The following is a 45,764-nucleotide window of genomic DNA, read 5'->3' as shown; positions in this document are numbered from 1 at the left end:
GGGCCTACGTCCAGAAGGGCGGCCAGTAGGCACCACCGTGGGCGGTCCGGCCGGTGCCCTGCGCACCGGCCGGACCGTCCGCAGTAATGTCCACCTACCAGAAGCAGCCATCGGTCCGTCACGGACGCACGAGGAGAGGTATCCACCTGACCATGGATTCCCGGCCGGTCTACGCAGCCACAGCTGGGCACGGCGTCGGCGACGTCGCCGCGTTCTTCACGCCGGGCTCGCCCTCGTTCACCGACTTCGTCACCGCGACGGCGCCGCATCTACTGCCCGGGCGGTTCCCTGAGGGGATGGCTGTGGGATCGCCGCAGGCTGCTGCGCTGGGCGCGCCGCACGGCACCACCATCGTGGCGCTCGTCTGTTCCGAGGGAGTCGTCATCGCCGGTGACCGGCGCGCGACCTCGGGCAACGTCATCGCCCAGCGCGACATCGAGAAGGTTTTCGTCACCGACTCGTACTCGGCCGTCGGGATCGCCGGCTCGGCGGGTATCGCGCTGGAGATGGTGCGACTGTTCAGCGTCGACCTCGAGCACTACGAGAAGACCGAGGGCGTCCCGCTGTCGCTGGACGGCAAGGCCAACAAGCTGGCGGGCATGATCCGGCAGAACCTCGGGGCGGCGCTGCAGGGCTTCGTCGTGGTCCCGCTGTTCGTCGGATACGACACCGACGCCACCGACCCGGCGAAGGCCGGCCGCATCGTCACCTACGACCCGACGGGGGGCCGATACGGCGAGTGGGAGGGCTACCACGCCGTGGGCTCGGGCGCGACGTTCGCGAAGTCGTCGATGAAGAAGCTGCACAACACCGCGGATGACCTCCGGACCACCATCCGCACGGCCATCGAGGCGCTCTACGACGCGGCCGACGACGACACCGCCACCGGCGGCCCCGACACGGTGCGCCACATCTACCCGGTCGTCGTCAGCATCACCGGCGCGGAGGGCGCGGTCCGTCGCGCCGACGAGGAGATCGCCGGGATCGCCGCCGAGGTGCTCGCCGCGCGGGCGGAGAAGCCGGGCGGCTGACGCGATGGCCGCCCCGACCGCCGACCTTCTCACCACCTGGAGCGCTCCCAAGTGACGATGCCGTTCTACTCCTCCGTCGACCAGCTTCTGCGCGACCGTTCGGAGCTGGCGCGCAAGGGGATCGCCCGCGGGCGCAGCGTCGTCGTGCTGGCCTACGCGGGTGGGGTGCTGTTCGTGGCGGAGAACCACTCGACCGCGCTGCACAAGGTCTCCGAGATCTATGACCGCATCGGTTTCGCGGCGGTGGGCCGGTACAACGAGTTCGAGAACCTGCGCATCGGCGGGATCCGGCTCGCCGACGTGCGCGGCTACTCCTACGACCGGCGCGACGTCACCGGGCGCTGGCTGGCCAACGCCTACGCGCAGGTCCTGGGCACCTCGTTCATCGAGCAGCAGAAGCCGTTCGAGGTGGAGCTGTGCGTGGCCGAGGTGGGTGCCGAATCCACCGCCGACCAGCTCTATCGGATCACCTACGACGGCTCGATCACCGATGAGCCGCGGTTCGTCGTCATGGGTGGGCAGACCGAACCGATCAGCACCAAGCTCAAGGAGATCTACCAGCCGGGGATGGAGCTGGCCGAGGCGATCGGCGTCGCGGTGGCGGCGCTGCAGACCGCGGGACCGCCGACCGGCGACAGCCCGGACGGCGGCCGGCTCCTCGGGGTGAGCGCGCTGGAGGTCGCGGTGCTGGAGCGGAACCGGCCGCGCCGGTCGTTCCGCAGGCTGACCGGCGGCGTGCTGCGCGACCTGCTGCCCCCGGCGAACCGCGGCGCATCGGCCACGGAGCCGGAGGGCGGCGGTGACGACGCCCCGGCGGCCAGCGGAGCCGTGCCGGACGCCGACCGCAGCTCCGGGAACGGCGGTCCGGCCGCCTCCTCGAACGGCGCCTGACCCACCGTCGCCGCTTGACCTGCACCCGGGTGCAGGTAGCAGGCTCGGGACATGGCCGTCCAGCTCAACCACACCATCGTTCACTCCCACGACCAGGACACCGAGGCGCGGTTCGTCGCCGAGGTGCTGGGGCTGCCGGAGCCGTCGCGGTTCGGGCACTTCACCGTCGTGTCTGTCGCCAACGAGGTCAGCCTCGACTTCATGACCAGCAGCGAGGTGACCACCCAGCACTACGCGTTCCTCATCGGGGAGGACGAGTTCGACGCCGTCGCGGCCCGGCTGCGTGAACGCGGGGCGGCGACGTTCGCCGATCCCGGGCACCGCGCGCCTGGACACAACACGAACGACGGGGGCCGGGGGATGTACTTCGATTCCCCATCCGGGCACAACCTGGAAGTGCTGACCCGACCGTATGGCAGCGGCTCGGGCGAAGCGGAGCGCCGAAAGCCCACGACCTGAATCGGGGTTCCGGCAAAAATGCGCCGGAACCGCGACGACCGACCGAAACCGATTCACCGGCAGGCACGCGTCCGAATCGGGGAGGTCTCGGCGCGCCGGTTCCGGCCTGACCGCCGACCCATCGGCGCAGGACTATGCGTAGCTGCGCAACTCCACCCCGTTGCCGTCGGGGTCGGTCAGGTAGATGCCGCGGCCCTGTCCTCGGGCTCCGAACAGGTCGGTCGGCGGGGCCACCCCGTGCTCCTCGGCCACCGCGTCGAGATCGGCGTCGACGACGATCGCCAGATGCTGCATGTTCTGGCCGCTGCGTTCGCCCGGCAGCACGTCGATGATCGTCGAGGCGGATACCCGCAGCGACGCGAAGGGCACCTCGCCGCGCCGCCACTGCTCCAGCCGCTCCGGTTCCAGACCCAGCACATCCCGGTACCAGGCGATCAGCCGCTCGGCGTCCGGGGTGAGAAGAACGATGTGGTCCAACGCGACGGTCCGCATGGAGCCATGACTACCAGCCTCCGGGGCCGGTGCGCCAGCGATCCGGCACCGACGCACCGAAACCTTTTCGTGATCTGCGAACCTGGCTTATCGTCATAATTGACGGGTACTATTTCGCCGCACGTGGTAGCGGTCTCAAAGAATCCAACGTGGGATGTGATCGCCCGTGCTCCGATCCGATTCGGGACGACCAATTTCTCGTCGTCGCCTCCTTCAGATGTCCGCGCTCGGCCTGGCCGCAGCGGCCTGTACCAAGGCCCCGGGGACGGGCGGAGGGGGTGGTTCGGCCCAGCCGCCGGCCTCCGCGGCACCGCAGGTGGTGTTCGGTGAGCCCGCCACCAAGCTCTCCGGCGACCTGCGCATCCTGCAGTGGAGCCACTTCGTGCCGGCCTACGACCAGTGGTTCGACCCGTTCGTGCAGGAATGGGGCCGGCACGTCGGGGTCAACGCCTCGGTCGAGCACATCAACTACGCCGATATCGTGCCGCGCACCGCGGCGGAGCTCGCGGCGAACTCCGGGCACGACCTCATCATGTGGATCACCGTGCCGTCGGCGCTCGAACCCAGCCTCGTCGACCTCACCGACGTCAACACCGAGGCGCAGAAGCGCTTCGGCACGCAGGTCGAATGGGCCCGGCAGGTCAGCTACAACCCCACGACCAACAGGTGGTACGGATACTGCCACGCCTGGGCGCCCGACCCGGGCGACTACCGCAAGAGCCTGTGGGAGAAGGTCGGCCTGCCCGACGGGCCGCGGACCTACGATGACCTGCTCACCGGCGGCGCGAGGATCAAGAGCGAACTGCAGGTCCCGCTGGGCATCGGGATGTCCAACGAGATCGACTCGAACATGGCGGCGCGCGCGATGATCTGGTCGTTCGGCGGGTCGATCCAGGACGCGAACCAGAACGTCGTGCTCAACTCGCCGGAAACGGTGGCCGCGGTGGAGTACATGACCAAGCTCTACGGCCAGGCGATGACCGACACCGTCTTCTCCTGGAACGCGGCCTCGAACAACCAGGGGCTGGCCGCCGGGCAGCTGTCCTACATCCTCAACTCGATCTCCGCGTACCGCACGTCGCAGAAGACCACGCCCGATGTCGCCAACGACATCTTCTTCACCCCGGCGCTCAAGGGACCCGGCGGGGTCGGCCTGGCCAGCGAACACGTCGTCGCCGTCTACATCGTCCCGACGTTCGCGAAGAACGTCGACGCGGCCAAGGAGTTCCTGCTCAACCTCTCACAGAACGCCGCCGCCGTGACCTACCACTCCGAGCTCTACGACTTCCCGGCGTTCCCCGACACGGTTCCCCAGCTCGACGGGTGGTTGAGCAACGACCCGTTCGGCTCGCAACCGGCGAACAAGCTGGAGGTGCTCAAGAGCTCCTTCGACTGGAGCACCAACCTCGGCCACCCCGGCCCGGCCAACGCGGCCATCGGCGAGATCTTCACAACGTTCGTGCTGCCCCAGATGATGGCCAAGGCCGCGCTGGGCCAGCTCTCGCCCGCCGCCGCCGTGCAGGAGGCCGACGCGCGCTGCCGGGAGATCTTCGACAAATGGCGCGGGCAGGGGCTGGTCTGAGTGGCGGTCCTCGAGGTTCGTGACGTCACGAAGCGGTTCAGCGCGCACGGCGGGGTGCTCGCGGTCGACCACATCGACTTCACGACCGAGGACGGCGAGTTCCTGGTTCTGCTCGGGCCCTCCGGCTGTGGGAAGACCACCCTGCTGCGCATGATCGCCGGGCTGGAGCAGCCGAGCTCCGGCGAGATCTACATCGGCGGCGACCCGATGACCGGCCTGCCGCCGCGCCTTCGCAAGATCGCCATGGTGTTCCAGACCTACGCGCTGTACCCGCACAAGTCGATCCGTGACAACATCGACTTTCCGTTGCGGGCCGAGCGGCTCGACAAGCAGGAGCGGCGCACGAAGGTCGAATGGGCGGCCGGTCTGCTCGGCATCGGGCATCTGCTGGGGCGTAAACCGCGCGAGCTGTCGGGTGGCGAGCGGCAGCGGGTGGCACTGGCCAGGGCATTGGTGCGCGCGCCCACCGTGTTCCTGCTCGACGAGCCGCTGTCCAACCTCGACGCCAAGCTGCGCACCAGCGCCCGCGAGGAGCTCAAGGACTTCCATCGGCGGGTCGGCACCACCACCGTCTACGTCACCCACGACCAGGTCGAGGCGATGGGGATGGGGCACCGGATCGCGGTGCTGTCCGAGGGTCGGCTACGCCAGCTGGCCACCCCCGAACAGATCTACCACCATCCGGCCGACACGTTCGTCGCCACGTTCGTCGGCTCACCACCCATGAACCTGGTCACCCGCTCCGACCACCTGCTGGGATTCCGGCCCGAGCGGTTCCTGCCGCGCGTGGCCGTCCCCCAACGCCCCGGCGACCTGGTCACTCCGTTCGAGGTCCAGCTCGTGGAGAACCTCGGCGCCGAACGGCATCTGGTCGGGGTGGCCCCGCAGCTGGGCGACCAGGTGCGGATCCGGTCCGTCCTTCCCTCCACAGTCGACACCGGGGTGCAGGCGGGGGAGCGGCACGAGTTCGTCGTGCGCGCCGCGGACCTGAGGTACTTCGACGCGGACACCGGTCTGCGCACCGAGGCCCGCCGGGAGAGCGTGCGGGGTGCGAGCCGATGACCCGCGGCGAGGTCGCGGCCGAGCGGGCGGCGGACCGGGAGCCTGCGGCGAGACCGCCGACCGCGCGGCGCCGGCGGTCGCTGTTCGACCGCGAGGGGCCGCTCGCCGCACTGCTGCTGCTGCCCTCGATCGTGTACATCATCGGGCTGGTCGCGATCCCGTTCGTGCTGGCCATCGCGTTCAGCCTGTCCTCGGCGACGGTCGGTGACCCCACCCTGCGCTGGGTCGGTCTCGCGAACTTCCAGCGCGCCCTCGCCGACCCGGTGTTCCGCACGTCGCTGCTCAACAGCGTGCTGATCACGGTGATCGCGCTGGCCTGCGTGGTGCTGCTGGCCACGGCGCTGGCGCTGGTGCTCAGCAAGGACTTCCGCGGCAAATGGTTCTTCCGGTTCCTGGTTCTGCTGCCGTGGACGACGCCGGTGTCGCTGGTGTCGATCCTGTGGCTGTGGATGTTCGACACGCTCTACAGCCCCATCGACTGGGTGCTGCGCGCGGTCGGGCTCATCGACGGCAACCTCAACTGGCTGGGCACCCCGCAGACGGCCTTCGCCGCGGTGATCATCGCCCAGGTCTGGCGGATCACCCCGCTGGCCGCGGTGATCGTGCTGGCCGGCCTGCTGTCGGTGCCGCCGGACGTCGACGAACAGGCCCAGATCGACGGCGCCGGGTTCTGGCGCAAGACCTTCCAGATCACTCTGCCGCTGACGCTGCCGATCATCGCGGTGGCCACGCTGTTCGGCGGGATCATGATCTTCATCGATCTCACGACGGTCTACGTGCTCACCCGTGGCGGGCCGATCAACGCCACCCAGATCCTGCCGACCTGGGCGTTCTTCCGCGGCATCGAGGGCGGTGACCTCGGTCAGGGAGCCGCGATCGCGCTGTTCCTGTTCCCCGTCCTGCTCACCTTCGCCATCCTCATCCTGCGCGCGGTGCGCCGCTCGGAGGTGACCTGAGGTGGGCGCGGTCGGACCGCGGTCGGCGCGGCGCAGGCGGCGCGCGGGACGCCTCGGGCTCTACCTGGTCGCGGCGTTGTTCGTGGGGTTCGCGGCCGCGCCGTTCGAGGTCGCGATCGTCGACGCGCTGAAGGAGAACACCGAGCTCTACACCTACGGGCTCTCCCCGTTCTGGTTCCTCTACCAGCCCACGTTCTCCCACGTGAGCTTCCTGTTCACCGACACCCCGTTCGTCCGGTTCTGCCTGAACACCCTGCTCGTCGGGGCCCTCACGGTGGCGATCACGCTGGTGCTCGCGCTGCCCGCGGCCTACAGCCTGGCCCGGTTGCGGCTGCGCTTCGGCGGCGGGCTGGCGGTGGCGATCTTCATGGTGTACCTGGTTCCGCCGTCACTGCTGTTCATCTCGATGTCGCAGGTGGTGGCGTTCCTCGGGCTACAGGACACGGTGTGGTCGATGGTGGTGGTGTACCCGACCGTCACCACACCGGTGGCGGTGTGGCTGCTGCTCGGGTTCTTCAAGGCGATCCCGGTGGACATCGAGGAGCAGGCCATGGTCGACGGCTACAGCCGCGGCCAGGCCTTCCTCCGGGTGCTGCTGCCGTTGACCTATCCGGGAATCGTCGCGGTCGTGATCTTCGCGTTCACCCTCGCCGCGGGCGAGTTCATCTACGCCCTCGCATTCGTCTCCGCCTCCGACGCGAAGACCGTGAGCATCGGCGTCCCGACCGAGTTGGTACGCGGCGATGTGTTCTTCTGGCAGTCGCTGCTGGCGTCGGTCGTGATCGTCGCAGTGCCCATCGCCCTCGTCTTCAACCTGTTCCTCAACCGGTTCATCGCCGGTTTCACCCAGGGCTCGGTCAAGGGCTGAGCGGACGGCCACGGCACCGCCCAGGGCGCCTACGATCGGATGCGTGGACAACGGCACGGGGGCGGCGGCGGGCGTGGTGCTCGCCGGGGGGCGGTCCTCGCGGATGGGCGAGCCGAAGGCCGCGTTGGAGTGGCACGGCAGCACCCTGCTGTACCGCACCACCGCGCTGCTGTCCCGCACCGTCGACGGCCCCGTCCTGGTCGTCCGTGCGCCCGGTCAGGAGCTGCCGGGGCTGCCGCCCGGCGTGCAGGTCGTGCAGGACCCGATCGAGGGTCTCGGGCCGATGCAGGGCCTCGCCGCGGGCCTCGCCGCGCTGGCCGACCGGGCGGCGATCGCCTTCGTCTGCTCGACCGACCTGCCGTTCCTGCATCCGGCGTTCGTGCGCCGGGTGCTGAGCGGCCTCGTCGACCCCGAGATCAACCCCCCGGCGGATGTCGTGCTGCCGGTGGCGCACGGGTTCCCCCAGCCGATGGCCGCCGGCTACCGGACCGCGCTGGCCGAGCTGGCGGACACGCTGGTCGCCGACGGCAGGCTGCGACCGGCGATGCTGTTCGAATGCTGCCGGGTGCGGCGGACCGGCGAGGCCGAGCTGCTCGCCGACCCCGAGTTGGCCCGGCTCGACCCGGATCTGGACTCGGTGCTCAACGTGAACGCCCCGCAGGACTACGCGGCGGCCCGGCACCGCGCCGCACCACAGGTCACGGTCCAGCGGTACGGTGCGCTGGCCGGCGACGGCCACCACGGCCCCCGCCGGGTCCGCGCCGCCACCCTGGGGGCGGCGGCCGCGGCGGTCGGGCTGGCTCTCGACCGGCACGTGGTGGCGGCGCTCAACGGTGACCAGATCAGCCGCGACGCCCAGCTGCCGCTGGTGACCGGCGACGTCGTGGCATTCCTCTCCGCGGACGCCGGGGGCTGAGCGATGCCGGCCGGTGGGTACTTCGGGCGTGCGATGCTCGTCGAGGTGGCGGGCCGGACCGCGACCGCGACACCGATCCCGCTCAAGGACCGGGTGCTGCGGGCCTATCTCGGCGGCGTGGGCCTGGGCACCTGGCTGCTGCATCGGCTCGCCCCATCCGGGGCCGATCCGCTGACGCCCGGCGCGCCGCTGGCTTTCGTGTTCTCCCCGCTGGTCGGCACGCCGCTCACCACGAGCGCGAAGTTCGCCGTGGTGGCCAAGTCGCCGCTGACCGGGCTGCTCACCGACGCACTCGCCTCCAGCCAGTTCGCCATCTCCGGCAAGCTGACCGGGCACGACGCGATCGTGATCCGCGGCCGCGCCGAGGCGCTGTCCGTGCTGCTCGTCGGCTCCGACGACGCCGGCGGGGTCCGGCTCGAACCGGCGCCCGAGCTGGCCGGCCTGCCGGCGGCCCAGGCCGAGGCCGCCGTCCGCGAGCGCTTCGGCCGCGGCTGGCGAACCGCGGCGATCGGCCCGGCGGGCGAACGGCAGGTCCGCTACGCGACGATCAGCCACGACGGCCGGCACGCGGGCCGTGGCGGACTGGGGGCGGTGCTCGGCGCGAAGAACATCAAGGCGGTGCTGGTCCGGGCCAGCCGCAAGGTCGCCGTCGCCGACCAGCCCGGCGTCCTGGCCGCAGCCCGGGACCTGCGCGAGCGCAGCTTCGGGCCGGCCACGGCCAAGTACCGCGAGCTGGGCACGCTGGCCAACCTGCTCGCCTTCAACGCGGTCAGCACGCTGCCCACCCGCAACTTCACCGCCGCCACGTTCGAGGGCGCCTCCGCGCTCGCCGCCGAACAGCTGCACGAGCTGCGCGCGGTGGCGCGCAACAGCTGCGCGTCGTGCTCCATCGGCTGCGAGCACATCTACACCCGCCGCGGCGGGGGGCGCCAACGCATGGAGTACGAGAACGTGTTCGCGCTCGGCCCGCTGTGCGGGGTGTCCGACCCGGAGGACGTGTTCGCCGCCAGCGCCCGCTGCGACGAGCTGGGCATCGACACGATCTCCGCCGGCGGCACGATCGCCTGGGCGATGGAATGCGCCGAGCGCGGCCTGATCGACGCCCCCTGGCTGCGGTTCGGCGACGGTGCGGCCCTGCTGCGGGCGCTGGCCGCGATCGGGGCCTGCGAACCCGGCCTCGGTGAGCTGCTCGCCCAGGGCTCGCGACGCGCCGCCGCCGTCGTCGGACAGGGCTCGATCGACTTCGCGCCGCAGGTCAAGGGACTGGAGCTGCCCGGATACGAGCCGCGCAGCCTGCAGACGATGGCGCTCGGGCTCGCGGTGAACGCCCGCGGCGCCGACCACAACCGGTCCGGTGCCTACGAGGCCGACCTGTCCGGCGAGCTGGACCGGCTCGACGGCGGCGCGGCCCACGTCGCCGCCGCGATCGGCACCGAGGACCGGGCCGCCGTGATGGACTCCATGATCTTGTGCAAGTTCCTGCGCGGCGTCTTCACCGAACCGTTCGCCGAATGGGCTGCGCTGCTGTCCGCGGTCACCGGCTGGGACGTCGACGAGCCCGAGCTGCGCGCGACCGCCCGCCGGATCGTGCTGGCCAAGCGGGTGTTCAACGCCCGGGAGGGCGCGACCGCGGCCGACGACACCCTGCCGCCCCGGATGTTGAGCACCCCGCTACGACTCGGGTCCGGCCGCGTCGCGGCGCTCACCGCCGAGCGGCTGGCCACCATGGTGGCGGGTTACTACGCCGCCCGCGGGCTCGATGCGGCGGGCAACCCGGAGCCCGGGGACCTCGCCGATCTGTTGCTCGACGCCTGACCCCCGCGTTGCGGCGCCGGCGGCTCCTGGCCCGCCGCAGCTGCGGAGTCCGGAACGCTCGTGACCGCTATCCGTGATGCACGGCCTCCACGTTGTGCCCGTCGGGATCGCGTAGGAAGACCCCGTAGTAGCCGGGGTGGTACTCCGGCCACTCCCGCGGGGCGTGCAGCACCTCGGCCCCCGCGGCGAGCGCGGCCTCGTGCACCGCGTCGACCGCGGCCCGGTCGGGCGCGCGGAAGGCCAGATGCAGCTCGCGGACCTCGGCCCCGGCGGCCGGACCGAGCCAGAACTCGGGCGCGCCGTCGGCCCCGGCGAGCCCGACGACCACCGCGTCGCCCTGTGCGAAGCGCATCGCCTCCCGCATCCCGAGCGGCGCGAACGCGGCGAGGTAGAACGCGAGTGAGGCCTCGACATCACTGACCTGGATACCGACGTGATCGAGCATGGCGCGGACGCTAGCGGCGGACCCCGACAGTTCCGATATGGGCCACGGCGATCCGGTGAACTAGGGTCGGACATGCCACACCGAGGATGTACGTGGGGGTCGAGATGACGGCTGTGCAGGGATCGGCGACCTCGGTCCGGACCGTGACCACCGAGATCGACGGCCGTTCGGTCACCGTGCCCGAGGGCACCACCATCTACGACGCCGCCAAACGGGTCGGCGTGGACATCCCGGTGCTGTGCCACAACGAGCGGTACGACCCGGTGGGTGTCTGCCGGATGTGCGTGGTCGACACCGGTGGCCGGGTGTTCGCCGCGGCGTGTGTGCGCCCGTGCGAGGACGGCATGACGGTGCGGACCTCGACCCCGGAGCTGGAGCGCAGCCGGGCCACCCTCACCGAGTTGCTGCTGTCCGACCAGCCGCCTCGCGACCAGGACCCGAAGCAGACCACCACCGGCGACAACCTCCTGCTGGAGCTGGCCGACCGCTACGGCGTCGCCCGGGAGACCACCGATCTGCCCTGCGGGTCGGGACGGGGCCGCGACAGCTCCAACCCGGTGATCGACGTCGACCACGACGCCTGCATCCTGTGCGACCGGTGCGTGCGGGCCTGCGACGACATCCAGGGCAACGACGTCATCGGGCGCTCCGGCAAGGGCCATGCGACCCGGATCGCGTTCGACTTCAACGACCCGATGGGCGCGAGCTCGTGCGTGACCTGCGGTGAATGTGTGCAGGCCTGTCCCACCGGAGCGCTGACCAACAAGCCCATCGGCGGCGTCCCGATCCGGCCCCGGGCGCAGCTCGATGCCGTCCAGTCCGTCTGCCCGTACTGCGGCGTGGGCTGTGCGCTCACCTACCACGTCGACCGCGAACGCGGCGCGATCTCCTTCGCCGAGGGCCGCGACCAGCCGGGCTCCCAGAGCAGGCTGTGCGTCAAGGGCCGGTACGGCTGGGACTACGCGGCCTCCCCGCAGCGGCTCACCGTGCCCCTGATCCGCCGCGAGTCGGCCTATCCGAAGGGGCCGTTGAGCGCGGACGTGCGCGGCGACCGCAACGGCGCCCCCAACGACCGCGGCCGGGTCGGCGGCGGCGACCGCTCGGGCGGCGGGCGGAACGGGAAGGGCCGCAAGCCCGGCGGCCTGGTCGACTACGACGAGGTCATGCCGCATTTCCGGGAGGCCACCTGGGAGGAGGCGCTCGACCTCGTCGCGACCCGGCTGAAGCAGGTCCACGCGCAGGGCGGTCCCGGCGCGATCGCCGGGTTCGGCTCGGCCAAATGCTCCAACGAGGAGGCCTACCTCTTCCAGAAGCTGATCCGGGTCGGCTTCGGCACCAACAACGTCGACCACTGCACCCGGCTGTGCCACGCCTCGTCGGTCGCGGCGCTGTTCGAGGGCATCGGTTCCGGCGCGGTCTCCACGACCTACGGCGACGTGCTCAACGCCGACGTCGCGATCATCACCGGCAGCAACGCGACCGCGAACCACCCCGTCGCGAGCTCGTTCTTCAAACAGGCCCGCAGACGCGGAACGACGATCATCTATGTCGACCCGCGGGCCGGCACGGTCGCCGACCACGCGGACCTCCACTGTCAGCTCAAACCCGGCACCGACGTCGCGTTCTACAACGCGGTCATGTACGAGATCATCCGGCTCGGGCTGATCGACCGCGAGTTCATCGCCGCCCGCACCTCGAACTACGACGCGTTGGCCCGCACCGTCGCGGACTATCCGCCGGAACGCGCCGCGACGATCTGCGACGTCGATGCCGACACGATCCGCGAGGTCGCCCGGATCTGGGGTGAGGCGCGCGCCGGGGTCATCTACTGGGGCATGGGGATCTCCCAGCACACCACCGGAACGGACAACGCCCGCTGCCTCATCGCGCTGTGCGCGATCACCGGCAACGTCGGACGGCCCGGGACCGGGCTGCATCCGTTGCGCGGGCAGAACAACGTCCAGGGCGCCAGCGACGCCGGGCTGATCCCGATGTTCTACCCGGACTACCAGGGAGTGGCGCGCGAGCGCGTCCGGGAGCAGTTCGAGCAGGCCTGGGGCACCCCGCTCGACCCGAACACCGGTCTCACCGTCACCGAGATCATCGGATCCATCCTGCAGCCCGGCGGCGTGCGCGGGATGTACATGCTGGGGGAGAACCCGTTCCTGTCCGACCCCAATATCAACAAGGTCCGCAAGGCGCTGGCGGCGTTGGACTTCCTCGTCGTGCAGGACATCTTCCTGACTGAGACCGCCGAGTTCGCCGATGTGATCCTGCCCGCGTCGTCGTACCTGGAGAAGGTCGGGACCTACACCAACACCGACCGCCGGGTCCAGTTGGGCCGCAAGGTGCTCGATCCGCCCGGCCAGGCGCGGGTCGATTGGGAGATCGAACAGGACATCGCCCGGCGGATCGGGCTGGACTGGAACTACTCCGGGCCGAGCGAGATCTTCGACGAGATGGTCGCGCTCATGCCGTCCTACGCCAACCTGAGCTACGACAACCTCGGGCTGACCGGCAAGCTCTACCCCAACGACGACCCGGACCACAGCGACGGCCTCGTGGTCATGTTCGACGAGCGGTTCAACACCGACGACGGGCTGGCCCACCTGGTGCCCGCCGAATGGCTGCCGGCCCGCGAGCTGCCGGACGCCGAGTACCCGCTGGTGCTCAACACCGGCCGGCTGCTCGAACACTGGCACACCGGCTCGATGACCCGACGGTCCTACGCGCTGGACGCGATCTCGCCGGTCGCCGAGGTGTACATGCACCCCAAGGACGCCGCCGACCGCGGGCTCACCCACGGTGAGCGGGTCCGGGTGCGGTCCCGGCGCGGCACGATCGAACTGCTGCTGCGGGTGTCGCACCGCGAACAGATGGGGAACGTGTTCATCCCGTTCCACTTCCGGGAAGCCGCGGCGAACCTGCTGACCATCGACGAGATCGACCCGTTCGGGAAGATCCCGGAGTTCAAGTTCTGCGCGGTGCAGGTCGAGGCACTCGGCGGAGCGCACGCGGAGCCGACGTCGGCACAGGGGGTGCGGGTGTGACGGAGCTGTCCGAGCGGGCCGACCAGGTGCGGCCCCGCTGGGTGCCCGGGGTGGAGGCGCGCGCGGGAAAGTTCCCCGGGCCGTCCCTGATCCCCGCGCTCAACGCCATCCAGCAGCGGGTGGGCTGGCTGCCCCGAGAGGAGCTGGAGGAGCTGGCCCGCGACACGAAACGCCCGCGGTACGAGATCGAGGGCCTGGTCTCCTTCTACCCGCATTTCCGGACGACACCGCCCGCGACGGTGGCGCTGACCGTCTGCCACGACCTGACGTGCTGGCTGCGCTCGGGTGAGGAGCGACTCGCGGCGGTGCGCGCGCGTTACGGCGACGACGCCGACGTCGAGCTCGTCGAGGTGTCCTGCCTCGGCCGGTGCGATATCGCCCCCGCCGCGGCGGTCAACGAGTACCCGGTCGCGGTGTCCGACATCGACGCGCTGGTCGCCGCGGCGCGCGACGCCGGGGTGGGCCACGCCGAACCCACCGGCTCGGGCCGCACCGGGCCGTGGCCCAACGACCCCTATCCGGCCGGCTCGGACGTGGCGGAGCGCTACGCGATGCTGCGGGCGCTGCTGGGCGGGCGGCTCGACCCCGACGACGCGGTGGCCGTGCTCGCCGAGTCCGGACTGCGCGGCATGGGCGGTGCCGGGTTCCCCACCGGGAAGAAGTGGGAGCTGGTCCGCGCCGCCGAACCGGGCGGCGTCACGTACGCGATCTGCAACGCCGACGAGTCCGAGCCGGGCACCTTCAAGGACCGCCAGATCCTGGCCGACCAGCCGCATCTGGTGCTGGAGGGGCTGCTGCTGGGGATGGCCGTGGTCGGCGCCGAGCAGGGCTGGGTGTTCATCCGCCACGAGTACGGCCCCGAGGAACGGGTGCTGCGCGCCGAGCTGGACGCCCTGCGGGCGGCCGGGGTGATCGGCCCGGACGCTTGCGGCAGCGGGCGCAGGCTGGAGGTCGACATCTTCACCTCCCCGGGCGGCTACATCCTGGGCGAGGAGACGGCGCTGCTGGAGTGCATGGAGGGCCACCGCGGCGAGCCGCGCAACAAACCGCCGTTCCCCGGCACCTACGGGCTGCACGGCCGCCCGACGCTGATGAACTCCGTCGAGACCTTCGCCGACGTTCCGGTGATCCTGACCCGCGGGGCGCGGTGGTGGCGCGACCAGGGCCGCGGGGAATCGGTCGGCTGGAAGTTCTTCGCCGTCTCCGGGCACGTCGAACGGCCCGGCGTGTACTGCGTGCCGATGGGCAGCACGGTGCGCGAGCTGATCGACCTGGCCGGCGGGGTGTCCGGCGGGGCGGCCGTCGGTGCGGTGCAACCGGGCGGTGCGTCGTCGAACTTCATCGGCCCCGACCAGCTCGACCTGCCGCTGGACTTCGGGCCGCTCGCCGAGGCCGGCACGATGCTCGGCTCCGGCGCGCTGGTGGTGCTGGCCGAGGGGACGGATCTGCTCGCCGCCGCCACCAACGTGCTGCGGTTCTTCCGCGACGAGTCGTGCGGCAAATGCGTCCCGTGCCGGGTCGGGTCCACGAAGGCGCACGAGGTGCTGCGCGGGGTGCTGGCCGCGGGCCCGGCGGGCGCGCCGCGGCTGGACGAGGCGCAGCGCGCCCGGGTGCTGCAACTGGAGGAGGCCATGCGCAAGACGTCGATCTGCGGGCTCGGGCAGGTGGCGTTGGGTCCGGTGGTCAGCGTGCTCGGACTGGAGAACCGCGGATCGTGACTCCCGCGAGTCGCGGGATCTCCGAGCGCGAGTCGGGGTATTTCCGCGAGCGAGTCGCGGGATTTCCGTGGCTGGTGGCGTCGACGTGAGTGGGCGCGAGTTCTTCACCGCCCGGACGGTCGCCGAGGCGCTGGCCGGGTTCCGCCCGGCCCGGCGCACCCCGGTCCAGACCGTTCCGCTCGCCGCGGCCCTGCATCGGGTGCCCGCCGCCGAGGTGCTCGCCCCGGCCCCGCTGCCCGGCTTCACCCGGTCCACGGTCGACGGCTTCGCGGTGCGTGCCGCCGACACCTACGGCGCCTCGGAAGGGCTGCCGTCGTACCTCGACCTCCTCGGCGCGGTCCGGATGGGCTCGGCACCGGAGGTGAGCGTGTCGCCCGGCGGCTGTGTGGCGATGCCCACCGGAGGAGTGCTGCCCGCGGGCGCCGACGCGGTGGTGATGGTCGAGTTCACCGCCGAGACGATGCCCGGAACGATCGAGGTGACCCGGCCGGTCGCGCCGGGCGGCGGGCTGGTGCGGGCCGACGAGGACGTCCCCGCCGGAGCGGCGCTGGTTCCCGCCGGGCGGCCGTTACGGGCCTCGGACCTCGGCCTGCTCGCGGCCGCCGGGGTGACCGACGTCGGTGTGCACGCCCGGCCCCGGGTGGTGATCGTCTCGACCGGGGACGAGGTGGTGCCCCCGGACACGGCGGAGCTCGTCGTCGGCCAGGTGCGCGACGCCACCGCGTCGGCGCTGGCCGCCCTGGTCACCGACGCGGGCGGGGAACCCCGGGTGGCCGGGATCGTGCCCGATGACCCCGGCGCCCTGGAGACGACGCTGCGCGCGGTGCTGCCGACCGCCGACCTGGTGGTCGTCTCGGCGGGTTCCTCGGTCGGCGCTCGTGACGAGACGGCGGCTGCGGTCGCCGCGCTGGGCACCGTCTGGTGCCACGGGCTCGCGATCAAGCCCGGCAAGCCGACGCTGCTGGCCGACTGCGGCGGTGTCCCCGTGGTCGGGCTGCCCGGCAACCCGCTGTCCGCGCTGGTGGTGTTCCGGCTGGTCGGGGTGCCGCTGGTGTGGCGGCTCGCGGGCTGTGCGGTCCCGCCGCCCGAGCCGAGCACCCGCGCCGTGCTGTCCCGGGACCTGGCCTCGGCCGCGGGCAGGCTCGACGTGGTGCAGGTACAGCTCCGCGAGGGCGTCGCGGAGCCCGTGTTCGGTCCGTCGGCGCTGCTGTCGGTGTTGACGCGCGCAGACGGGTACGTGGTCGTCCCCGAGCCCGCCACCGGCCTGGACGCGGGCGTGGAGGTCGAGGTGGTGCTCTACCGGTAGCGCGGCCGTGGGCCTGGCCGGGACAGCCGGGGTCCGCGGGCGAACGGTCGCCCCGGGTGCTCTACCGTCGCAGCCGTGACCGCGGATAGTCCGTTCGTCTCCGACGTCCCCGCGGCCGAGGCACTCGCCACCTGGCGGGCGGCGCGGGAAGCCGCGGGCTGCCCGCGCCGGGTCCAGACGATCCGGGTGCCGGTCACGGCCGCGGTAGGCCGGGTGACCGCCGAGCCGGTGTGGGCGCGGCGATCGTCACCGGCGTTCGACGCCGCCGCAATGGACGGGATCGCCGTGCGCGCAGCGGACACCGTGACCGCGTCGGAGACCACCCCGGTGCTGCTGGCCCCCGGCGACTTCGCGATCGTCGACACCGGTGACCCGTTGCCGAACGGCTACGACGCCGTCGTCATGCGCGAGCATGTGCACCACACCGCGCAGGGATCGGCCGAACTGCGCGCCGCGGTGCCGCCCTACCAGCACGTCCGCTCCATCGGAGAGGACATCAGCGCCGCCGAACTGCTGCTGCCGGCGGGCCACCGGTTACGGCCGGTCGACGTGGCCGCAGCCGCCGCGGCCGGGGTCACGGAACTGACCGTGCGGCGTCCACCGCTGGTGGTCGTCGTCCCCACCGGTGACGAGATCCGCCCGATCGGCACCGAGCCCGGTCCCGGCGAGATCCTCGACACGAACTCGCTGATGCTGGCCGCGCAGGCCCGCGAGGCGCACTGCGACGCCCGGGTCACCGAGATCGTCCTCGACGACCCGGAGGCGATCACCGCGGCGGTGCGGGCCGCGGCCGCCGACGCCGACCTCGTCATTCTCGTCGCCGGGTCCAGCGCCGGCCGCGACGACTACACCGCCCGCGTCGTGGCCGGTGCGGGAACGCTGGCCGTCCATGGCGTCGCGGTCCGTCCCGGACATCCGGTGGTGCTCGGCAGCGTGGAGCGCACACCGGTGCTCGGCGCCCCGGGCTACCCGGTCTCGGCCGCGCTGACCTTCGACATCTTCGCCGCGCCGCTGCTCGCCGAGCTCGAGGGCGCCGCACCGGCCGAACGCCCGTCGACCACGGCCCGGCTGGCCCGCAAGCTCCCCTCCCTGATCGGGATGGACGACTGGGTGCGGGTCCGGCTGGGCCGGGTGGGCGGCGAGGTGATCGCCACACCGCTACCGCGGGGTGCCGGGGTGCTCACCTCGCTGGTGCGCGCGGACGGCCTGCTCGTGGTGCCGGCCGGGGTGGAGGGCCATCACGCGGGCGAGCAGGTCCGCGTCGAGCTCCTGCGGGGGCTGGCCGAGATCGGCCGCACGATCGTCGCGATCGGCTCGCACGACCTGGTGCTGGACCTCGCGGCCTCCGCCCTGCGCGCCGAGGACCCGCTGGTCACGCTGGCATCGTCCAACGTGGGCTCGCTCGGTGGGCTGGTGGCGCTGCGGGACGGGCTGTGCCACATCGCCGGGTCGCATCTGCTGGACCCCGCGACGGGGGAGTACACCCTGCCGTTCGTCGACCGGCTGCTCGGTGGCGGTCCGGAGCCGGCCGTCGTCCGGCTGGTGCACCGCGACCAGGGCCTGATCGTCGCGCCCGGCAACCCGCTCGGGCTCACCGGCGTCGAGGATCTGACCCGCCCGGGCCTGAGCTACGTCAACCGGCAGCGCGGGGCGGGCACCCGCGCGCTGCTCGACCACGAGCTGGCGCGACGCGGCATCGAGCCGACCGAGGTACGCGGCTACACCCGCGAGGAGCACACCCACCTCGCGGTGGCCGCCGCGGTGGCCGCCGGACGCGTCGACACCGGAATGGGCATTCTCGCGGCCGCCCGGGCCTTCGGGCTGGACTTCGTGCCCGTCGCGCAGGAGCCCTACGACCTGGTCCTGCGCCGGGACACGCTGTCCGACGAGCTGCTCGCACCGCTGTGGGCGCTGCTGGAACGGCCGGACTTCCGAGCGGCCGTGGAAGCCCTCGGCGGCTACTCGTGTGCCGAGATGGGACGGCGGATCCGCTGAGCGCTCACCCCAGATACGGCCGGTCGCGCCCGGTCCAGTTCTGCTCGTCGCGCCGATACACCGGGATCGGGCGCGCGGCGACCCGGAACGTGTAGCGGCCGGCCTCCTCGACGACCTCGCCGTCGGTGGCGAGCATCGCCGGCATCCGCAACTCCACGTCGAGGTGGTCGACCTCCCGCTGGGCGTACACCCGGCTGTGCCCCAGCGCGCCCAGCGCGAGCGCCAGGAACGCCCGAATCCGGGAGAACCGGAGATCGGCCCGCAGCCAGCGAACGTCGAGCAGTCCCGAGTCGAGCGAGGGCCGCCACGCCGGGACCATGCCGCGTGGGTGGTACGTCCCGTTTCCCACGAACAGGAACCAGACGAGATGCCACTCGTCGGCGATCTTGACCTCCACCCGTTCGGAGCGGCGCAACACCGTGATCAGCGCGGCCGCGAACGCGGGCCACTTACCCCAGCGGCGCTGCCAGCGCTCGCGCAGCCGCACCAGCTCGGGATAGGAGCCGATGCTCGCCGTGTTGAGGAAGTACCGGGTGCGGATCACCTCCCCGCTCGGCGGGTCCGGATCCGTGCCCGGGTGCGCCTGGACGAGTCCGAGATCAACGGCGACGGCCTCGCCCACCGTGGTGGCGTCGAGCGCCTCCTGCAGGTCATAGACACCGACGTCGCGCGCGAAGTGGTTGAGGGTGCCCGCGGGCACCAGCACCAGTGGGAGGTCGTACCGGCTGGCCACCGCGGCCACCGCGGCCGCGGTGCCGTCCCCGCCCGCCGCCCCGACGGCCCGCACCGTCCCGTCACCGGCGGCGATCGCCTGCTCGAGCTGGTCGTCGATGGCACCGCCGTCCGCGACGCGCAGCACGCGGGCGGCGGGCAACGCCGTCTCGATCTCCGTGGCGGGGTCGACGCCCGGGTCGCCGGCGAACGGGTTGGCCACCATGACCAGGCCTTCCCCCTTCGGTAGTGGCGGCACGGCGTCAACCGGGCGGGCCCGGGCCTCGTCGCTGCGGCGCACCGGCCACCAGCGGCGGGTGGCCAGCGCGATGGCGGACCCGACGGCGGCGCCGGCGACCACGTCGGACCCCCAGTGCACCCCGACGTGGACCCGGGAGTAGGCGACCGCACCGGCCAGCGGCGCGAGCGCGAGACCGACCCGCGGGCTCTCCAACGCCACCGCGGTCGCGAAGGCGGCGGCGGACGCCGCGTGCCCGGACGGGAACGCGGACGAGGTCGGCGGGTCGGGCAGGGTCCGGTGGGCGGGCAACTCTCCGGCCGCGGGGCGCCGTCGCGGCAGCAGCGGCTTGAGCAGCGCGTTGGCGATCCCGCTCGCCCCGGCGATCGCGAGCACGCCGCGCAGCGCAGCCTTGCGGGTCGCGCCCTTGCGCGCGGCGAGGATCCCGGCGAGGAGAAACCACAGCACGCTGTGGTTCGCCGCGGTGGTCAGCGACTTCATCGCCGCGTCGAGCCGAGAGGGCGCACGCCGGGCGATGACGTGCGAAATCGCCCGGTCGACCGGGTTCACCCCGGGCCGAAGCCGTCCGACTCGCCGGAACCACTCGCACACAGGCATCACAGTACGGGCGCCGTTCCGCCTACGCTGATGTCATGCAGCGGCGGATATACGGTGTCGAGACCGAGTTCGGGGTCACCTGCACCTTTCACGGACAGCGGCGGCTGTCCCCGGACGAGGTAGCGCGATACCTGTTCCGTCGCGTGGTGTCCTGGGGCCGGTCCTCGAACGTCTTCCTGCGCAACGGGGCCCGGCTGTACCTCGACGTCGGCTCGCACCCCGAGTACGCCACCGCGGAATGCGACTCGCTGACCCAGCTGGTCGCCCACGACAAGGCGGGGGAACGGATCCTCGAGGACCTGCTCGTCGACGCCGAGCGGCGGCTGGTCGACGAGGGCATCGGCGGCGACATCTACCTGTTCAAGAACAACACCGACTCCGCGGGCAACTCCTACGGCTGCCACGAGAACTACCTCGTGGCCCGTGCCGGGGAGTTCTCCCGGATCGCCGACGTGCTGCTGCCGTTCCTGGTGACCCGCCAGCTGATCTGCGGGGCGGGCAAGGTGCTGCAGACCCCCCGTGGGGCGGTGTACTGCCTGTCCCAGCGCGCCGAGCACATCTGGGAGGGTGTCTCCAGCGCCACCACGCGGTCGCGGCCGATCATCAACACCCGCGACGAGCCGCACGCCGACGCCGAGCGCTACCGGCGGCTGCACGTGATCGTCGGGGACTCGAACATGTCCGAGGTGACGACCCTGTTGAAGGTCGGTTCGGCGACGCTCGTGCTGGAGATGATCGAGGCGGGTGTTCAGTTCCGGGACTTCACCCTGGACAACCCGATCCGAGCCATCCGGGAGATCAGTCACGACCTCACCGGGCGGCGGACCGTGCGGCTGGCCGGCGGGCGGGAGGCCAGCGCCCTGGACATCCAGCGCGAGTACTACGCCCGCGCCGTCGAACATCTGGCCGCGCGGGGCTCCGACAGCAACGACGACCGCGTCCAGGATCGGGTCGTGGAGCTGTGGGGCCGCACGCTGGACGCGGTGGAGAGCCAGAACCTCGCTCTCATCGACCGTGAGATCGACTGGGCGATCAAGCGCAGGCTGGTCGAGCGCTACGTGGAGCGCCACAATCTCGATCTCGCCAGCTCCCGCATCGCCCAGCTCGATCTGGCCTATCACGACATCCGCCGCGGCCGTGGCCTGTTCGACCTGTTGCAGCGCAAGGGCATGGTCGACCGGGTCACCGACGACGGCGAGATCGAGGCGGCCAAGGACACCCCGCCGCAGACCACCCGGGCCAAGCTCCGTGGCGACTTCATCGCCGCCGCCCAGGCCGCCGGGCGGGACTTCACCGTCGACTGGGTGCATCTGAAGCTGAACGACCAGGCGCAACGCACCGTGCTGTGCAAGGACCCGTTCCGCGCGGTCGACGAACGCGTCGAGCGCCTGATCGCCAGCCTGTGACCACCCGTGAGGGCGTAACAGTGTTCTTACACTGTTACGCCCTCACGGGTGCGTGTGACCAGCGGTTATTCGATGCCGGGCATCATCGTTCGGCGTAGCTGCGCCAGTGTCTCCTGAACGTCGGCGGTGCCCGGGCCCGCGCTGTCCGGACCGGGCTGAATACCCATCGCCGTCAGAAGGTCGGCCGCCGCGGCCGCCGGGTCGCCCGTCTCGCCGAGCACCGGGTGCAACCCCTGCTCGGCCAGATGATGGAAGACCAGGTTCACGACGCTCCACGGGTTGAAGGTCTCGGTCGTGTCCACGTCGCTCATTCCCCGCTCTCTCGTGTTCGGCGTCACACGAGCCTTCGCGGGTTGAGCGCCCACGTCAAGACGATCAGGCGTCGCATGATGAGACGCCCCCCGCGGTTGTACCGGTCGGCCCGGCTGTGCTCCCCATCGGTCGTACGATCTCGTTCGTGTCCACCGCGCGCGCCGAGCGACTGGTCAACCTGGTCCTCTGCCTCCTTTCGACGAGGCAGTTCCTGTCGGCCGAGCGGATCCGCGCGACGGTTCCCGGCTACGCCGATGCGCCCACCGACGAGGCCTTCTTCCGGATGTTCGAACGCGACAAGAGCGAGCTGCGCGAGCTGGGGGTGCCGCTGGAGACCGGCCGGCGCTCGTCGTTCGACACCACCGACGGCTACCGCATCGCCCGCCACGACTACGAGCTCGGCGAGATCGACCTGGAACCGGACGAGGCCGCCGCCGTCGCGTTGGCCGCCCGGCTCTGGGACACCCCCGAGCTGTCCGGCGCCGCCCACGGTGCCCTGGTCAAGCTGCGCGCGGCCGGGGTCGAGGTCGACGAGAGCGGCGGTCCGGTGCAGCCGCGGGTGCGGGCCGCCGAACCGGCGTTCGGGCCGATCCTGGCCGCCGTACAGGCCCGCCGGGCGGTGACGTTCGACCACCGCCGCGGCGGCCCGACCGGCGAGGTCGTCCACCGCACCGTCGAGCCGTGGGGTGTCGTGTCGTGGCGGGGGCGCTGGTACCTCGTCGGTCACGACCGCGACCGCGACGCCACCCGCTCGTTCCGGCTCTCCCGCATCATCGGGCCGGTGACGGCGATCGGGCCGGCGGGCGCGATCCGTGTTCCCGACGGCATCGATCTGCTCGGATACGTCACACGCGGCGTCGAACCGCCCCCGGTGATCGGCGCGGCCCGGATCTGGGCCGCCTCGGGGCGCGCACACGGGCTGCGCCGGATCGGCCGCGTCGTCCGGCCCCGCATGCACGCCGACCGCCCCGGCGACGAGCTGGAGCTCGACCTGCGCAGCGTGCAGATGGTGGCGCGCTGGCTGGCCGGGCACGGCCCGGACGTGGTGGTGCTCGACCCGCCGGAGCTCGCCGCAGCGGTGCGCCGAAGCTGGGCGGCCGCCGCCGCGGCGCATGCCGACCACGAGGAGGTGCGGACGTGACGCTGCCACGTGAGCGGCGCGCCGGGCACCGGCCCGGGGGTGCGCGATGAGCAGCGGGGTTTCGCAACGGCTGCCGCGGCTGCTCTCGCTGGTGCCCTACCTGCTGGCTCGACCCGGTATCCCCGTCGCCGAGGCCGCGGCCGACTTCGGCATCTCGGAGCGGCAGCTGCGCCGCGACCTGGAGCTGCTGTGGATGTGCGGGCTACCCGGCTACGGGCCCGGTGACCTGGTCGACCTGTCGTTCTCCGGCGACACCGTCACTGTCACCGAGGACGCCGGGATGCGCAGACCGCTGCGGCTGACGACGGCCGAGGCGACCGCGCTGCTCGTCGCCCTCCGCACGCTCGGCGAGGTCCCCGGGATGGTCGATTCCGACGCCGTGCAGCGGGCCACCGCGAAGATCGAACGCGCGGTGGGCGACGCCGCACTGGCCGGGGTCGCGGTGGAGGTCAGCCACGAGAAGGAGGCCACCATCGCCGCGGTCCGTGGCGCGCTGGAACGCGGCCGCGCGTTGCGTATCCAGTACTACACCGCCGGTCGGGACGCCGTGTCGCAGCGCACGATCGACCCGATGCGGCTGCTGCTCGTGGAGGGGCGCAGCTATCTGGAGGCCTGGTGCCGGCGCGCCGAGGCCGTCCGGCTCTTCCGGCTGGACCGGGTCGACGCGGTCACCGAGCTCGACGAACCGGCCGCGCCGCCACCGGAGGCGGAACCCGCCGACGTCTCGGCCGGGTTGTTCCGCCCGAGCCAGGAGCAGCGGACCGCCGTGCTGTTGCTCGAGCCGGAGGCCCGGTGGATCGCCGAGTACTACCCGGTCGACGAGATCATCGAGGACGAGGCGACCGGGCGGGCCAGGGTGGCGCTGCGCTACGCCGAGCCCGGCTGGCTGGTCCGGCTCGTGCTGGGGCTGGGCGGCGGCGCGCGGGTGCTGGAACCACCGGAAATCGCCGCGGAGGTCGGGCGCCGGGCGCGGGCCGCGCTGGCGGCCTCGGCTCCGCTCGAGAACTGATACCGGAGAACCGAGGAACCGAGGGGAGCAGCGGTGGGCACATTCTTACCCGCAGTGGTCGTGGCCGCGGCCGGGCTGGTGGTGTTGATGCTGGTCGTGCCGGTGGTGCTGGGCCGCAAGCGCGGCCTGGAACGCGCCGCGGCCCGGCTACGGACCGGGCTGGATGAGGGCGCCGCGCCGCTCGCGGCCGCACTGGCCCGGGTGAAGGCATGGCGACCCGGGGACGACCGCTGAAACACGCTTCTGCGTAGTATCGAACCCCGAAGTGACGGCGTCGGGAGGGACAGCGTCATGGGAAGCCTCGGTGGCTGGGAAATCGTCATCATCATCGGTGTCCTGGTACTGCTGTTCGGCGCCAAGAAGCTGCCGGACATGGCGCGGTCGATCGGGCAGTCCGCGCGCGTGTTCAAGGGCGAGATGAAGGGGCTGCGCAGCGACGAGGAGGCCCGCCAGAGCGAGCCCACGGGTGAGCCGCCCGCCGCGCTGCCGCCCGCCGCACCGGCGCCGCAGCAGTCCGCTCCGGCGAACCAGCCAGGGCGCGGCGACCGGACGCAGTAGCTGCTCGGCGTGGCGAAGTTCCGGCGACGCCGTCGGTCCCGCAATCCCGACGGCACGATGACGCTCGTCGAGCACCTCTACGAGCTGCGCTACCGCTTGGCGGTCTCGCTCATCGCGATCGCGGTGACGACGGTGTTCGGCTACATCTGGTTCGACGTCGCCCTGTTCGGCGCCCCGAGCCTCGGGGAGATGCTCAAGTATCCCTACTGCTCGCTACCCGCCTCCTCACGGGCGAGCTTCACCGCCGACGGGTCCTGCACCCTGCTGGGGACGGGGCCGTTCGACCAGTTCACCCTGCGGCTGAAGGTCGGCGCGACAGCCGGTGTGGTGCTCGCCTGCCCGATCTGGCTCTACCAGCTCTGGGCGTTCATCACTCCCGGGCTGTACGCCAAGGAGCGGCGGTTCGCGCTGACCTTCGTCTCGATCGCCGCGGTGCTGTTCGTCGCCGGCGCTGTCCTGGCGTTCCTCGTCGTCTCCCAGGGACTGGGGTTCCTGCTGACGATCGGCAGCCAGGTGCAGACCACCGCGCTCACCGGCGACGCCTACTTCGGCTTCGTCATCGCGCTGCTGCTCATCTTCGGGGTCAGCTTCGAGCTGCCGCTTCTGGTCGTGATGCTCAACCGGGTCGGCGTCGTCAGCTACGACCGGCTGCGCCGCTGGCGACGTGGACTGATCTTCGGTCTGTTCGTGTTCGCGGCGGTGGCGACCCCGGGCCAGGACCCGATCTCGATGCTGGCACTCGCGATGGCCCTGGTGATCCTTTTCGAGGTGGCGATCCAGCTCACCCGCCTGCACGACCGGGCCAAGGCCCGCAAACGGGCCCAGGAGGGCTGGGACTCCTGGGACCCGGACGAGCCCTCGCCGATCGACACCGCACCGAGCAAGATCGACACCTCGGTGTCGCCGATCGAACCCGACCCCGCTCCGGCGCCCACCCCCAGGCTCGACGACATCCCCTAAAGACCGGCGCGCCGCCGGCGGCGCACCGGTCCAGGCGTGGGGGCGGGTCGCGGATGTGACAGCCTGGACGATGTGGCTCCCAGCAGTCCGGCCGAGGCCTACCTCGCGGCCAAGTCCCGAGTCGCTCGGCCCCGGTTGACCGAATTCGTCGCGGGCCTGCCGTTCGAGCTCGACGGGTTTCAGCGTGCGGCCTGTGACGCGCTGGAGGACGGGCACGGCGTGCTCGTCTGCGCCCCGACGGGCGCCGGTAAGACCGTCGTCGGCGAGTTCGCCGTCCACCTCGCCCTCGCGGAGGGCCTGAAGTGCTTCTACACGACGCCGATCAAGGCGCTGTCGAACCAGAAGTACGCCGACCTCGCCGCCCGTCACGGCACCGACGCCGTCGGGCTGCTCACCGGTGACGTCTCGGTCAACGGTGACGCCCAGGTGGTCGTCATGACGACCGAGGTGCTGCGGAACATGATCTACGCGGGCTCCCGGGCGCTGGACCACCTCGGCTATGTCGTGATGGACGAGGTGCATTACCTGGCGGACCGGTTCCGCGGCGCGGTCTGGGAGGAGGTGATCCTCCAACTGCCCGAGCACGTGCGGCTGATCGGGCTCTCGGCGACGGTGAGCAACGCCGAGGAGTTCGGCGACTGGCTGGTCACCGTGCGCGGCGACACAACGGTCGTGGTCGATGAGCATCGGCCCGTGCCCCTGTGGCAACACATGATGGTCGGTAACCGGCTGTTCGACCTGTTCGCCGGCGAGGCCCGCGACGGCGAGCTGCGGGTCGACCCCGACCTCGTCAGGCAGACCGCCGAGCTCGACCGGCAGAGCTCGACGGCGATCTGGGAGCGTGGCAGGCGCGGGCGTTCCACCCCGGCCCGGCGCGTCGGGTACCGCCCTCCGTCGCGGGTCACCGTCATCGACCGGCTCGACCGCAACGGGCTGTTGCCCGCGATCACGTTCGTCTTCAGCCGCTCCGGCTGCGACGCGGCCGTCGGGCAGTGTGTGCGCGCCGGGCTGCGCTTGACCACCGATGCCGAGGTCACCGAGATCCGCGGCATCATCGAGAAGCACACCAGCGACCTCCCGCAGGCCGACCTGGGCGTGCTCGGCTACTGGGAGTGGCGTGAGGCCCTGGAGCGGGGCATCGCCGCGCATCACGCGGGCCTGCTGCCCGCGTTCAAGGAGACCGTCGAGGAGCTGTTCGTCAAGGGCCTGGTCCGCTGCGTCTTCGCGACCGAGACGCTTGCGCTGGGCATCAACATGCCCGCCCGAACCGTCGTGCTGGAGCGACTGGTCAAGTTCAACGGCGAGGCCCACACCGAGCTGACGCCGGGGGAGTACACGCAGCTCACCGGCCGCGCCGGACGGCGCGGCATCGACATCGAAGGGCACGCCGTCGTCATCTGGCAGCCGGGGGTGGACCCGGAGAAGGTCGCCGGCCTGGCCTCGACCCGCACCTACCCGCTGCGTAGCTCGTTCCGGCCCGGTTACAACATGGCCGTCAACCTGGTCGGACGGCTCGGCGTGGAACGGGGCCGCGAGCTGCTGGAGCAGTCGTTCGGACAGTTCCAGGCCGACCGCTCGGTGGTCGGGCTCGCCCGACGCATCGAGCGCAACGAGGAGGCGCTGGCGGGCTACGCGGCGTCCATGACATGCCGCCTCGGGGACTTCCGCGAGTACGCCCAGCTGCGCCGCGACGTCTCCGACCGGGAGCGGGCACTGCGCCGTCAGGGCGTCGCCGAGCAGCGGGATGCCACGGCCGAGTCGTTGCGATCGCTGCGGCCCGGCGACGTGATCGCGGTGCCGACCGGACGCCGGTCCGGGCTCGCGGTGGTGCTCGATCCCGGGGTCGACGCCACCGGTGAGCCACGGCCGCTGGTGCTCTCGGAGGACCGGTGGGCGGGCCGGCTGTCGGCGGCCGACTTCCCGACACCCGTCACGCCGCTGGGCCGGATGCGGCTGCCCAAACGGGTCGACCACCGTTCACCGCGGGCCCGCCGTGACCTCGCCTCGTCCTTGCGCAATACCGGTATCGAGGCTCCGGCCCCACGCCAGCGGCGCGGACGGGCGGGCGGCAACGGAGCGGACGACCCGGAGCTCGTCGCCCTCCGCCACGCGTTGCGCGCTCACCCGTGTCACCGTTGCGACGACCGGGAGTCGCACGCCCGGTGGGCCGAGCGCTACCACCGCCTGGCGCGCGAGACCGAACAGCTGCGCCAGAAGGTGCGGGCGACGACGCATTCGCTGGCGCGCGCGTTCGACCGGATCCGGTCGCTGCTGCAGGAGCGCGGTTATATCGCCGAGGAACGGGACGGGGCGGGGCGACGGCAGGAGGCGGTCACCGAACACGGTCAGCGGCTGGCCCGGATCTGGGGCGAATCCGAGTTGCTGGCCGCGGAATGCCTGCGACACGGCGTGTGGGAGGGGCTCGAACCGGCCGAACTGGCCGCGGTGGTGTCGTCACTGGTCTACGAGTCGCGGCGGGACAACGGACCGATGCCGCGGGTGCCGTCCGGACCGGTCTCGGAGGCGCTGACCGACACCCTGCGGATCTGGGCCGACCTGGAGGCGGACGAGCGGCGGCACCGGATCGACCGGACCCGCCAGCCCGACCTCGGCTTCGCCTGGCCGATCCACCGGTGGGCGCGGGGCGAGTCGTTGGCCCAGGTGCTGGCCGCCGCCGAGCAGAACGGCCACGAACTCTCGGCGGGTGACTTCGTCCGCTGGTGCCGGCAGGTGCTCGACCTGCTCGACCAGCTCGTCGGGGTCGTCGGGAAGTCGACGCCGCTGGGCCGCGCCGCGACGAAGGCCGCCGGTGCGATCCGTCGCGGCGTGGTGGCAGCGGGGGTGCTGTGACCGCCCCGGCGGGGCGACGCGCCGCCGGGCTCGGCCGATCCGCGCGCCGTCGATCCGGCCCCTGTGCTTTGATCGCCGGACGCGCTGGTCATGGCGCGGGCGTGGAAGGACGGAGGGTCGGCCATGAACGAGCGCGACGAGGCACACCGGTGAGCACCCCAGGCCCACCGTTCGGCGCGCCCGACCCGGCCACCGGCCCGGGCGCTCAGCCCGGCGAGCCACGGACCTGGGGCCACCAGCCGCCCGGTGGCTGGGGTCATCGGTCCACGGCCGGGCCCCAGCAGGGCTGGGGACCGGCCGAGCACAGTCACCCGCAGCAGGGCTGGCCGCCGCCGCACCAGGCCTGGCATCAGCCTCCGGATCCGGGCGCACCCGGCCCCGAGCGGCCGGACTGGGCGCCCGGACCTAGCTGGTATCCCGGGCCCGCCCTGCAGCAACCGGTTGGGGGCCGCAGGCCGGGTCTGCGCTGGGTCCTGATCGCCGCCGCGATCGTGGCGGTGGCCCTCGTCGGGGTTCTCGGGTTCTGGACGCCTGGGTTCTTCGTCTCCACGGTCTTCGACCAGGCCGCCCTGCAGGACGGCATCGAGCAGGTCCTCACCGGCGCCTACGGCCACGAGGTCTCCGCGGTCCACTGCGCCGAGGACATCCCGGTCACCGCGGGCGCCACGTTCACCTGCGAGGCCACCGTCGACGGTGAACGGGTCACCGTGCCGGTGACGATCACCAGCGACGACGGCCACTACCAGGTCGGCCGGGTCTGAGCGATGGGACTGCCCGCGCATCGGGTCGTCGCTCTCGGCCCTGACCAGCTGCGTGACGCGCACTCCCTGTTCGCCGCGACCATCCACCGAGGACCGCTCGACGACCAGGACTGGCAGCACACCGCCACGACCTACAGTCCCGGCCGCACGTTCGGTGTCGTCCACGACGGTGCCCTGGTCGGCACCGCCACCTCGTTTCGCACCCGCACGGCGGTGCCCGGCGGCGCCGCACTGCCCACCGCCGCGGTGACCAGGGTCGGGGTACGCGCCGACCACACCCGCCGCGGGGTCCTGACCGCGATGATGCACACCCAGCTGCGCGCGGCGGCGCGGGCCGCAGAGCCGCTCGCGTCGCTGCGCGCCAGCGAGGCCGTGATCTACGAACGGTTCGGCTACGGGCCCGCCACCAGGGGCCGGCATGTGCGGGTGCCGCGGCCGCACCGGGGCTGGCGGGCCGGTGCGCCCGCCGGTGGGAGCGTGCGTCTGCTCGGCCGGTCGGAGATCGTGCCGGTGCTCGCCCCGCTGCAGCGGCGGCTGGCGCTGCGGCGAGCCGGTGGGATCGAGCGGCCGGACGCGTGGTGGTGGGGTCTCGTGCAGCGCCGCCTCGACGCGCGCGAGCACGTCGTGGCCTGCGTGCACACCGGCCCGGACGGCGACGACGGCTTCGCCGTCGCGTTCTCGCACGGCGTAGGGCCCGCGCTCACCGGCCGCGTCCTGCGGGTGGAGGACTTGCACGCGGGCTCCGTCGACGCGGCCGCCGGGCTGTGGCGGTTCCTGCTCTCGGTCGACCTGGTCGACACGGTGGAGGGCTGGTTGCGGCCGCTCGATGAGCCCCTGGAACTGCTGCTCACCGACCCCCGGAAGTGCCAGGTGACCGGCCAGGAGGACGAGACGTGGCTGCGGCTGGTCGATGTCCCGGCCGCGCTCGCCGCGCGAAGCTGGGGCGCGGCCGAACCGGTCCTGCTCGGGGTGAGCGATACCGTGCTGCCGGAGAACAGCGGCGTCTACCGCATCGGCCCGGATGCCGTCGAGCGCGTGAGCTGTGCCGAGCCGGAACTGGAGTGCGACGTCGCCGGTCTCGCGGCGGCCTACCTCGGCGACCGCATGCCCTCGGCCCTGGCCGTGTGCGGATGGTGGACTGTGCGCGACCCCGTGGCCGTGTCCCGCGCCGACGCGCTGTTCGCCATCGGCGGCCCCCGCCCGTGGTGCGGCACCTTCTTCTAGCGTCGGCGCCGGAACCCGGTTACGAGGGGATCGGCGTGTGCACCGCGTAGAGCGCGTCCTCCCGGACCCGCACGAAGCCCAGCCGCGCGGAGATGCTGAGGCTGGCGGCGTTGTCGGGGCTCGTCGTCCAGGTCGGCCGCCGCCCGCGCGCACGGATCTCCCCGACGAGCGCGGTGGCGCAGGCCGAGGCGAGCCCATGGCCGCGGTGGTGTGGGTCGGTCACCACACCGATGTCCTCGTAGTCGCGGCCGAGGAAGAACGAGCAGGCCAGCGACACCAGCCGAGGGCCGTCGAACGCCGCCCAGGCGGTGCCCGAGGCCGCGAGCCCGGCCGGGCCGCCCCAGGTGCCCCAGACCCACCCGATCGACGCATCGAGGCGCGCCAGCGCGTCCGCGTCGTCCGGCCCCAGCCTGCGGACGGCGTGCGCCGGGGCCGGTAGGTCAACCGGGTCGGGCAGCACCGCGACGAGGCGAGGCCACACCGCCGTGTCCGGGTCGACCTCGCGCAGCACGGGCAGCCACTCCGGCTCCGCCTGGACGAAACCGGCCAGGTCCGCGACCACCCGAGGCTCACCGCGGGCCGCGACGTTGCCGCCCGGCAGCTCGGCGAGCACGGTGCTCGGCCCCGGCCACCGGTCCACCCGGCAGCGCCCGATCCCGGTCTGCACGATGTGAGCGTGCACCAGGCCGCCAGGACTCTCCGGTGCGAACCAGTCGGCGACGGCCACCGCGTCCCGTTCCTTCACGCCCCTCCCTTCATCGCAACCCTCCACGACACGCTGAGGTGCCGGCGGCTGGGCTCAGGACCGGCCGCCGGCGGCAAGGGCCGCGACCAGCCGATCCACCGAACCACCCAGCCCCCAGCGCTGGGCCAGCGCCGTCAGCCGCTCGGGGTCGGCGGGCGCGGCCGGTAGCGCATCGGGGCGGTCCAGCTTCACCGGCGCATCGAGCGCGACCCGCACCACCGGCTCGACGACGGCCAGGTACGGCGCCGCGGCGGCCAGTTTCGTCCGGACGCCCGCGCTCAATCTCGGGTCGGACCGGTCGGCCACGGCGACCCGCAGCTCCTGCCACGAGGCGAACCGGCTCACCACGGTGGCCGCGGTTTTCGCGCCCACCCCCGGGACACCGGGCAGGCCGTCGGAGGGATCTCCGCGCAACATCGCGAGCTCCGCGTACGCCTCGCCCGCCCGGCCAACCGGAACGCCGTACTTCGCCGCGACCTCCGCGGGGCCGAGGGTCTCCGCCTTGGCCAGGCCGCGACCGACGTAGACGAGCCGCACGGGCGAGGGCCGGTCACGGACGACCTGCATGAGATCGCGATCGCCGCTGACGACCTGCACCGGATCGGACCGCTCGGCCGCGACCAGAGTGCCGATGACGTCGTCCGCCTCGAATCCCTCCGCCCCACCGGTGGCGATTCCGGCGGCCGCCAGCACCTCCAGCAGCACCGGCACCTGCGGGGCGAGGGCGTCGGGCACCTGCTCCGGGATCCCGGCCGGGGCGGTCCCGCGGTCCCCACCCACCACCCGATGCGCCTTGTAGGACGGCAGCGCCGCCACCCGGAACGCGGGACGCCATTCGAGGTCAAGGCACGCCACCAGCCGGGTCGGCCGTCGCTCGCCGACCAGCCGGGCGACCATGTCGCAGAAGCCGCGTACGGCGTTGACCGGGGTGCCGTCGGGTGCCGTCACCGACTCGGGCACGCCGTAGAAGGCCCGGAAGTACAAGCTCGCGGCGTCGAGGAGCATCAGCGACGGGGTCACAGCAGCACAGCTTGCCAGTCCCGGGCGCTGCGGGTGGTGACATCCGCCGCGTCCCGGGTGAATAGTCTGCCGATATGACTTCGGCCGCCCCCACGACGCTGTTCGCTGACCGGCTGCGCCGGGCCGGCGAGGTCGCCGCCGCGCAGGACATCGATCTGCTGCTGATCACGCCGGGCACCGATCTGCGCTACCTGCTCGGCGCCGGCGGAGAGTCACACGAGCGACTCACCTGCCTGCTGGTTCCGGCGGCCGGCCACCGCGCCCCGCCCGCGCTCGTCATCCCGCGGCTGGAGGCCCCCGGACTCGCGGGACTTCCGCTCACCGAACTGGATGTCGAGGTCGTCACCTGGACCGACGACGAGGACCCGTATCTGCTGGTCAGCGACCTGGCCGGGGGCCCGATGCGGGTGGGGGTGGCCGACTCGATGCCCGCGCGGCACGTGTTCGGGCTGCGCGACGCGCTCCCCGGGGCGACGCAGCACCTCGCCGGCGCGGTGATCCGCGAGCTGCGGATCCGCAAGGACGCCGCCGAGATCGAGCAGCTGCGCGCGGCGGGGGCGGCGATCGACCGGGTGCACGCGCGGATGGGCGAGTTCCTCCGGGTGGGACGCACCGAGGCGCAGGCCGGGGCCGCGATCGCCGCGGCGATCGTCGAGGAGGGACACACCGGCGCCGCGTTCGTCATCGTCGGTTCGGGACCCAACGGGGCCAGTCCGCACCACGACGTGTCGGAACGGATCATCGAGCGCGGCGACATCGTCGTCGTCGACATCGGTGGCCCGCTGCCGGGCGGCTACCACTCCGACTGCACCCGTACCTACGCGGTCGGCGCCGAGCCGTCCGCCGAGATCCGCGACGTCTACGCCGTGCTGCAGGAGGCGCAGGAGCGCGCGGTGCGCGCCGTTCGGCCCGGCATCGACGCCCAGGACGTCGACGCCGCGGCCCGGGGACCGATCACCGCCGCCGGGTTCGGCGCCGAGTTCCTGCACCGTACCGGGCATGGAATCGGACTCGACGTGCATGAGGAGCCCTACATCGTCGCCGGCAACGCCGTGGCGCTGGAGCCGGGCATGGCGTTCAGCGTGGAGCCGGGCATCTATCTCGACGGCCGGTGGGGCGCGCGGATCGAAGACATCGTCGTGGTCACCGACAGCGGCTGCGAACGTCTCAACCAGCGCCCGCGGGACCTGATCGTGCTCTGACCGGCGGGGTCCCGTCAGTGGGCGGCGGGGGCGAGGGCCGGGAGGTGGGCATGCAGGTTGCCGTCCGCACCCACCTGGCAGGCGCCGGTCCCGGCGCCGGTGCCGACGAACTCGCCGAGGCAGCCGCCGATCTGGGAGTGGCCCGCGGCGTTCGGATGGAACGACTCCTGGAACAGGTGCAGTCCGACCGCGTCGAGCCGGCCGTGGACCAGTGCCTGCGGGTCGACGGTGATCCGGCGCTGCCATTCGTCGGCCGGGTCGGGGTGGCTGCAGGCCTCCCGGCCCTCGGTGGCCCGCGACAGGTCCAGGAACCGCACACCGGTGCGCTCGGCGACCCCGGCCAGTGCCTGCGACAGCTGCGCAAACGCCACGGTCCGGCCCCACTCGGCGTCCGCCCGGCTGTACGGGCAGCCCTGGACCCCGTGCAGCGGGCCCATCCGCTCGGTGACCGGTGAGGCGTAGGAGAGCAGCACGAACGCATAGGAGTCGTCGGGGTAGCCCGCGTGCCGCATGGCCGCGCGCACGTCACCGACCGCAGCCTCGACCTTCGGCGCCATCGCCGCGAGCCGCTGCTGCCAGTGCGGCCCGATCGTGTCGCGACACGGGCCGATGGTCGGGTCGAGGAACGTGCGGATACAGGCGATGCCGGTGGCGGTGAGCGCCGGGTCGTCGTTCGCCCCGACCTGCAACGTCACGGCCGTCACCCGGTACCGGCGGGCGACGTCGGCGAGCTGCGCGGCCTGCGAGCCCTCGGTGTAGTGGGTGCCGGTCCCGAACCGGACGGCGGCGGCGTTCGCCCCCGAGCAGGCCAGGTTGACCGGCGTCGCGGCCAGGCCGGTGTGCTGGACGTAGGCGGCCGCCGAGCGGTGACACCAGTCACCGCCCTCGCCACGGGTCCCGGGCAGGTAGCCGCCTGCGCCTTCACCGGACGCCGCGCTGTCGCCGAGCGCGACGACGGCGGCGGGCCGGGGACTCACGCCGGGCTTCGCCGCGGCGGCCCCCGTGAGCCCCAGCGCGGCCACGACGGCAGCCACGACAGGGGCGAGGAATGCGGCGAAAACGTGACGGCGACGCGGCATGATCACAGACGCTAGACCGGTCTCAGGGCCGCTGACCAGGTCATTCACCGAGCCTGTGGACAACTACCCTCGACTCCACCAGGCGGAGCAGCCGGACATCACCGTGTGCAACGCTGATCGTCCGTCCGATGGATCGGGGGAATCTCGGGGTCGGTCTCCGGACCGTCCCCGAGGCAGGGCCCGCGGATCCGGCGCACGCTGAGGTCGGCGGGGAGGCTCGCCGCCGACGAAAGGAGCACGCAGTGGCAACAACGCTCACCCGGCCACGGCACGGGACGGTCATCGCCGGTGTCTGCGCCGGCCTCGCGGAACGCTTCGGGTGGAACCCGAACCTGGTCCGGCTGCTGTTCCTGCTGTCCTGCCTGCTGCCCGGACCGCAGTTCGTGATCTACCTGGTGCTGTGGGTGCTGATGCCCCGCCGCCCGTACTGATCGGGTGGACCGGGCGATGACCCGCACCCTGATCCGCGGTGTCCGGGTTCTCGATCCGGGTATCGCGCCGAACACCACCGCGCTGGAGATCGACGGCGAGCGGATCAGCTGGACCGGGTCCGCGGCCGCCGCCCGCGAACGCGCCACGGACGCGCTCGTCCTGGACCTCGACGGCGCCGTCGTCACCCCGGCGTTCGTCGACGCGCATGTGCACGCGACGGCGGCGGGCCTGCTCGTCGACGGCATCGACCTCACCGGCTGCCGCACCCCCGACGAATGTCTGGCCGCCGTCGCCGCTCACGCCAGCACGCGCCCGGGGGCCGTGCTGTGGGGCCACGGCTGGGAACAGGACCGCTGGTCACCGGCGAGCCCGCCGACCCGGGCGGCCCTGGACCGGGCATCGGGCGGCCGTCCGGTGTACCTCTCCCGGATCGATGTGCACTCCGCGCTCGTCTCCTCGGCGCTGCTCGATCGCGCCCCCGCCGCGGTCGGCGCCGCGGGCTGGTCGAGCGACGGGCCGCTGTCCGCGGACGCGCACCATCATGCGCGCCGCGCGGCCCTGGCCGCGATCGACTCCGCACAGCGCGGCCGCGCCCAGCGCGCATTCCTTGCGGCCGCCGCCCGCCGCGGGGTCGGTGTGGTGCACGAATGCGCCGGTCCCGACATCTCCGGCCGCGACGACCTCGCCGAGCTACTGGCCCTCGACACCGGCGTCGAGGTCGTCGGCTATTGGGGCGAAGCGGTCGGGACGGCGTCGGACGCGCGGGCCCTGCTCGCCGCGACCGGGGCGCACGGGCTGGCCGGCGACCTGTTCGTCGACGGCTCCCTCGGCTCGCGCACCGCGGCGGTGCGGCAGCCGTACGCGGACGCCCCGGACTGCACCGGCAACCGGTACCTGGGCGCCGACCGGATCGCCGAACACCTGGCGGCCTGCTCGGCGGCCGGGGTGCAGGCCGGCTTCCACGTCATCGGTGACGCCGCGGCCGAGGTGGTACTGGCCTCGCTCGTCGAGGCCGCCCGCACCAGCTCGATCGAGGCCGTGCGAGCCGCCCGGCACCGGCTGGAACATCTGGAGATGGTCGACGAGGCACAGGCCCGCACCCTCGCCGAACTGGGCGTGGTCGCGAGTGTGCAACCGGCGTTCGACGCCGCCTGGGGCGGTCCGGCCGGGTTGTACGCGACCCGCCTCGGCGCCGAGCGGGCGGTGGCGATGAACCCCTTCGCGCTGCTGCACTCCACGGGCGTCGCCCTGGCCTTCGGCTCCGACGCGCCGGTCACCCCGGTCGACCCGTGGGGCGCCGTGCGGGCGGCCGTCGCGCACAGCATCGCGCCGTCGTCGGTGCCGGCATCGGTCGCCCTGGCCGCGCACACGACGGGTGGCTACCACGCGGCCCGCTGCGCCGACCCGCTGGCCGGCCGGCTGGTACCGGGCGGGCCGGCCAGCTACGCCCTCTGGGACGGGGCGGGCCCGCTGGACGGGGATCCGGGGTCGCCGGCCTGCTTGCGGACGGTGCAGCGCGGCCGGGTCCTGTTCGACGCGATGGCGATCGACCGGTAGGGCTCCGACGATGTGATCACCATTCGGGCAGCCGCGGCCGAGGGAGGCGCGGTTCCCGCTCCCCACGATCGCTGACGGCAGGCCAAGCCCGCTGTGCGTCGACCCGTGACTATGGCATGCTGGGCGCCGTGATCGACCGGACCGGCCGCCGCCCGCTCGTGGGACGCCGCTGTCCGGGCTGCTGTCCGAGCTGTCGCAGCTCCAGCTGACCCCGGAACCGTCCCCCCTGCCGCCGTCGCGGCATTCACAGTCTGCGATCACCTTCGATGTTCGACGCACCCGCGCTACGCGGTCACACCGTCCTCGCCCTGCACGCCCACCCCGACGACGAGGCGATCTTCACCGGGATCACGTTGCGCCGCCTCGCCGACGCCGGCATCCGGGTCGTCCTCGTCGTGGCCACCGCCGGGGACCTCGGCCGATCACGCATCCCGCTCGCACCGGGGGAGAGCATCGCGCGGCGGCGGATCCTCGAGCTGGAACGATCCGCCGCGCTGCTGGGAGTCGAGCGGCTGGTCCTGCTCGGCCGTCGCGACTCCGGGCTCCCCGGCTGGGCGAGCGGCACCCACGCCAGGGCGCTGGCGGGCGCCGACCCGCTGGTCCTGGCCAGCAGGCTCGCCGACCTCGCCGACGCCGAGGGTGCCGCCACCCTGCTCTACGACGACGAGCAGGGCATCTACGCCCATCCCGACCACCGGGCCGCACACCACATCGGCGCCATCACCGCCGAGTTGACCGGTGCGACGAGCTACCGGATCACCGTCGACCGCGAGCATCTGCACGCGAGCGCCCCCGGCGACCACCTCGTGCAGCACGCGGCGGGCGCGGCGCAGGTCGGGTTCGGCCGGGTGCCGGGCGAGATCACCCTCACGGTCACCGGGAGCGCGAAGCACCTGGCGATCAAGCACGCCGCGATCACCGCGCACGCCAGCCAGGTCGGCGCCGACCAGGTGCCGACCGACCGGTTCGGCGCCGCGTACGGCCAGGAATGGTTCGTCCGGTGCGGCCCACCGGGCGTTCTCGACTCGCTCGGCGATGCCGGGCCGGCCACGGGTGCGGCGGTCCAGTGGGGCGGCGAGCCCGTGAGCGCCGCGCCGTAGGCTCGGTGCGTGGCCGCCCCACCCACCGTCCAACCCGCGTCGGCACCGGAACCGCCCGCGCCGCCGCGGGGACGGGGCCAACGGGCCTGGGGCGTGCGGCTCCTCGCCGCCGTGGGCGCGGGCGCGCTGCTGTACGCGAGCTTTCCGCCGCGCACGATGTGGTGGCTCGCGCCGGTCGCGTTCGCGCTGCTCGGCGCGGTGCTGCGGGGACGGCGGGCCCGCGCCGGGTTCGGCTACGGATTCGCCTTCGGTGCCGCGTTCCTCGGCCCGCTGCTGGTCTGGACCGGGACCTACGTCGGGCCGCTGCCCTGGCTGGTGCTCGTCGCGTTCGAGGCGCTGTTCCTCGGTGCGGCAGCCGCCGGGATGGCGCTGGTGTCGCGGCTGCCGGGGGCCCCGGTGTGGGCGGCGGCGGTCTGGGTCGCGGGAGAGGCCCTACGAGGCCGGGTGCCGTTCGGCGGGCTGCCGTGGGGCCGGGTCGGCTTCGGCCAGCCCGACGGCCCGCTGCTGCCGGTCGTCGCGGTGGGCGGGGTGCCGCTGCTGTCGTTCGTCACGGCGCTCGCCGGGCTCGCACTCGCCGAGACGCTGCGCCGGCTCGTCCGCGCCGGCCCCCGACGGCGCGCCGCGCTACCGGCGTTGCTGCTCGCCGTGGCGCTGGTCGCGGGGCCGGTGGCCGGCCTGGTCCCGGCCACCCTCGGCGCGCCCGGGCGGACCGTCACGATCGCCGCGGTGCAGGGCAACGTGCCCCGCCTCGGCCTGGACTTCAACGCCCAGCGCCGCGCCGTGCTCGACAACCACGTCCGCGTCACCGAGCAGCTCGCCGCGGATGTCGCGGCGGGACGCGAACCGAGGCCGGACCTCGTGATCTGGCCCGAGAACTCCTCGGACATCGATCCGCTGCGCAACGCCGACGCGGCGGAGCGGATCGACCGGGCCGCCCGCGCGATCGGGGTGCCGATCCTGGTCGGCACCGTGCTGCGCAACCCGGACGGCCAGACGACGAGCAACTCGGCACTGGTCTGGGAGCCCGGCATCGGTCCGGTCGAGCGCAACGACAAGCGGCAGGTCCAGCCGTTCGGCGAGTACATTCCGTGGCGGTCGTTCTTCCGGCTCTTCTCCAGCTACGTCGACCGGGCCGGGTACTTCGTCCCCGGCCCGGGCCCGGGTGTGGTCTCGATGGCCGGTGTTCCGGTGGGCGTCGCCATCTGCTGGGAGATCGCCTTCGACGACCTGGTGACCGAGAGCGTCGCCGCCGGGGCGAGCGTGCTCGCCGTGCCGAGCAACAACGCGACGTTCGGCCTCAGTGAGATGACCTACCAACAGCTGGCGATGGCGCGAGTCCGGGCCGTGGAGCACGATCGGCCGGTCGTCGTCGCGACCACCAGCGGGGTGAGCGCCACGATCACCCCGGACGGCACCGTGACCGCGCAAACCCCGCAGTTCGCTCCCGCAACCCTGGTCGATCAGACCGCATTGCGGACCACGACTACGCTGGCAACCCGGTTGCGGTCGGTGCCCGAGTGGGTGCTGAGCGCATTGGGCGTGATGGCGGTCGGCGTCGCGGTGGTCGCGACCCGGCGCTCCCGTGCGAGTTCCGGTGCAGCCCCGGAGGGCACCCGGTCAGGAGAGGACGACGATGGCTGAGCCCGCGGGGCCGGTTCTGGTGGTGATCCCGACCTACAACGAGCGGGACAACCTGGGTCCGCTGATGCGACGGCTGCATGCCGTGGTGCCGACGGCCGAGGTCCTGGTCGTGGACGACGCCAGTCCCGACGGCACCGGCGAGCTGGCCGATGAGCTGGCCGCGGCGGACCCGCGGATCCGGGTACTGCACCGCGCCGGGAAGGCCGGCCTGGGCACCGCCTACCTCGCCGGGTTCGCGGTCGCGCTGCAGGGCGAGTACCAGGTCGTCGTCGAGATGGACGCCGACGGCTCACATGCACCCGAGGACCTTCCGGCGCTGCTCGCCGCCCTCGACGAGGCCGATCTCGTGCTCGGCTCCCGCTACGTCGACGGCGGGCAGGTGCAGAACTGGCCGCTGTACCGCGAGTGGTTCTCCCGCGGCGCGAACCTGTACGCCCGGCTCGCGCTCGGTGTGCCGATCCGGGACATCACCGCCGGATACCGAGCCTTCCGCCGCCAGGTCCTCGCCGAGCTCGACCTCGACGAGGTCGCCTCCCAGGGCTACTGCTTCCAGATCGACGTCGCGTGGCGCGCCACCCGAGCCGGGTTCCGGGTGCGTGAGGTACCGATCACCTTCACCGAACGCCAGCGCGGATCATCGAAGATGAGTGCGGGGGTCGTGGCGGAGGCGTTGTGGCGGGTCACCTGCTGGGGCCTGACACATCGGATCCATCGACGCGACGCGGTTACCGAGGGCCAGGCGTCGAGCTGACCGGCCCGGACACGACGAAGCCGGGCCCCACGGGAGGTGGCCCGGCTTCGGTCGCCGATTCGCCCTGCGTCACCCCGGCCCAGCGTCACACCGACCCGGTCAGCGACGGGTTCAGGCGATCTCCGCGCGACGCTCGCGCAGCAGCTCGAGCCGCTCGGTGAGCAGTTCCTCGAGCTCGCTCACCGTGCGGCGCTCCAGGAGCATGTCCCAGTGAGTGCGCGGCGGCTTGGTCTTCTTCGGCTCGGGCGCGACACCGTCGACCCGCCTGCCGATCCCGCCCTGCGGGGACTCCCAGGTGGCGGGCGGCTCGGCGTCGGTCGCGAAAGGCACCTCGAACTCGTAACCGTTCGGGGACACATAGCGGACGAGCTGCCGCGGTGCGAGGTCGTGGTTACGGTCGGTCTCGTAGCTGACGGCCCCGAGCCGGCTGCCACGGAGCACGCGGTCGGCCATGCGTCATCCTCCCGTTGAGAGAGCCGAGGGAGCCTCCCTCGACGGTCAACTGTCTGCCGAGGGTGTAACGTCTGCTGCACAGACGCTTATTCCCGGCGGTGGGGTCCACACCAGGTGTTGGCCGACCCGGCCGGGACTGGCGGTGGAACGCCCAGGCCAGGAGTGTTCCCCATCCGCCGCCCTGACACACGCGGTTGTGACGTGTCAGCCACTTGTGACTTACCCCACGGTCAATGCCGCCGGAATTCACCGGCTCGCCCGCCCGGGGTTACCGACCGTGCGTCATCCCCGGCCCGGCGACCGCCGGACGGGCCGGTGACCGCACCGGCAGCAGCGCGACCAATCCGGCGAGCAGGACCAGCAGGATCCCGAGGATCCCGGCGCGGTCGGCGCCGAAGGCATACGTGAACACCCCGACGAGCATGGGGGCCAGGAACGAGACGGCGCGCCCGGTCGTCGCGTAGAGCCCGAACAGTTGCCCCTCATGGCCGGGCGGGGCGAGCCGGGCGAGGAAGGTCCGTGACGACGACTGCGCGGGACCCACGAACAGGCTCAAGCCCAGCCCGAAGATCCAGAACACGGTCGGGCCGGCCAGGAACAGCAGGGCGACACCGCAGCCGAGCATGCCGGTCAGCGAGCCGACGATCACCGCCTTGGGCCCCACCCGGTCGTCGATCCGGCCCGCGGTGACCGCCCCCAGCGCGGCGACGACGTTGGCGGCGATGCCGAAGACGAGCACGTCGGCCTCGTTGATCTCGTACACGGTGACCGCGAGCACGGCGCCGAAGGTGAACACCGCGGCCAACCCGTCGCGAAACAACGCGCTCGCGCCAAGGAAGTACAGGGTGTGTGGGCTGCGCCGCCACAGGTCCCGCAGGTCGGCGAACAGCGTGCGGTACGACTGGAAAAAACCCCGCCGGGCGCGCAGATCCGGGGTCGGCGGTGGTTCGGGCATCCGCAGCAGCAGAGGCAGCGCAAACAGTGCGAACCACACCGCGGCGAACAGCGCGATCAGCCGGATGTTCAGGCCGTCGCCGGTCGGGACCCCGAGGAACCCCCGTGTTTCACCCTCGCCGGCGATGAACCCGGCGTAGGCCACCAGCAGCAGGACGATCCCGCCGAGGTAGCCCATTGCCCAGCCGAAACCGGAGACGCGGCCGATCGTCTCGGGCGTGGAGATCTGCTTGAGCACCGCGTTGTAGGACACCTCGGCGAGTTCGAAGAAGATCGAGCCGAGCCCGAGCAGGACCAGCCCCAGCCACAGGTAGTGGTAGTCGTCGCGGACGAAGAACAGCCCCGCCATCGTCGCGACCGTAAGGGCGGTCCAGACCGCGACCGAGATGCGGCGCCGGCCCGCGGCATCGGCGCGCTGCCCGGTCACCGGCGCGAGCACGGCGATGAAGAACCCGGCGACGCCCAGCGACCAGGCCAGCCAACTGTTGGCGCTGATCTCGCCGGGAAGGTCCGCGCCGACCGACTTGGTGAGATAGACCGAGAAGACGAACGTGAGGACGACCGCGTTGAACGCGGCGGAGCCCCAGTCCCAGAAACCCCAGGCCACCACCCGGCCACGGGTGATCCGCGGGTGGGTGGCGCCCGGAGGGTCGTCGGGCCGTGCGGCGAAGGTGCTCATGGCCCGAGTGTGGGGGCGGAGACGGCGCCCGTCACAGTCATTCCCCGACCCGGCTCATGACCACTCTCCACGGTCCTGCAGCACCGTGCGCAGCAGGTCGGGACGGTCGGACAGCAGCCCGTCGACCCCCAGGTCGAGCAGCTCCGCCATCTCCTGCGGCTCGTCGACGGTCCACACGTGCACCTCGCGGTCCGACTCGTGGGCCATCCGCAGCAGCGCGGCGTCGACGACGGTGAGGCCGCTGAACCGGCGCGGCAGCTGGGCCAGCCCGCCGAGCACCGGAGGCAGCAGCGGCAGCAGGGACAGCGAACGCAGCGGTGTCGGTAGCGCCGTCAGCCAGGCCCGCCCGCGCAGCCCGACCACGGACGACTGGGCCATCGAGGTCAGCAGCCGCTCGCCCGCCACCGCACGCGCCTGCTGCAGCCAGCGTTCGGTGAACGAGCCCAGGCACACCCGGTGCCAGGAGTCGGTTCGGTGGAGTACCCGAAGGGTGGGCAGCACGACCGCAGCGGACTTGAGCTCGATCGTCACCCGGACCTCGGGCAGTTCGGTGAGGACCTCCTCCAGGCAGGGGATCGGCTCGCGCCCCGCCACCCGGACCTTCCTGAGGTCGGCGGCGGCCATCTGCTCCAGGACGCCGGGGTGACCCGCGGTCCGGTCGAGGGTGGCGTCGTGGTGGACCATCGCGACGCCGTCCGCGCTGGCCCGCACATCGAGCTCGAGGTAGGAGAATCCCTCCGCGACGGCCCGGCGGAACGCGGCCAGAGTGTTCTCACAGCCGGTCAGCTCGTCGATATGCCAGCCGCGGTGGGCGTAGGCACGCGGGTAGGGGCCTTCGAAGTAGGGGTGTAGTCCCACGGGGTCAGCCTCGCACCCCCAGGTGATCAAACGCGACCGGACAGGCGGGGGAGACGCTGCCGGTCGGTGAACAGCAGCGGCGCCAGCAGATCCTCGTGCTCGGCGAGGCGGTGCGGCAGGTCCTCGAGCGTGAAGACCAGATCGTCCGGCGTGCGGCAGGCGCCCACCTCGGCCCAGGTAACCGGGGTCGCGACGGTCGGGCGGGCGCGCCCCCGCAGCGAGTAGCTGGCGATGGTGGTCTTGGCCGGGTTGTTCTGGCTCCAGTCGATGAAGACCTTGCCGCGGCGGCGGGCCTTGGCCATCACCGCGATCACCTTCTGGGGCCAGTCCCGGGCCAGCCGCTCGGCGATGGCCCGCGCGAACTCCGAGGTTCGCTCCGCGCGAGACACCGTCACCGGCAGGTACAGCTGCAGGCCCTTGCCGCCGCTCGTGCGCGGATAGGCGACGAGGCCGTGCTCGTCGAGCGCCGCGGCGAGGTGTTCGGCCACCCGGCAGCAGTCGACGACCGTGGCGCCCTCGCCCGGGTCGAGATCGAAGACGACCAGGTCCGGTGTCTGCCGCCCACCGCGCGGGCCGACCCTCCACTGTGGGACGTGCAGTTCCAGCGCCGCGAGGTTGGCGGCCCAGGCCAGGCCCTCGACGTCCTCGATCAGCGGGAAGTCGGCGTTCTCGGAACGGCCACCGGGGGTGCCGACACGGACGGTGCGGATCCACTGTGGGGCGTGCCGGGAGACGTCCTTCTCGAAGAACGACGGCTTCTCCACGCCGTCCGGCCAGCGGACCATCGTCACCGGCCGCCCGCGCAGATGCCGCACCATCACCTCGCCCACGGCGCGGTAGTAGGCCAGCACGTCCGCCTTCGTGGTGCCGGTGAGGGGGTAGAGCACCTTGGCCGGGTTGGTCAGCCGGGCCCGTCCGATGCGGTGGCCCGTCTCGCTCGCGCGCGCCGCCCGGCTCGTCTGCCCCTGCGACCTCGGGGCCGCCGATGTCGCGACCGCGACCCAGTCGCTGGTGCGACGGCCGGGAACGTAGGGCGAGTCCGCCCGCTTGGCGATGACCTCGGGGAGGTTCTGCTCGGCGGCCGCGTCGAGGACCTCCGGGCCACCGCCCGGGTAGACCGGGGACAGCCGCCAGTGCGGGCCGGTCAGCGGCAGCTCCTCCAGCAGCGCGCGGCGCTCGGCGAAGGGCAGCGGTGTGCAGTCGCGGCCGTCGAGGTGGACCAGATCGCCGATCCACAGGCGTACGCGTCCCCACGGGTCGCCGACCAGTTCGGCGTCGAGCATGACCTGGGTGGCGCCCAGTGACCGGCCGAGCTCGCGCAGCGCCGGGACGGTGAGCTCCGCACACTCGGCGTCGGTGATCCGCGAGCGGCCTCCGTCGATCCGGACGATCACCCGCCTTCCCCCGAAGCCGATCTGCAACCACCAGGCCTCGCCCCGCGGGAGCGGACCGGGACTGGGCAGCATCGGCGCGAGATCGCGGGGGAGCGGGTCATGACCGGGAACGGGGTCGGAGCGGCGCAGGATCCACCCGTCACGGCGCTCCCGGTCGCTGCGGATGAACACGTAGCGGCCGCTGGCGCGGTCGCCGTGCAGGACGACCGCGACCTCCCGGTCCGACCACTTCTCGGTGTCGTAGCGCCCCGCGTCCCAGATGGTCATGCGACCGGCGCCGTACTCGCCCCGCGGGATCTCACCGGAGAACTCCAGATACTCCAGCGGGTGGTCCTCGGTCCTGACCGCGAGCCGGATCGTGTCCGGATCGGTGGGGAGCCCCTTGGGCACCGCCCAGGAGGCGAGCACGCCGTCGCGTTCGAGCCGGACGTCCCAGTGCAGCTGGCTGGCGTGATGCTCCTGGATCACGAATCGCTGCTGGTCGGGTGCGTCGCCGGCAGGGCCGTCCACCGGGATCGGCTCGGGTGTGCGCCGCGGGTCGCGCTTGCGGCGGTACTCCTCGAGAGCCACGCAACCAGGTTAGGTCCGTCGACCCCCTCTTGCGTGATCCCCGATCGGATGACAGCATAGCCTCGCCTAATAATCATGAAGGATGGCCGAATGTACGCGTGCATCTGTGCGGCGGTCCCCGAGGCCGAGCTTCGTTCCTGCGTCGCCGACGGCGCCCGCACCGTCGAGGAGGTCGGCGACAGATGCGGCGCCGGCACCGGCTGTGGGACCTGCGTGGACCGCATCGAGTGTCTGCTCGCCTCGACCACCAGTTCGAGTGAGTTGCCCCGGCTGCCGCTGACCGCATGACGTGACCGGCTCAGGTCCGCCTTTCATCCAGGCAGGACATCCTTGGTTTCCGGTCCGCTGCGTCAGCGCTACCGTTTCACCCCATGCGTGGCGACCCCGAAATCATCGCTCTGCTCAATGAGCAACTGACGAGCGAGCTGACAGCCATCAACCAGTACTTCCTGCATGCGAAGATGCAGGCCAACTGGGGCTTCACCAAGCTCGCGGCGCACACTCGGGACGAGTCGATCGACGAGATGCGGCATGCGGAGAGGATCACCGACCGAATCCTGTTCCTCGAGGACCTGCCGAACTACCAAAGGCTGTTCCAGCTGCGCATCGGCCAGACCGTCCGCGAGCAGCTGGAGGCCGACCTCGCGATCGAGCTCGAGGTCGTCGAGCGGCTGCGGCCCGGCATCGAGCTGTGCCGCACCAAGGGCGACATCACCACCGCCAATCTTCTCGAGGAGATCCTGGCCGACGAGGAACACCACATCGACTACCTCGAGACCAACCTCGAACTGATGGACCGCCTCGGCGAGCAGCTCTACCTCGCCCAGCTCGTGGACCATCCGCCCAAGCCGGGCTGAGAGAGTGTTGTGAAACCTCGTGGTCACTCGGCGTGGTGACTGTGGTAGTGGCGAGCGCTGATTGATCATCCGGTGGAGTGTGTGTCTGCACCTGTAAG

At 72.4% G+C, this 45,764-nt stretch carries 41 protein-coding genes; 30 read left to right on the top strand and 11 right to left on the bottom strand.

Going from position 1 to position 45,764, the window contains the following annotated elements:
• Positions 1 to 152 precede the first annotated feature (152 nt).
• From prcB to ACFQE5_RS10915, 3 genes are read left to right on the top strand one after another with little or no spacing between them, the layout of a single operon-like run.
• Positions 153 to 1,031: a proteasome subunit beta gene (gene prcB, locus ACFQE5_RS10925; protein ID WP_379584749.1), complete on the top strand. Its 879-nt coding sequence runs from the start codon at positions 153 to 155 to the stop codon at positions 1,029 to 1,031.
• Positions 1,032 to 1,082: 51 nt separating this feature from the next.
• A complete protein-coding gene (gene prcA / locus ACFQE5_RS10920; protein WP_379584748.1) occupies positions 1,083 to 1,922 on the top strand; it encodes a proteasome subunit alpha in 840 nt (279 codons plus the stop codon).
• Positions 1,923 to 1,973: 51 nt separating this feature from the next.
• The gene (locus ACFQE5_RS10915) at positions 1,974 to 2,381 is read left to right on the top strand and encodes a VOC family protein (RefSeq protein ID WP_379584747.1); all 408 of its coding nucleotides are present in this window, start codon (positions 1,974 to 1,976) and stop codon (positions 2,379 to 2,381) included.
• 132 nt (positions 2,382 to 2,513) lie between these two features.
• On the opposite strand, the gene ACFQE5_RS10910 is transcribed toward ACFQE5_RS10915, so the two are convergent.
• On the bottom strand, positions 2,514 to 2,873 hold the full coding sequence (locus ACFQE5_RS10910; protein ID WP_379584746.1) for a VOC family protein: 360 nt from the start codon (positions 2,871 to 2,873) through the stop codon (positions 2,514 to 2,516).
• Positions 2,874 to 3,090: 217 nt separating this feature from the next.
• Between ACFQE5_RS10910 and ACFQE5_RS10905 the strand changes: the two genes are divergently transcribed.
• The 6 genes from ACFQE5_RS10905 to ACFQE5_RS10880 are packed head-to-tail and all read left to right on the top strand — an operon-like array spanning position 3,091 to position 10,072.
• On the top strand, positions 3,091 to 4,455 hold the full coding sequence (locus ACFQE5_RS10905) for an ABC transporter substrate-binding protein (RefSeq protein WP_379584745.1): 1,365 nt from the start codon (positions 3,091 to 3,093) through the stop codon (positions 4,453 to 4,455).
• Positions 4,456 to 5,517, top strand: coding sequence for an ABC transporter ATP-binding protein (locus ACFQE5_RS10900; RefSeq protein WP_379584744.1), 1,062 nt, complete (start codon positions 4,456 to 4,458; stop codon positions 5,515 to 5,517).
• Positions 5,514 to 6,473: a carbohydrate ABC transporter permease gene (locus ACFQE5_RS10895; protein WP_379584743.1), complete on the top strand. Its 960-nt coding sequence runs from the start codon at positions 5,514 to 5,516 to the stop codon at positions 6,471 to 6,473. Before ACFQE5_RS10900 ends, ACFQE5_RS10895 begins: the two co-directional genes overlap by 4 nt.
• Before the next feature lies 1 nt (position 6,474).
• Positions 6,475 to 7,341: a carbohydrate ABC transporter permease gene (locus ACFQE5_RS10890; protein ID WP_379584742.1), complete on the top strand. Its 867-nt coding sequence runs from the start codon at positions 6,475 to 6,477 to the stop codon at positions 7,339 to 7,341.
• Positions 7,342 to 7,384: 43 nt separating this feature from the next.
• Complete coding sequence (mobA, locus tag ACFQE5_RS10885) at positions 7,385 to 8,257, top strand: molybdenum cofactor guanylyltransferase (RefSeq protein ID WP_379584741.1); 873 nt, start codon at positions 7,385 to 7,387, stop codon at positions 8,255 to 8,257.
• A 3-nt stretch (positions 8,258 to 8,260) separates the two neighbouring features.
• Positions 8,261 to 10,072 carry an aldehyde ferredoxin oxidoreductase family protein gene (locus ACFQE5_RS10880; RefSeq protein WP_379584740.1) on the top strand — a complete coding sequence of 604 codons (1,812 nt, stop codon included), beginning with the start codon at positions 8,261 to 8,263 and terminating at the stop codon, positions 10,070 to 10,072.
• Between the two features lie 67 nt (positions 10,073 to 10,139).
• On the opposite strand, the gene ACFQE5_RS10875 is transcribed toward ACFQE5_RS10880, so the two are convergent.
• Complete coding sequence (locus ACFQE5_RS10875; protein ID WP_379584739.1) at positions 10,140 to 10,517, bottom strand: VOC family protein; 378 nt, start codon at positions 10,515 to 10,517, stop codon at positions 10,140 to 10,142.
• A 104-nt stretch (positions 10,518 to 10,621) separates the two neighbouring features.
• On the opposite strand from ACFQE5_RS10875, the gene fdhF reads away from it, so the two are divergent.
• From fdhF to ACFQE5_RS10855, 4 genes are all read left to right on the top strand, one after another.
• A complete protein-coding gene (gene fdhF, locus ACFQE5_RS10870) occupies positions 10,622 to 13,567 on the top strand; it encodes a formate dehydrogenase subunit alpha (RefSeq protein WP_379584738.1) in 2,946 nt (981 codons plus the stop codon).
• On the top strand, positions 13,564 to 15,285 hold the full coding sequence (locus ACFQE5_RS10865; protein ID WP_379584737.1) for an NAD(P)H-dependent oxidoreductase subunit E: 1,722 nt from the start codon (positions 13,564 to 13,566) through the stop codon (positions 15,283 to 15,285). The genes fdhF and ACFQE5_RS10865 overlap by 4 nt, the downstream gene beginning before the upstream one ends.
• An 85-nt stretch (positions 15,286 to 15,370) precedes the next feature.
• Entirely contained in the window at positions 15,371 to 16,591 is a 1,221-nt protein-coding gene (locus ACFQE5_RS10860; RefSeq protein WP_379584736.1) for a molybdopterin molybdotransferase MoeA, read from the top strand.
• 75 nt (positions 16,592 to 16,666) lie between these two features.
• The gene (locus ACFQE5_RS10855) at positions 16,667 to 18,586 is read left to right on the top strand and encodes a molybdopterin biosynthesis protein (protein ID WP_379584735.1); all 1,920 of its coding nucleotides are present in this window, start codon (positions 16,667 to 16,669) and stop codon (positions 18,584 to 18,586) included.
• Between the two features lie 4 nt (positions 18,587 to 18,590).
• Here ACFQE5_RS10855 and ACFQE5_RS10850 read toward each other — a convergent pair whose 3' ends face one another.
• Positions 18,591 to 20,147 (bottom strand): bifunctional phosphatase PAP2/diacylglycerol kinase family protein, encoded by a 1,557-nt coding sequence (locus tag ACFQE5_RS10850; RefSeq protein ID WP_379584734.1) that lies wholly within the window; start codon positions 20,145 to 20,147, stop codon positions 18,591 to 18,593.
• 41 nt (positions 20,148 to 20,188) lie between these two features.
• Between ACFQE5_RS10850 and pafA the strand changes: the two genes are divergently transcribed.
• Complete coding sequence (pafA, locus tag ACFQE5_RS10845; protein WP_379584733.1) at positions 20,189 to 21,559, top strand: Pup--protein ligase; 1,371 nt, start codon at positions 20,189 to 20,191, stop codon at positions 21,557 to 21,559.
• Between the two features lie 65 nt (positions 21,560 to 21,624).
• Here the strand turns inward: pafA and ACFQE5_RS10840 are convergent, their stop codons facing one another.
• On the bottom strand, positions 21,625 to 21,870 hold the full coding sequence (locus tag ACFQE5_RS10840; RefSeq protein ID WP_379584732.1) for a hypothetical protein: 246 nt from the start codon (positions 21,868 to 21,870) through the stop codon (positions 21,625 to 21,627).
• Between the two features lie 146 nt (positions 21,871 to 22,016).
• Here ACFQE5_RS10840 and ACFQE5_RS10835 point away from each other — a divergent pair, with 146 nt between their 5' ends.
• The 8 genes from ACFQE5_RS10835 (at position 22,017) to ACFQE5_RS10800 (ending at position 30,374) form a co-directional block, all read left to right on the top strand.
• Positions 22,017 to 23,012, top strand: coding sequence for a helix-turn-helix transcriptional regulator (locus ACFQE5_RS10835; RefSeq protein ID WP_379584731.1), 996 nt, complete (start codon positions 22,017 to 22,019; stop codon positions 23,010 to 23,012).
• 46 nt (positions 23,013 to 23,058) lie between these two features.
• Positions 23,059 to 24,021: a helix-turn-helix transcriptional regulator gene (locus ACFQE5_RS10830; RefSeq protein ID WP_379584730.1), complete on the top strand. Its 963-nt coding sequence runs from the start codon at positions 23,059 to 23,061 to the stop codon at positions 24,019 to 24,021.
• Between the two features lie 33 nt (positions 24,022 to 24,054).
• Positions 24,055 to 24,255, top strand: a complete 201-nt coding sequence (locus ACFQE5_RS10825; RefSeq protein WP_379584729.1) for a hypothetical protein — start codon at positions 24,055 to 24,057, stop codon at positions 24,253 to 24,255.
• 57 nt (positions 24,256 to 24,312) lie between these two features.
• On the top strand, positions 24,313 to 24,579 hold the full coding sequence (gene tatA, locus ACFQE5_RS10820; protein WP_379584728.1) for a Sec-independent protein translocase subunit TatA: 267 nt from the start codon (positions 24,313 to 24,315) through the stop codon (positions 24,577 to 24,579).
• Between the two features lie 57 nt (positions 24,580 to 24,636).
• Complete coding sequence (gene tatC, locus ACFQE5_RS10815; RefSeq protein WP_379585054.1) at positions 24,637 to 25,539, top strand: twin-arginine translocase subunit TatC; 903 nt, start codon at positions 24,637 to 24,639, stop codon at positions 25,537 to 25,539.
• 63 nt (positions 25,540 to 25,602) lie between these two features.
• Entirely contained in the window at positions 25,603 to 28,389 is a 2,787-nt protein-coding gene (locus tag ACFQE5_RS10810; RefSeq protein WP_379585053.1) for a DEAD/DEAH box helicase, read from the top strand.
• 149 nt (positions 28,390 to 28,538) lie between these two features.
• Positions 28,539 to 29,150 carry a DUF4333 domain-containing protein gene (locus ACFQE5_RS10805; protein ID WP_379584727.1) on the top strand — a complete coding sequence of 204 codons (612 nt, stop codon included), beginning with the start codon at positions 28,539 to 28,541 and terminating at the stop codon, positions 29,148 to 29,150.
• 3 nt (positions 29,151 to 29,153) lie between these two features.
• Entirely contained in the window at positions 29,154 to 30,374 is a 1,221-nt protein-coding gene (locus tag ACFQE5_RS10800) for a GNAT family N-acetyltransferase (RefSeq protein ID WP_379584726.1), read from the top strand.
• A 19-nt stretch (positions 30,375 to 30,393) separates the two neighbouring features.
• Here the strand turns inward: ACFQE5_RS10800 and ACFQE5_RS10795 are convergent, their stop codons facing one another.
• Both ACFQE5_RS10795 and ACFQE5_RS10790 read right to left on the bottom strand, forming a co-directional pair.
• Complete coding sequence (locus ACFQE5_RS10795) at positions 30,394 to 31,119, bottom strand: GNAT family N-acetyltransferase (protein WP_379584725.1); 726 nt, start codon at positions 31,117 to 31,119, stop codon at positions 30,394 to 30,396.
• Positions 31,120 to 31,173: 54 nt separating this feature from the next.
• Positions 31,174 to 32,124 carry a 5'-3' exonuclease gene (locus ACFQE5_RS10790; protein WP_379585052.1) on the bottom strand — a complete coding sequence of 317 codons (951 nt, stop codon included), beginning with the start codon at positions 32,122 to 32,124 and terminating at the stop codon, positions 31,174 to 31,176.
• A gap of 89 nt (positions 32,125 to 32,213) precedes the next feature.
• Here ACFQE5_RS10790 and ACFQE5_RS10785 point away from each other — a divergent pair, with 89 nt between their 5' ends.
• Positions 32,214 to 33,341 carry a M24 family metallopeptidase gene (locus tag ACFQE5_RS10785; protein WP_379584724.1) on the top strand — a complete coding sequence of 376 codons (1,128 nt, stop codon included), beginning with the start codon at positions 32,214 to 32,216 and terminating at the stop codon, positions 33,339 to 33,341.
• A 14-nt stretch (positions 33,342 to 33,355) separates the two neighbouring features.
• Here the strand turns inward: ACFQE5_RS10785 and ACFQE5_RS10780 are convergent, their stop codons facing one another.
• The gene (locus ACFQE5_RS10780; RefSeq protein ID WP_379584723.1) at positions 33,356 to 34,420 is read right to left on the bottom strand and encodes a GDSL-type esterase/lipase family protein; all 1,065 of its coding nucleotides are present in this window, start codon (positions 34,418 to 34,420) and stop codon (positions 33,356 to 33,358) included.
• A 242-nt stretch (positions 34,421 to 34,662) separates the two neighbouring features.
• Between ACFQE5_RS10780 and ACFQE5_RS10775 the strand changes: the two genes are divergently transcribed.
• The 5 genes from ACFQE5_RS10775 (at position 34,663) to ACFQE5_RS10755 (ending at position 39,901) form a co-directional block, all read left to right on the top strand.
• Entirely contained in the window at positions 34,663 to 34,851 is a 189-nt protein-coding gene (locus tag ACFQE5_RS10775) for a PspC domain-containing protein (RefSeq protein ID WP_379584722.1), read from the top strand.
• A 16-nt stretch (positions 34,852 to 34,867) separates the two neighbouring features.
• Positions 34,868 to 36,409, top strand: coding sequence for an amidohydrolase (locus tag ACFQE5_RS10770; protein WP_379584721.1), 1,542 nt, complete (start codon positions 34,868 to 34,870; stop codon positions 36,407 to 36,409).
• 266 nt (positions 36,410 to 36,675) lie between these two features.
• Entirely contained in the window at positions 36,676 to 37,509 is an 834-nt protein-coding gene (locus ACFQE5_RS10765) for a PIG-L deacetylase family protein (RefSeq protein ID WP_379584720.1), read from the top strand.
• Positions 37,510 to 37,518: 9 nt separating this feature from the next.
• Positions 37,519 to 39,150, top strand: a complete 1,632-nt coding sequence (gene lnt / locus ACFQE5_RS10760) for an apolipoprotein N-acyltransferase (RefSeq protein ID WP_379584719.1) — start codon at positions 37,519 to 37,521, stop codon at positions 39,148 to 39,150.
• Positions 39,143 to 39,901, top strand: coding sequence for a polyprenol monophosphomannose synthase (locus tag ACFQE5_RS10755; RefSeq protein WP_379584718.1), 759 nt, complete (start codon positions 39,143 to 39,145; stop codon positions 39,899 to 39,901). The genes lnt and ACFQE5_RS10755 overlap by 8 nt, the downstream gene beginning before the upstream one ends.
• A gap of 111 nt (positions 39,902 to 40,012) precedes the next feature.
• On the opposite strand, the gene ACFQE5_RS10750 is transcribed toward ACFQE5_RS10755, so the two are convergent.
• From ACFQE5_RS10750 to ligD, 4 genes are all read right to left on the bottom strand, one after another.
• Positions 40,013 to 40,354, bottom strand: coding sequence for an RNA polymerase-binding protein RbpA (locus ACFQE5_RS10750; RefSeq protein ID WP_379584717.1), 342 nt, complete (start codon positions 40,352 to 40,354; stop codon positions 40,013 to 40,015).
• 268 nt (positions 40,355 to 40,622) lie between these two features.
• On the bottom strand, positions 40,623 to 41,987 hold the full coding sequence (locus tag ACFQE5_RS10745) for an MFS transporter (RefSeq protein WP_379584716.1): 1,365 nt from the start codon (positions 41,985 to 41,987) through the stop codon (positions 40,623 to 40,625).
• Between the two features lie 54 nt (positions 41,988 to 42,041).
• The gene (locus ACFQE5_RS10740; RefSeq protein ID WP_379584715.1) at positions 42,042 to 42,845 is read right to left on the bottom strand and encodes a glycerophosphodiester phosphodiesterase family protein; all 804 of its coding nucleotides are present in this window, start codon (positions 42,843 to 42,845) and stop codon (positions 42,042 to 42,044) included.
• 26 nt (positions 42,846 to 42,871) lie between these two features.
• Positions 42,872 to 44,809, bottom strand: coding sequence for a non-homologous end-joining DNA ligase (ligD, locus tag ACFQE5_RS10735; protein WP_379584714.1), 1,938 nt, complete (start codon positions 44,807 to 44,809; stop codon positions 42,872 to 42,874).
• A 90-nt stretch (positions 44,810 to 44,899) separates the two neighbouring features.
• Between ligD and ACFQE5_RS10730 the strand changes: the two genes are divergently transcribed.
• Both ACFQE5_RS10730 and bfr read left to right on the top strand, forming a co-directional pair.
• Entirely contained in the window at positions 44,900 to 45,097 is a 198-nt protein-coding gene (locus ACFQE5_RS10730) for a (2Fe-2S)-binding protein (RefSeq protein WP_379584713.1), read from the top strand.
• 83 nt (positions 45,098 to 45,180) lie between these two features.
• Positions 45,181 to 45,666: a bacterioferritin gene (gene bfr, locus ACFQE5_RS10725; protein WP_379584712.1), complete on the top strand. Its 486-nt coding sequence runs from the start codon at positions 45,181 to 45,183 to the stop codon at positions 45,664 to 45,666.
• Positions 45,667 to 45,764 lie beyond the last annotated feature (98 nt).

Origin of the sequence: Pseudonocardia hispaniensis (assembly GCF_042658695.1) — a bacterium.
In the GTDB taxonomy this organism is placed as follows: domain Bacteria; phylum Actinomycetota; class Actinomycetes; order Mycobacteriales; family Pseudonocardiaceae; genus Pseudonocardia; species Pseudonocardia hispaniensis.
Note: the sequence above shows the minus strand (reverse complement) of the source record. Positions and strands in the feature narration are given on the sequence as shown.

Coding starts and splice junctions, on each gene's coding strand:
- bfr (WP_379584712.1), top strand. CDS start 45,181: ATGCGTGGCGACCCCGAAATCATCGCTCTGCTCAATGAGCAACTGACG.
- ACFQE5_RS10790 (WP_379585052.1), bottom strand. CDS start 32,124: ATGCTCCTCGACGCCGCGAGCTTGTACTTCCGGGCCTTCTACGGCGTG.
- ACFQE5_RS10755 (WP_379584718.1), top strand. CDS start 39,143: ATGGCTGAGCCCGCGGGGCCGGTTCTGGTGGTGATCCCGACCTACAAC.
- ACFQE5_RS10750 (WP_379584717.1), bottom strand. CDS start 40,354: ATGGCCGACCGCGTGCTCCGTGGCAGCCGGCTCGGGGCCGTCAGCTAC.
- ACFQE5_RS10895 (WP_379584743.1), top strand. CDS start 5,514: ATGACCCGCGGCGAGGTCGCGGCCGAGCGGGCGGCGGACCGGGAGCCT.
- ACFQE5_RS10880 (WP_379584740.1), top strand. CDS start 8,261: ATGCCGGCCGGTGGGTACTTCGGGCGTGCGATGCTCGTCGAGGTGGCG.
- ACFQE5_RS10770 (WP_379584721.1), top strand. CDS start 34,868: ATGACCCGCACCCTGATCCGCGGTGTCCGGGTTCTCGATCCGGGTATC.
- ACFQE5_RS10910 (WP_379584746.1), bottom strand. CDS start 2,873: ATGCGGACCGTCGCGTTGGACCACATCGTTCTTCTCACCCCGGACGCC.
- ACFQE5_RS10905 (WP_379584745.1), top strand. CDS start 3,091: ATGTCCGCGCTCGGCCTGGCCGCAGCGGCCTGTACCAAGGCCCCGGGG.
- tatA (WP_379584728.1), top strand. CDS start 24,313: ATGGGAAGCCTCGGTGGCTGGGAAATCGTCATCATCATCGGTGTCCTG.
- ACFQE5_RS10780 (WP_379584723.1), bottom strand. CDS start 34,420: ATGCCGCGTCGCCGTCACGTTTTCGCCGCATTCCTCGCCCCTGTCGTG.
- ACFQE5_RS10875 (WP_379584739.1), bottom strand. CDS start 10,517: ATGCTCGATCACGTCGGTATCCAGGTCAGTGATGTCGAGGCCTCACTC.
- ACFQE5_RS10745 (WP_379584716.1), bottom strand. CDS start 41,987: ATGAGCACCTTCGCCGCACGGCCCGACGACCCTCCGGGCGCCACCCAC.
- prcB (WP_379584749.1), top strand. CDS start 153: ATGGATTCCCGGCCGGTCTACGCAGCCACAGCTGGGCACGGCGTCGGC.
- fdhF (WP_379584738.1), top strand. CDS start 10,622: ATGACGGCTGTGCAGGGATCGGCGACCTCGGTCCGGACCGTGACCACC.
- pafA (WP_379584733.1), top strand. CDS start 20,189: ATGCAGCGGCGGATATACGGTGTCGAGACCGAGTTCGGGGTCACCTGC.
- tatC (WP_379585054.1), top strand. CDS start 24,637: ATGACGCTCGTCGAGCACCTCTACGAGCTGCGCTACCGCTTGGCGGTC.
- ACFQE5_RS10785 (WP_379584724.1), top strand. CDS start 32,214: ATGACTTCGGCCGCCCCCACGACGCTGTTCGCTGACCGGCTGCGCCGG.
- ACFQE5_RS10730 (WP_379584713.1), top strand. CDS start 44,900: ATGTACGCGTGCATCTGTGCGGCGGTCCCCGAGGCCGAGCTTCGTTCC.
- ACFQE5_RS10830 (WP_379584730.1), top strand. CDS start 23,059: ATGAGCAGCGGGGTTTCGCAACGGCTGCCGCGGCTGCTCTCGCTGGTG.
- ACFQE5_RS10765 (WP_379584720.1), top strand. CDS start 36,676: ATGTTCGACGCACCCGCGCTACGCGGTCACACCGTCCTCGCCCTGCAC.
- ACFQE5_RS10915 (WP_379584747.1), top strand. CDS start 1,974: ATGGCCGTCCAGCTCAACCACACCATCGTTCACTCCCACGACCAGGAC.
- ACFQE5_RS10840 (WP_379584732.1), bottom strand. CDS start 21,870: ATGAGCGACGTGGACACGACCGAGACCTTCAACCCGTGGAGCGTCGTG.
- ACFQE5_RS10800 (WP_379584726.1), top strand. CDS start 29,154: ATGGGACTGCCCGCGCATCGGGTCGTCGCTCTCGGCCCTGACCAGCTG.